Genomic DNA, 55991 nt, shown 5'->3' with positions numbered 1-55991 from the left:
GGCGGCGAGGCGCCGGCGGCGGGGATCATCACGGGTATCGGCCGCATCTCGGGCCGCGAGTGCGTCGTCGTCGCCAACGACGCCACCGTCAAGGGCGGCACCTACTACCCGATGACGGTGAAGAAGCACCTCCGCGCCCAGGAGGTGGCGCTGCACAACCGGCTGCCGTGCATCTACCTGGTCGACTCCGGCGGCGCCTTCCTCCCGATGCAGGACGAGGTCTTCCCCGACCGCGAGCACTTCGGCCGGATCTTCTACAACCAGGCGAACCTCTCCAGGGCCGGCATCGCCCAGATCGCGGCGGTGATGGGCTCCTGCACCGCCGGCGGCGCGTACGTGCCCGCGATGAGCGACGAGGCGGTGATCGTCCGCGAGCAGGGCACGATCTTCCTGGGCGGCCCGCCGCTGGTGAAGGCCGCGACCGGCGAGGTGGTCACCGCCGAGGAGCTCGGCGGGGGAGACCTGCACAGCCGGGTCAGCGGGGTCACCGACCACCTGGCCGACGACGACGCGCACGCCCTGCAGATCGTCCGGCAGATCGTGTCCACCCTCGGGCCGCGGGAGCCCCGGCCGTGGGACCTGGAGCCGGTCGAGGAGCCGCAGCACCCGCCGGAGTCGATCTACGAGGTGGTGCCGCCCGATCCGCGCACCCCCTACGACGTCCGCGAGGTCATCGCTCGGCTGGTCGACGGCAGCCGGTTCGCCGAGTTCAAGCCGCTCTACGGGCAGACGCTGGTCACCGGCTTCGCCCGGCTGCACGGGCACCCGGTCGGGATCGTCGCCAACAACGGCGTGCTCTTCGCCGAGTCGGCACTCAAGGGCGCGCACTTCATCGAGCTGTGCGACCGCCGGAAGATCCCGCTGCTGTTCCTGCAGAACATCACCGGCTTCATGGTCGGCCGCGACTACGAGGCCGGCGGCATCGCCAAGCACGGCGCCAAGATGGTCACCGCCGTCGCCTGCGCCCGGGTGCCGAAGCTGACCGTGGTCATCGGCGGCTCGTTCGGAGCCGGCAACTACTCGATGTGCGGCCGGGCGTACTCGCCTCGCTTCCTGTTCACCTGGCCCAACGCCCGCATCTCGGTGATGGGCGGGGAGCAGGCGGCGTCGGTGCTGGCGACGGTCCGCCGGGACGGCATCGAGGCCCGTGGGGAGGAGTGGTCGGCCGAGGAGGAGGAGGCGTTCAAGGCGCCGATCCGCGACCAGTACGAGTCCCAGGGGCACCCCTACTACGCCACGGCGCGGCTCTGGGACGACGGCGTCATCGACCCCGCCCAGACCCGCACCGTGCTCGGCCTCGCCCTGTCCGCCTGCGCCAACGCGCCGCTCGAGGACGTCGGCTACGGCGTCTTCCGGATGTGACCGGCGTGAACCCCGGCACCGAGTTCCCCTGGTTCGGCGGCGCTCGTCCGCTGAGTGCACACGCACTCACTGTCAGAGCGTCGGCGAGGGAGCAGTGAGGCGAGGCATGTTCGACACCGTCCTGGTCGCGAACCGCGGCGAGATCGCCGTCCGGGTCATCCGCACCCTGCGGGAGATGGGCATCCGGTCGGTCGCCGTCTACAGCGACGCCGATGCCGGGGCGCTGCACACCCGCGTGGCCGACGTCGCCGTGCACATCGGGCCGGCTCCTGCGGCGCAGAGCTACCTGTCGGTCGAGCGGGTGCTGCAGGCCGCGGCCGCCACCGGAGCCCAGGCGATCCACCCCGGTTACGGCTTCCTGTCGGAGAACGTGGAGTTCGCCCGCGCGTGCGAGAAGGCGGGGATCGTCTTCATCGGCCCGCCGGTCGCCGCGATCGAGGCCATGGGCGACAAGATCCGCGCCAAGCAGACGGTCATGGCCGCCGGGGTCCCGGTCGTGCCGGGCCGCACGGAGCCCGGGATGACCGACGCCGAGGTCGCCGACGCCGCCGTCGCCGTCGGCTTCCCGGTGCTGCTCAAGCCGAGCGCGGGCGGTGGCGGCAAGGGCATGCGGGTCGTCCGCTCCGCCGACGAGCTGCCCGACGCGATCGCCGGGGCGCGCCGCGAGGCGAGCAGCTCCTTCGGCGACGACACCCTGCTCGTGGAGCGCTACGTCGGCAACTCGCGGCACATCGAGGTGCAGGTGCTGGGGGACGCCCACGGGAACGTCATCCACCTCGGCGAGCGCGAGTGCTCGCTGCAGCGCCGGCACCAGAAGGTGATCGAGGAGGCGCCGTCGCCGCTGCTGGACACCGGCATGCGCGCCACCATGGGCCGGGCGGCGGTCGAGGCGGCGAAGGCCGTCGGCTACACCGGCGCCGGCACGGTCGAGTTCATCGTCGACGCCGAGCGGCCGCGCGATTTCTTCTTCCTCGAGATGAACACCCGGCTGCAGGTCGAGCACCCCGTCACCGAGTGCGTCACCGGCCTGGACCTCGTCGAGCTGCAGGTGCGGGTGGCGGCGGGCGAGCGATTGCCCGTGGACCAGGACGACGTCTCCCTCGACGGGCACGCGATCGAGGGGCGGCTCTACGCCGAGGACCCGGCGCGCGGCTTCCTCCCGCAGGCCGGCACGGTGCTGGGGCTCGTGGAGCCCGACGGCGCCGGCATCCGGGTGGACAGCTCGCTGGCCGTGGGCACGGTCGTCGGCACCGACTACGACCCGATGCTGGCCAAGGTCGTCGCCTGGGGCCCGGACCGGGAGACCGCCCGGGCCCGGCTCGTCGGCGCGCTCGGCCGCACCGCCGTCCTCGGGGTGACGACCAACGCCGCCTTCCTGCGGGCGCTGCTCACCGATGACGACGTCGTCGCCGGGACGCTCGACACCGGGCTGATCGAGCGGCGGGGTGACGCGCTGACCACCCCCGACCCGGTGCCGTTCATCGCCTACGCGGCGGCAGCCCTGGCGCTGCTCGTCGAGAGCGAGCCGACCGGCCCCGTCGTCGACCGGTGGGACGTGCCCGACGGCTGGCGGCTGGGCGAGCCCGCGTGGACCGTGCGCCGTCTGCAGGCCGCCGGCGGTGAGCCGGTCGAGGTGCGGCTGCGCGGCCGTTCGTCGGCCGCCGAGATCCAGGTGGCGGGGGGTGTGGTGCCGGCCCGGGCGATCCGGGACGGTGATCGGCTGACCGTGACCGTGGGCGACCAGACCGCCGGCTACGCCGTCGTGCACTCCGGCGGGACGGTGTGGCTGGCCGCCGACGGGCACGTGACGGCGCTGCGGGAGCACGAGCGGCTGTCGTCGTCGGCCAGTTCGGCCGCGGGCGACGGCGTCGTCACCTCGCCCATGCCGGGCACGGTGACGGTGGTGCGGGCCTCGGTCGGCGACGAGGTGGAGGCGGGCACCCCGCTGCTCGTCGTCGAGGCGATGAAGATGGAGCACGTGCTCACCGCCCCCATCGCGGGGACGGTGGCCGAGCTCGGAGTGACGGCGGGCCAGACGGTCGCGCTGGACGAGCGGCTGGCGCTGGTGACCCCGGCGGCCGGGCCCGAGCAGCAGGAGAACTGATGTTGGACTACCGGCTCAGCGACGAGACCGAGGCCCTGCGGACGACCGTGCGGGAGTTCGCCCGCGAGGTCATCGCCCCGCAGATCGGGGAGTTCTACGAGCGGGACGAGTTCCCGACCGACATCGTGCGGCAGATGGGGGAGCTCGGGCTGTTCGGCCTGCCGTTCCCCGAGGAGTACGGCGGCGCGGGCGGCACCTACTTCGACCTCTGCGTGGCGCTGGAGGAGCTGGCCCGGGTGGACAGCTCCATGGCGATCACCGTGGAGGCGGGCGTCTCGCTCGGCGCCATGCCGATCTACCGGTTCGGCACCGAGGAGCAGAAGCGCGAGTGGCTGCCCCGGCTCTGCACCGGGGAGGCGCTGGGTGCGTTCGGCCTCACCGAGCCCGGCGGCGGCTCGGACGCCGGGGCCACCCGCACGACGGCTCGGCTGGAGGACGGGCACTGGGTGATCAACGGCTCGAAGGCCTTCATCACCAACTCCGGCACCGACCTGACGTCGCTGGTGACGGTGACCGCGGTGACCGGCACGAAGCCCGACGGCAAGAAGGAGATCTCGGCGATCATCGTGCCCTCGGGCACGCCGGGGTTCACCGTCGGGCAGCGGTACTCGAAGGTCGGCTGGAACGCCTCCGACACCCGGGAGCTCTCGTTCGACGACTGCCGGGTGCCCGAGGAGAACCTCGTCGGGCAGCGCGGCCGCGGCTACGCCCAGTTCCTCTCCATCCTCGACGAGGGCCGGATCGCGATCTCCGCGCTCTCGGTCGGGCTGGCCCAGGGGTGCGTGGACGAGTCGGTGAAGTACGCGGGGGAGCGGGAGGCGTTCGGGCAGCCGATCGGCCGCAACCAGGCGGTCCAGTTCATGATCGCCGACATGGAGGTGCGGGCCTCCACCGCGCGGCTGGCCTACTACCGGGCGGCGGAGAAGATGCTGCGCGGCGAGCCGTTCAAGCGCGAGGCCTCGATCGCGAAGCTGTACAGCTCCGAGGTGGCGATGGACAACGCCCGCTACGCGACCCAGGTGCACGGCGGGTACGGGTTCATGAACGAGTTCCCGGTCGGCCGGTTCTACCGCGACGCGAAGATCCTGGAGATCGGCGAGGGCACCAGCGAGGTGCAGCGGATGCTGATCGCCCGAGACCTCGGCGTCGGCTGAGAAAGGGCCCGTCCTCCCCACGCCTCGCCAGCTCGGTGCGGGACCCGGAAGGGAGCCTCGGGCAAGTGGTACAGTTTCCCGTACCGCTTGTCGATGGAGGCTGCATGTCCATCACCGCCAGCGAGGCGCGCCAGCGGCTGTTCCCGTTGATCGAGGAGGTCAACGACGACCAGGTCGCGGTCGAGATCGTCTCCAAGAAGGGCACCGCGTTTCTCGTCTCCGCCGACGAGTACCGGTCGTTGAAGGAGACCGTCTACCTGCTGCAGTCACCGAAGAACGCCCAGCGGCTGCGCGAGAGCCTCGCCGAGGTGGCCGAGGGCCGGGCGGAGCAGCGCGAGCTCCTCGATTGAGGATCGCGTTCAGCTCGCACGGCTGGGCGGACTACACGAGCTGGTCCGGCGACCGGAAGATCCTGCAGCGCATCAACCGGCTGATCACGGAGGCGGCGCGCGACCCCGGGGCCGGCACCGGCAAGCCCGAGCGGCTCAGCGGGGACCTGTCGGGGTGCTGGTCCCGACGGATCGATCAGGAGCACCGCCTGGTGTACACCGTCGACGGCGATCTCCTCGTGGTCCTGCAGGCCAGGTACCACTACTGACTCCGAACCGGGCGCGCCCGCCCTCAGCGGCGGGCGAGCTCGGCGGCCAGCGGGTCGAGCCCGAGCTGGCCGAGCGCCAGCACGTCGCGGTGCCACTGCGCCAGGTCGAAGGCGTCCCCGGCTCGCCGTCGGGCCTCCTCCCGGCAGGTGAGGAACACCCGCTCGCCCACCTTGTAGACCGGCGCCTGCCCGGGCCACCCGAGGTAGCGGTGCAGCTCGTCGACCCGCATCGCGTCCTCCATGCTGACGTGCCGGCGGAGGAACGCCAGCGCGACGTCGTAGTCCCACCGCGAGCCGGCGGCCGCCCCGGCGGGGATCGGCAGGTCGAGGTGCACCCCGATGTCCAGCACGACCCGCGCCGCCCGCAGCTCCTGGGCGTCGAGCATCCCGAGCCGGTCGCCCGGGTCCTCGAGGAACCCGAGCTCGCCCATCAGCCGCTCGGCGTAGAGGGCCCACCCCTCGGCGTTCCCCGAGCAGGAGCAGAGCAGTCGCTGCCAGCGGTTGAGCCGCTGGGCGTCGTGGACCGTCTGCCCGATCTGCAGGTGGTGGCCGGGCACGCCCTCGTGGTAGACCGTCGTGGTCTCCCGCCAGGTCGTCATGTCCTCGACGCCCTCGGGCAGGGACCACCACATCCGGCCCGGCCGGCTGAAGTCCTCGCTGGGCGCGGTGTAGTACACGCCCTCGCCGGCGGTGGGGGTGAGCCGGCCCTCGATGCGGCGGACCGGCTCGGGGATGTCGAAGTGGACCCCGTCCAGCGCGGCCACCGCGCGGTCGGCGGTCTCCTGCAGCCAGGCCTGGAGCGCCTCCCGACCGCGGAGGATCCGCGCCGGGTCGGCGTCGAGCACCGCCATCGCGCCGGCCACCCCCTGCCCGGGGGCGATCTCCTCGGCGAGGCGCTCCTTCTCGGCGACGATCCGGGCCAGCTCCGCCCAGCCCCAGTCGTAGGTCTCGTCGAGGTCCAGCCGCGCGCCGGTGTGGTAGCGGGACTCGACCAGGTACCGGTCACGGCCCACGCCGTCGGCGTCCGGCGCCAGCGGCAGCAGCACCCGCTCGAGGTGCCCGGCGAACCCGAGCAGAGCGCCCGACGCCCGCTCGGCGCCGTCGGTCAGGTCGCGGCCCAGCGCGCTGCGGGGGTCGGCCGGGGCCTCGCGCGCCAGCCGGGTGAAGAAGCCGGGGCGCTCCGGCGTCCCGGCCCACTGCCGCGCCCGCTCCGCCGCCAGCCGGACCTGGCGAGCGGCCGAGACCCGGCCCCGGTCGGCGGCGTCGTCCAGCCCCCGCGCGTACCCCAGCAGGGCCTTGGGCATCGCGGCGAGCCGCACCGCGACCGCGGACCAGTCCTCGTCGGTCGCGGTGGGCATCAGGTCGAACACCTCGCGGAACCCCTGCAGCGGGCTGTCCACCGTGTTCAGGTCGGCCTGCGCGTAGCCGGCGTCGTAGCGGTCCAGTTCCGCGCCGAGCCGCTCCAGCATGGCGCTGCGGGCGATCTCGTCGCGCCGGTCGACCGGTTCCAGCGCGTCGGCCTGCGCGCGCGTGCGCCGCAGCAGCTCGGCGTGGGCGGCGTGCCCGTCGGTGCTCAGGTCCGGCCACCGGTCGTCGTGGCCGGGCACCCCGATGTAGGTGGCGACCACCGGCTGCGCCGCGGCGTAGCTCTCGACGAAGCCGTCGGCGAGCTGGTCCAGCGGGGACGGCGGGCGCGCGGGGGAGTCGGTCACCGGGGTCACGCTATCCGGGCGCCCGCCCGCCGCCCGCCACCCGCTCACGCCGTGACGTCGATCAGCACCTTGCCGACGGCGCCGTCCTGCACCGCCTGGTGGGCGCCTGCGGTCTCGGCCAGCGGGAAGAGGTGCAGCGGCAGCCCGGCGTCGTCCCCGACCCGGATGGCGCCGTCGGCGACGGCGGTGGAGACATCCTCGATGCCGAGCACCTTGGCCCGCTCGGGTTCGGTGTAGACGAGCACGAACTGCCAGCGGGCGTTCGGTCCCATCTGCGCGCGCACCGGCACGGTCACCTCCGCGCCTCCGTCGTCGGCGTACATGGCGACCGCGCCGTACATCCCGATCACCTGGGCGTCGACCGGCGCGTTCACCGCGGCCGACACCTCCACGATCGCGTCGACGCCCTTCGGCGCGATCTTCCGTACCTCGGCGACGACGTCCTGGTCCTTGTAGTTCACGACGTGGTCGGCGCCGGCGGCCGCGGCCAGCTGCGCCTTGCGGGGGCTGCTGACCGTGGCGATCACGGTGGCGTCGGACCAGCGGGCCAGCTGGATCGCCGCGTTGCCGACGGCGCCCGCGCCGCCCTGCACCAGCACGGTGTGCCCGGTGAGCGAGCCGGGGCCCAGCCGGTCGGGCAGCGACTCGGCGACGGTCAGGCAGCGGTGGGCGGTGAGGAAGGGGATGCCCAGGGCCGCCCCCAGCTCGAAGGACGGGTCCGCGCCGAGCAGGACGACGTGCCGGGCCGGGACGACGGTGAACTCGGCGGCGGTGCCCCACGGCCGCTGCCACGCCGCCTCCCAGATCCACACCCGCTGGCCGAGCATGGCCGGGTCCACGCCCTGGCCGACGGCGTCGACGGTGCCCGAGCCGTCCTGGTTCGGCACCTGGCCGTCCGGGCCGGGCTGCGCCGCGCTGCGGGACTTCCAGTCGGTGGGGTTGACGCCGGAGAACGCGACGCGGACGCGCACCTCGCCCGGGCCGGGGTCGGGCACCGGCCGGTCGATCAACTGGAGGACGTCGGGGCCACCGGGTTCGCTGTAGGAGATCGCTCGCACGCCGCGGCTCCTACCCGACGAGGGGCGGCTCACTCGGCACGGCGCCGGGAGGTGGTGCGCGGGCTCAGCCGGGCGGCGCGTCGTCGTCAGTGGGCCACTCGGGGATGGGCAGGCCCGAGACGGCCAGCAGCCGCTCGACGGTGTGCTCGACCACCTCGTCTGTCGGGGGCACGCCGCCGGGGGAGGCCATCAGCCGCCGCACCTCGGCCGGCTCGACCTCGGTGCCGACGGCGTCGCGCACCCACCGGGCGAAGCCCTCGGCCTCGGCGTCGACGTCCACGGGGGCGGAGGCATCCGGCTCGTCGAAGTACACGCGCGGCTCGTAGCCGAGGAAGAAGCGGCCACCGGTCGCGTCGGCCGCCCGGTAGTCGACGGTCGCGATGTCACTGTCGTGCACGTCGACCATCAGGAACGGCACCGCGGTCGGCCGTCCCGTGCGCCAGCGCCCCTCGCTGTACACCAGCGTGCCGAAGTAGCCCATGGCCCGAGGCTAGCCGTCGGCACCGGGTCCGCCGGGGGCGGCGACAGGTGCATCGACCACGTGACGGGGTAGGTGCTGGGCCGGAGCAGGTCCCACGACGGAGGAGCAACCGACGATGAGCACCAAGGTCGAGCAGTCGATCCAGGTCGACGTCCCGGTACGCACGGCGTACGACCAGTGGACGCAGTTCGAGGACTTCCCGCACTTCATGAGTGGCGTCAAGGAGGTCCAGCAGCGCGGTGACCGGCGGCTGCACTGGGTGGCCGAGATCGCCGGGGTGCGGCGGGAGTGGGATGCCGCCATCCTCGAGCAGGTCCCCGACCAGAAGATCGCCTGGGCGGCGACGGACGGTGCGACCAACGCCGGCGCCGTCCGGTTCGAACCCGCCGGTCCCGGCTCCACGATCGTCCACCTGAGCCTGGAGTACGAGCCGGAGGGCCTGGTGGAGCAGGCCGGCGACAAGCTCGGCATCGTCGGCCACCAGGTGAAGTCGGACCTGCAGCGGTTCAAGTCCCTCATCGAGGACGCGGGCTACGCCAGCGGCGAGTGGCGCGGGTCGATCGAGCACGGCGTCCACGCCGGCACGCCCGGCGTCGAGGACGCGGCTCTCTCGCGTGGCGACAGCGGCAAGGCCGGGCTCTCGGCGAAGGGCGTCGCCGCCGGCGCCGCCGCGGTGGCCGGGGTCGCCGCCGCCGGTGCGGCCGTGGCCGGTTCGAGGACCTCGACGAGCGATTCGGAGACCGAGCAGCCGCGCCAGGTGCCCGCCTCTCCGCCGGTGACCGTCGTCGAGGAGGTGCCGGCGCCCGACGCGCGGCTCGAGGGATCCGAGGTCGGGGACACCACCCAGGGCGCCACGGCCGCCGGACGCCGGGACGACGACCCGACCACCGGTGGTACCAGCCGCTGACCCCAGGCGGTGCGGGGAGGGGTGAGGCCACTGGCTACCGGCTGCCGGTGGCCCGCTCCTTCACCCGGTCGATCGCCGCGAGCAGCACGACGGTCAGCACCAGGACGGCGAGCGAGGCGATCCACCACCACGGCGCCGGCAGGCGGAGGGTGAAGGCGAGGAACAGCTCGCCGTCGAAGAGCAGGCGGCTGACGAACGGCGCGAGGCCGTTGTAGATGCCGGCGAGCAGCACCAGGGCGCTCAGGGCGTCGTAGCCCTCGGTGCCCGTCTCCTCCCGAGGCTCCTCCGGCTGCGCGGCCGCCGGCGGGGGCTCCTCGCCCCGGTGCAGCAGGAAAAGCAGCAGCGCGCCGACGGCGACGATGCCCAGGCACGCAAGCCACCACCACGGCGACGGCAGGGCGAGCGCGACGGCGAAGCGCTGGTCGGCCTCGGACAGCGGCCGCACGATCAGCGGCACCACGCCCTGGTAGAACGTCAGGAACCCGACGAGCCAGGACAGGACGGGGCGCCAGCGGGCGCGGGGGCGGTCGGTGCTGCTCACGCCGGACAGCCAACCGCCGCAGGGACCGCCGGCACATCGGCCATAGGCCGATCGGGCCACCGACCGAAGACCAGTCGAGGTGCTCGGTGCTGCGGGCGCCGGCGCCCCCGGGTCCGCCGGCCCTCAGCCGCGGCCGGTGCGCAGCTGCCTGGCGACGTCCGGTCGGCCGTTGGCCGCGGCGAGCGCCGCTGCCTGATCCCAGTCGTACTCGACGGCGTGGAACTCGGCCGACCACTGCCCGCCCGAGTCGTCGGCGATGGCGTACCGGGCGTGCGGGGTCCCGGACTCCATGACATGCGGGTAGGGGTGGTCGTCGGCGTAGGCGGGCCAGCCGACGCTGCCCGGGTTCACGACGAGGGCACCGGTCGGCAGCCGCACCACCCGCTGCAGGTGGGTGTGCCCGCACAGCAGCAGCGGGGTCGTGGCGGAGCCGCCGAGCCGGTCGAGGACCTCGGCCTCCGTGGCCTTCTTGCTCTTCGGCGCGCTCAACTACTTCACCCACATCGGGCTGATCATCAACACGATGTAGCCCGGAGCAAGCGGGTGGCGGGGAGCCCCGCCGCCCGCCGCTCAGCTCGGGCTGATCGACAGGGTGAGCCGGGCGCGGCCTTCCTCGGAGCGGGCGGTGGCGATCCGCTCGGTCGAGGGCGTGCCGTACTCGGTCGTGCGCTGGCGGGCGGGCCGGCCGATCGCGGCGGCCATCGCCTCCAGCTCGGCGATGGTCTTCAGCGAGCCGTTCTCGCTGCCGGCCATCCGGCTGATCGTCTCCTCCATCAGCGTGCCGCCCAGGTCGTTCGCCCCGCCCTGCAGCACCGCCTGCGTGCCGGTGTCGCCGAGCTTCACCCACGAGGTCTGGATGTTCGAGATGCGCCCGTGCAGCAGCAGCCGGGCGACGGCGTGCACCGCCCGGTTCTCCCGCACCGTCGGGCCGGGGCGGGCGACCCCGGCCAGGTAGATCGGCGAGTTGTGGTGGACGAACGGCAGCAGCACGAACTCGGTGAAGCCGCCGGTGCGGTCCTGCAACGCTGCGAGGGTGCGCAGGTGCCCGACCCAGTGGGCGGGGGTGTCGACGTGGCCGTACATCATCGTCGACGTCGTCGGGATCCCGACCTCGTGCGCGGTGCCGATGATCTCCAGCCAGGTCGCCGTCGGCAGCTTGCCCTTGGTCAGCACCCAGCGGACGTCGTCGTCCAGGATCTCCGCCGCCGTGCCGGGGATCGAGTCCAGCCCGGCCTCCTTCAGCCCGGTGAGGAACTCGCGGAACGACAGCCCGGTGCGCGCCGCCCCGTTGACGATCTCCATGGGTGAGAACGCGTGCAGGTGGATGCCCGGCTGCCGCCGCTTCACCTCGCGCGCCAAGTCGAAGTAGGCGGTGCCCGGCAGGTCGGGGTGGATGCCGCCCTGCATGCAGATCTCGGTCGCGCCGGCGGCCCACGCCTCGTCCACCCGGTCGCCGACCTGCTCCATCGACAGCGTGTAGGCGTCGGCGTCGGTGCGCCGCTGGGCGAAGGCGCAGAAGCGGCAGCCGGTGTAGCAGACGTTGGTGAAGTTGATGTTCCGGTTCACGACGTAGGTGACGTCGTCGCCGTTGACGTCGGTGCGGACGGCGTCGGCGAGCGCGCAGAGGTTCTCGAGGTCGGTGCCGTCGGCGCCCAGCAACGCCAGGTACTCGGCGTCGGTCAGGCCAGCCGGGTCCTGCTCGGCGTGCAGCAGCGCGGCGAGCACCTCCCGGTCGCCCGCGGCCAGCGCGGTGGAACGGCCGTCCCGGGCGGCCGTCGTGCGGTCGCGCAGCTCCGACCAGTCGCCGTAGACGGCGTCGAAGTCGCTGCGCCGGTCCGTCGTCCGCCCGACGGTGTCCACCTCGACGTGCAGGTCCACCCGGCCGGAGGAGGTCCACGACTCGTCGGGCTCCTGCCACGGCAGGCCCGCCGGCAGGCGCCCCTCGACGGCCAGCCCGTCCGGCCCGGCCAGCGCGGCGACGTGCGGGCGCACCCGCGGGTCCAGCCACGGCTCGGGCTGCAGCACGTAGCCCGGCTGGGCGGCCAGCCGCTCGCGCAGCTCGAACCCCGCCTCGGCCGTGAGCGCCGCCAGCTTGTCGATGTTCGGCCACGGCCGCTCCGGGTTCACGTGGTCCGGGGTCAGCGGGGAGACGCCGCCCCAGTCGTCGACGCCGGCGCGCAGCAGCAGCCCGAGCTCGGTTGAGTCGCTGAGGTTCGGCGGTGCCTGCACACGGGCCTTCGGGCCGAGCAGCAGCCGGGTGACGGCGACCGCGGCGACGTACTCCTGCAGCTCCAGGTCGTCGTGCGCGGCCATCGCGGTGCGCGGCTTGGCGCGGAAGTTCTGGACGATCACCTCCTGCACGTGCCCGTGCCGCGCCGCCGCGGCCCGGATCGCGCCGATGGCGTCGACCCGCTCGGTGTAGTCCTCGCCGATGCCTAGCAGCACGCCGGTGGTGAAGGGGACGGCGGAGCGCCCGGCGTCCTCCAGCACCCGCAGCCGGACGGCGGGCTCCTTGTCGGGGCTGCCGTAGTGCGGGCCGCCCTTCTCGGACCAGAGCCGGGTCGCCGTCGTCTCCAGCATCATGCCCATCGACGCCGACACGGGCTTGAGTCGCTGGATCTCCTCCCACGACAGCACGCCGGGGTTGAGGTGGGGGAGCAGCCCAGTCTCCTCGAGCACCCGGATCGCCATGGCGCGCAGGTAGCCCAGCGTCGAGTCGAAGCCGTGCGCCTCCAGCCACTCGCGCGCGACCGGCCAGCGGTCCTCCGGGCGGTCGCCGAGGGTGAATAGCGCCTCCTTGCAGCCCAGTGCCGCGCCGGCGCGGGCGATGTCGAGCACCTCGTCGGGGGAGAGGTAGGGGGCCTTGCCTTCGGCGCGCAGCTGCCCCGGCGTGGTGACGAACGTGCAGTAGTGGCAGCGGTCGCGGCACAGGTGGGTGAGCGGGATGAACACCTTGCGGCTGTACGTGACGACGCCGGGCCGCCCGGCGCTGGTCAGCCCCGCGTCGCGCACCCGGCCGGCAGCGGTGAGCAGCCGGTCCAGCGGCTCCCCGTCGCCCAGGCCGCGGGCGTGCAGGAGGATCTCCGCCTCGGTCGCGTCCAGGGTCACGCCCCGCTCGGCGCGAACCAGGGCGCGGCGGACGGCGGACTCGGTGGGTGCAGGCACAGCGCTCATAGCGCGTCCGACGCTAGCCCCGCCGGCCACGAGGTGTCGGGCCGCCCCGGCCGGGGGGCCTTCCGTGCGAGCTAGTGCCCTGCTCACAGGCGTGGGCAAGGCACTGGCTTGCGCGGGTGATCCGGTGGTCCCGTCGTGGGACTGCTCAGACGTCGCGGCGCTGGAAGGACATCGCGGTCAGCCCGAGGATCACCGCGGTCCACACCGCGGCCCACGCCAGGTAGACCGGCGTGAGGGGCGCATCGGCCAGGAACGGGAAACCGCCCTCGGGGCCCAGCTGGACGAGCGCCGACGGGTCCTGGAAGGCGTTCATGGCGCCGCGCCACAGGCCGTCGGTGGGCAGCAGCACCCGCGAGACGCTGCCGACCCGCTCGACGCCCTCGTTGCCCAGCGCCCCACCGATGCCGCCGACGACGCCCGCGACCCAGGTGGCGCCGAAGAGCCCGACGGCGATGATGCCCGAGGCCATCGGCGAGACGACGCTGGAGAGCAGCAGCGCCAGCGTCAGCAGCACGATCGTCTCGGCCGCCAGCAGCGCGAGCCCTGCCGCGGGTGACGGCGGCCAGTAGCCGACCACCCCGCGCACGATGAGCAGCTGCGCCAGGCCGGCCAGCACCACGTACCCGCAGCCGAAGGTGAGCAGGCCGAGCCACTTCCCGAGCAGGATCGACGAGCGGCGGACCGGCCGGGCGAGCATCGCCAGCGCCTGGCCCGACTCGACCTCGCCGGCGAGCGTGGGCCCGGCGAGGAACGCGGTGCCGATCGCCGCGATCAGGCTGAAGCCGAACATGATCAGGTTGATCAGCATGGAGGCGACCAGTCGGGCCTCGCCGCTGGTGAGCGTGCCGAGCTCGGTCTCCAGGCCGATGAGCCTGGAGAAGCCCCAGCCGCTGAGCGCGAGCAGCGCCACGGTCAGGATCAGCAGCGCCCAGACGACCTTGCGCCGGAACGCCTCGCGCAGGGTGAGGCCGGCGATCGTCAGCACGGTCACGGGGCCGGCTCCTGGTGCATGGGTTCGTCGTGCCGGAGGACGGCGAGCAGCCGCTCCTCGAGGCTGATCCGCACCGGTTCGACCGCGTGCACCCGGACCCCGAGCCCGACGAGGTCGCGCACCAGGTCGGGCACGGTGACGCCGTCGTCCTCGGACGCCAGGGCGACGGTGAACCAGTCACCGCTGCGGGTCAGCGAGCCGGCCGCCCGGAGCCGCTGCTCGACCCGCTCGTCGACGTCGGCCAGCCGCAGCCGGACCTCGCGCTGGCCGAGCAGCTCGGCGAGCGTGCCCGACGCCGCCACCTGGCCCTTGTCGAGGATCACCACCCGGTCGCACACCCGCTCCACCTCGCCGATCAGGTGCGAGTTGAGCAGGACCGCGACGCCGCGGGACTTCAGCGCCAGCACGAGGTCGCGGACGTCCACCCGGCCCAGCGGGTCCAGCGCGCTGGTCGGCTCGTCGAGGACGACCAGCTGCGGCCGGGCGACCAGGGCGACCGCCAGCCCCAGCCGCTGCTGCATGCCCTTGGAGAAGCTCCCCACGCGGTCGCCGCTCCGCTCGGCCAGCCCGACCGCCGCCAGGCACGCGCGGCGTTCCTCGGCGGGGACGTCGAGGCGGGCCAGCTTCACGTGCAGGTCGAGCACCTCCGCCGCGGTCAGCCACGGCTGGTAGCGGAACAGCTCGGGGAGGTACCCGACGGCGCTGCGGCTGCGCGGGTCCGACGCGGGCCGGCCGAGCAGCAGCACCTCACCGGCGTCCGGTCGCACGAGGCCGAGCAGCATCTTGATGACGCTGGTCTTCCCGGCGCCGTTGGGCCCGAGCAGGCCGACGACCTCGCCGCGGCCGACGGTGAAGGAGACGTCGTCGACGGCGGTCCGGCGTCCGTACCGCTTGCGCAGCCCGGAGCACCAGACCGCCGGCGACGGCGGCAGGTCGTCGAGCCCGCCCGCCGCGGGAGCGTTCGAGGTCACCCCGCGGACGGTAGCGGCGTCAGCGGAGGTCACGGGCGACGTCGAGGAGCTCGTCGGCGCTGAGCGTTCCGGCGACGCCGGTCATCACGCCGTCCTCCACCCAGACCACGCCGGCGAAGAGCCCGTTGCGGGAGGTGAGCACCGTCGCCTCCGCCCCATCGACGTCGGCCGTCGAGCTGGTCACCATCTCCGCGGGAACCGGCAGCGGCAGCGTCGCGGCGTCGGTGGAGAGGTCGCGCAGCTGGTCGGCGAGGCCCTCGGGGAGGCCGGGCAGCGACAGCAGGTAGTCGCGGACCGTCTCGAACGGCACCCCCGAGGAGAGCACCGTCGGCGCGTTCGCCCGGGCGACGACGAGGCTGGGCACGCCGGTCGGCTGCGACCACACCGCCGCGACCCCGGGGCCGGCCTCCAGCCGCAGCTGGGCGCCGTCGAGCCCGGGCGGCGGGGGAGGCAGGACCTCCCCCTCGGCGGCCGCGGCCTGCGCGGCCTTGGCGGCGGAGAAGGTGAACGTCGCGCGGGCCACGTCGGCCGCCAGGTAGACAGGTTCGCCGGTCACGCCCTCGGGCAGCTCGGCGACCTCCGGGACGGTGAGGCCGGTGCGCTCCCGCGCCGCCTCGGCATCGGTCACCGGCTCCGGCTCGGGCTCCTCGGCGAACTCGAGGTCGCCGTAGGCGGAGAGGTCCGGGATCTGCACCAGGTCGGTGGCGCTCACCTCGACCGGGTCGACGCGCTCGGTCTGGAAGATCGGCAGCCAGTCGTTCGCGGCCGCGACCCCGGCGCCGGTCAGCAGGACCACCGCGCCGAGCGCCGCCACGGCGGGACGGCGGACGGCCGTGCCCCAGCGGTTGCGGCCGGCGGTGCGCGCCGGGCGGAAGGCGGTCACGGTCGACGGGGCCGAGGCGGCCGAGAACCGGGCCCACGCGGCGTCGGTGTCGACGGCGCCGGAGGCGGGGTCGGACCCGCCGAGCGCCGCACCGACCAGCTGCGCGTCCGCGCGGGCGTCGTCGAGGGCGCGCAGGCAGACCGGGCAGCCGGCGACGTGCGCGCGGTCGGCGTCGGAGACCCCGGCCGGCTCGTCGATCAGCCCGCGGAGGACGCCCTCATTCGGATGACGCATGGCGGTTCAGCTCCTTGCGAAGTGCGGCTTCGGCGCGGCGGACGGTGGTGCCGACGCTGCGGGGGGACAGATCGAGTGCGGTGGCGACCTCGGCGTAGCTCAGGCCGCTGTGGCGCAGCACGAGCGCGGTCGCCTGCGTGCGGGGGAGCCGGGCCAGGGCCGCCCGGACGCGGCTGCGGTCCTCGCGGGTGAGGACCGCGTCGGCCACGTCGGGGGTGGTGGGGTCGGCGGCCGAGGCCACCGTCTCCTCCCGGGCGGCGCGGCGGCGACCCGAGCGGATCAGGTTCAGCGCGGTGTGCGCGGCGGCGACCGACAGCCAGCCGGCGGCCTCGGCCGCGGGTACGGATGAGCGGCCGAAGGACAGGAACACCTCCTGCGCCACGTCCTCCGCCTGGTCGCGGGAACCGAGCACCCTCGCGGCGACCCCGACGACCCGCTGGTAGTCGCGGCGGAAGACCTCCTCGAGGTCGGGCCGCACCGCACCGCGGGTCGCTGTTGCCGGCACGCTGCCCGCCCCTCCGACCCGGCCGAACGCGCCGGGAAAAGTCAGGACGGCCGCCGGTGCCGCTCGTCCGTGCCGTACGAGGTCCATGTACGGATAGCACCGCCGGGCCTTCGGATGTGACATCCGCGCCCGGAAGGGCTCAGCCGCGACCGGCCGGGGCCCCGGTCTCGTCGACGAACCGACCGCGCAGCCGCAGCAGCGGGCGGGCGTCAGGGTTGAGCACCGGCACGTCGTCCACGGTCAGCAGCGCCAGCACGTGGTCGCCGGCCTCGACCAGCCGTTCCAGGCGGCAGTCCAGGGCGGCCGGCGCCTCGCTCAGGACGATGGCGCCGCTGCCGGCGGCCCGGGTCCACGGCACGGTCTCCAGCAGGTGCCGCGCGCTGGGCCGCCCCGCCGAGGCGAACCGGGAGGCCACGATGGCGTGCGGCGCGGCCAGCACGGTCAGCGCGCAGCGGCCGACCGCCTCCAGCACCTCGGCGGGGTAGCCGCCTGCGGTCAGGCCGACGGCGACCAGCGGGGGTGCGGCCGAGACGCTCATGACCGAGCTGACCGTCGTCCCGACGTCGTCGATGTCGTCCTGCACGGTCAGCAGGCACACCCCGGCGGCGTACTGGGCCAGGGCGGCGGTGAACTCGCGGGCGTCGACCGGCATGGCGGCCAGTCGACCACATGACCAGGATGAGCCGGTGAGCGATGCAGCGGAGCGGACCTACGACGTCGTCGTCCTGGGGGCCGGGTCCACCGGGGAGAACGTCGCCGACATCGTCGTCCGGGGCGGCCTGTCGGCCGTCCTGGTGGAACCGGAGCTGGTGGGCGGCGAGTGCTCGTACTGGGCGTGCATGCCGAGCAAGGCGCTGCTGCGCGGCACCGAGGTGCTGGCCGAGGCGCGCGCCGTCGACGGCGCCCGGCAGGCGGTCACCGGTGACCAGGACGTGGCGGCCACCCTCGCCCGCCGCGACTCCTTCACCTCGCACTGGGACGACTCCGGCCAGGTCGAGTGGGTGCAGGGCGCCGGCATCGACCTGCTGCGGGGCGCCGGCCGGCTCGACGGCGAGCGAACTGTCGTCGTCACCGCCGAGGACGGGACCGCGACCCGGCTGACGGCCCGCCACGCGGTCGCCGTGTGCACCGGGTCGGCGGCGGCGACCCCGCCGATCGAGGGGCTGGCCGACGTCGACCCGTGGGGCCCGCGCGAGGCCACCAGCGCCAAGGAGGCGCCGGGCCGGCTGCTCGTGCTCGGTGGCGGCTACGTCGGCTGCGAGATGGCCACGGCCTGGCAGGCGTTGGGCTCACAGGTCACCGTCCTGCAGCGCGGCGACCGCCTGCTGCCGCGGCTGGAGCCGCAGGCCGGGGACGCCGTCGTCGGCGCCCTGCGGGAAGCAGGCGTGGACGTGCGGCTGGGCACGGAGGTCACCGCCGCCCGCCGCGACGGCACCGAGGTCGTGCTGACGACGGCGGACGGCGAGGTCCGCGGGGACGAGGTGCTGGTCGCGATCGGCCGGGCCGGGCGCACCACCGACCTCGGGGTGGAGACCGTCGGGCTGGAGCCGGGGGAGTACCTGCCCGTCGACGCCACGCTGCAGGTCGAGGGGGTGCCCTGGCTCTACGGCGTCGGCGACGTCAACGGCCGGCAGCTGCTCACCCACATGGGCAAGTACCAGGCCCGCCAGGCAGGGGCGGCGATCGTCGCACGGGCCCGCGGCGAGGAGGTGGACACCGCACCGTGGTCGCCGTTCGTGGCCACCGCAGACGACGTCGCGACGCCGTCGGTGGTGTTCACCGCGCCGCAGGTGGCCAGCGTCGGGCGCACCGCGGCCGAGGCGCGGGACGCCGGCCTGCCGCACCGCGTCGTCGAGTACCCGATCGGCAGCGTCGCGGGCGCCTCGGTGTTCGCCGACGGCTACACCGGGACGGCGATCGCGGTGGTCGACACCGAGCGCGAGGTGCTGCTGGGCGTGACCTTCGTCGGCCCGGCGGTTGCCGAGCTGCTGCACGCGGCGACGATCGCGGTCGTCGGCGAGGTGCCGATCGCCCGGCTCTGGCACGCCGTTCCGGCCTACCCGACGGTCAGCGAGATCTGGCTGCGGCTGCTGGAGACCTACCGCGGCTGAGCGGCCCGTCACCCCCGCCCCGTGGCCACCGCCCCGTGCGCGTACGGCTGGGCTCGCGGCCGCGGTGCAGGGGCGGGAGGTCGCGGCGGCCGCACCCCCGCGACGGCGGCGCCAGCGCCCGTGCTGGAGTTGCGTCGTGCAGTTCGACCGTTCGTCGCGTTCCCCTTGGCACCGCTACATCGCTCTCGGCGACTCGTTCACCGAGGGGTTGAGCGATCCCGACCCCGAGCGCCCGGGAGAGTTCCGCGGCTGGGCCGACCGGCTGGCCGAGCACCTCGTGGCCGCGGCGCCGCACGCCGACGTCGAGTACGCGAACCTGGCGATCCGGGGCCGGCTGCTGCACCAGGTCGTCGACGAACAGGTGCCGGTGGCGCTCGAGGCCGAGCCGGACCTGGTCAGCCTGGTCGCCGGCGGGAACGACCTGATGCGCCCCGGCGCCGACCCGGACCAGCTCGCCGCCACGCTGGAGGCGGCCGTCGTCCGCCTCCGCGCCGCGGGCGCCGACGTGCTGCTGGCCACCGCGGTCGACACCCGCAACACCCCGATCCTGCGGCGGGTCCGCGGCAAGATCGCCGTCTTCAACGCCAACATCTGGTCGATCGCCACCCGCCAGGGCGCCGTCGTCCTGGACCAGTGGGGGGCGCAGTGGCTCCAGGACTTCCGGCTCTGGGACACCGACCGCATCCACCTGACCGACGAGGGGCACCGCCGGATGGCGCTGGCCGCCGCTGCGGCGCTGGGCCTTCCCGGGGTCGACGGCGAGGACTGGCGCACCCCGCTCCCGCCGCAGCCGCCGCGCGAGCTGCGGGCGGCCCTGGCCGAGGAGGCGGCCTGGGTGCGCGGCTTCGTGGCCCCCTGGATCGGCCGGCGGCTGCGCGGCCGGTCCTCCGGTGACGGCCGGGCGCCCAAGCGTCCCGTGCCCCTGGCGCTCCCGCGTCCCTGACGCCCCGTACCGGCACGGACGACGAAAGACCTTGACAGGCAAGTGAGCACTTGCCTGATACTGAGCCGTGGACACGGACCCGGAGCTGTTCAAGGCGCTCGGTGACGCGACCCGACGCACGATCCTCGACGAGCTGCACGACCGGGACGGTCAGACGCTGTTCGAGATCTGCGGCCGGCTGGCCATGAAGCACGGGCTGGCCTCCTCGCGCCAGGCCATCTCCCAGCACCTCGCGGTGCTGGAGCAGGCCGGTCTGGTGCGCACCCGGCGGCAGGGCCGGTACAAGTTCCACCACCTCGACACGGGCCCGCTGCGCTCGATCGTCGAGCGGTGGCCGATCCAGCGAGAGGAACCGACACCGTGATGCGCATCCACCTCACCAGCGTGTGGGTCGACGACCAGGAGAAGGCGCTCGCCTTCTACACCGAGAAGCTGGGGTTCGTGAAGAAGACCGACGTGCCCACCGGCGAGGCGCGCTGGCTCACCGTGGTCTCGCCAGCCGACCCGGACGGCGTCGAGCTGCTGCTGGAGCCCGACGGCCACCCCGCGGCACGCCCGCTCAAGGAGGCGTTGGTCGCCGACGGCATCCCGTTCACCCAGTTCGCCGTCGACGACGTGCAGGCCGAGGTCGAGCGGCTGAAGGGCCTGGGTGTGGAGTTCACCCAGGACGCCACCGACCTCGGGCCGGTGGTCACCGCCGTCCTCGACGACACCTGCGGCAACCTGATCCAGCTCGCCGCCATGAAGCAGTGAGGACCTAGTCCTCGTCGGGGTCGGCGAGCTCGTCGAAGAGCGTGCGGGCCGACAATCGGCCGGTGTCGGTGACGTCGTGCCCCTGCGGGGTCGAGGGCGGCCGCTGCCGGGGGAGCGGGAGCGGCGCCGGCGGCTCGGGCAGCAGCTCCCCGGCGACGTCCTCGGCCGGGGTCTCGGTGACCTCGCCGATGAGCACCTCCGCCGGGTTGGGTAGCGGCGCCGGGCGGCCGAACGCGTAGCCCTGCGCCATGGCGCACCCGTGGTCGAGCAGCCAGGCGGCCTGGTCGAGGTCCTCGATGCCCTCGGCGATGACCTGCAGGCCCATGCCGCGGCCGAGCTGCAGCAGCCCGTGCACGAGCGCCGCCGTCGAGGGCTCGGTGACGACGTCGGCCACGAACGACCGGTCGATCTTCACCGTGTGGATGGGCAGCCGGTGCAGCGCGGTGATCGCCGAGTACCCGGTGCCGAAGTCGTCCAGCGCGAGCGTCACGCCCTGCTCGGTGACGACGGCGACCGAGTGCAGCGTCGCCTCGGCCGCGAACAGCGCGGTCGACTCGGTGATCTCCAGCTCGAGCCGGTGCGGCGGCAGGCCGGACTCCTCCAGCGCGGCGGCGACCAGCTCGCTGAAGCCGTCCTCGGCGAGGTGGCGGGCGGAGATGTTGACGTGCACCCGCAGGTCGTCGGTCCAGGTGGCGGCGTCCAGGCAGGCCCGCCGAAGCACCCACGCGCCGAGCTTGGAGGTGAGCCGGTTGTTCTCCGCGACGTCCAGGAAGACGCCGGGCGGCAGCAGGCCGCGGGTGGGGTGCTGCCAGCGGATCAGCGCCTCGTAGCCGAGCAGCGTCTCGTCGGCCAGGTGCACGATCGGCTGGTAGAACAGCCGCAGCTCGTCGTTGTCGAGGGCGTGCCGCAGCTCGGTCTCCAGCTGCAGCGCGTCGACGTCGCTGCGGCTGAGTGCCCCCTCGTGCACCTCGATGCGGGCACGCTGGCCGTCGGCCTTGGCCTTCGTCAGCGCGCTCTGCGCCTGACGGAGCAGGTCGTCGGGGGTCATGTCGGCGCCGAGCGTGAGGCCCACGCTGGCCGAGAGGGTGATCTCCCGGCCGTTCACCACGAAGGGCTCGTCGAGCACGCTCAGCAGGCGGTCGGCCAGGGCGCGCAGCCCGTCGAGGTCCTCGACGTCCTCGGCGACGACGAGGAACTCGTCGGCGCCCAGGCGCACGGCGGTGTCCTCGACGCGGGTGCTCCAGCGCAGCCGGTCGGCGAACTGGCTGAGCAGCAGGTCGCCGGCCTCGTGGCCGAGGGCGTCGTTGACCGCCTGGAACCGGTCGATGTTGAGGTGCACCAGGCCGACCTGCAGGCCCCGGCGCCGGGAGAGCGCCACGGCGTGCCGCAGCCGGTCGGTGAGGGCGCGGCGGTTGGGCAGGCCAGTGAGCGGGTCCATGAACGCGCGCCGGACGGCATCCTCCTCCGCGCGGCGGCGGTCGGTGACGTCGACCAGCGAGAGGACGACGAACTGCGCCGTGCCGTTGTTCTGCCGCACCACCTCGTGGGACTGGACCACCCACAGTTCCGTGCCGTCGGAGCGGCGCAGCCGGCGCTCGCCGTCGAGCAGCAGGTTCGGGTCGAGCGCGGGTTCACCCGGGCCGGGCTCCAGGCCGAGGTCGCCCACCGGGGGGTCGTCGGGGTGGGCCAGCAGGTCGATGTGCCGGCCGGCCAGGTTCTCGGCTGTGCGGCCGGTGAGGGCGCACATCCGCGGATTGGCGACCAGCACGTGCCCGTCGAGGTCGACGAGGGCCTTGGCGATCGGAGCGCCGAGGAACAAGGCCTGGAACAGCTGGCCCCGGTCGGCGAGCAGCGTGTCGATCGCCCGCAAGCGCTGCCCGGCGCCACCGCCGGGCGTGCCCGGGGACCGGGGCATCTCGGGTGCGGGGAGGCTCACCCGGACAGCGTCACGCATCGCAGGCGAGAAGTGACGGAACCGGTTCACGGAGAGTCGTGATCGTCCCGTCACACTCCGTCGCATGAGGGCTCACCCGTCCCACCCATCGCGCCCGCTGCGGTGATCTGCCACAGGGCACGGGAATCGGGACCGGTCTCCGAGCGCTGCTGGAGCAGACATCGACGAAAGGACCAGTCGTGGACAAGCGGATCGGCTTCCTGTCCTTCGGGCACTGGCAGCCCATCCCGGGCTCGCAGGTGCGCACCGGGCGGGACGCCCTCGTGCAGAGCGTGGAGCTCGCGGTGGCCGCCGAGGAGCTGGGGCTCGACGGCGCCTACGTGCGGGTGCACCACTTCGCCCGCCAGCTCGCCTCGCCCTTCCCGCTGCTGGCCGCGATGGCGGCCCGCACCAGCCGGATCGAGCTCGGTACCGGCGTCATCGACATGCGCTACGAGAACCCGCTCTACATGGCCGAGGAGGCGGCGGCGACTGACCTGCTCGCCGACGGCCGGCTGCAGCTGGGCGTCAGCCGGGGGTCGCCGGAGACGGCGCTGCGCGGGTCCGAGGCGTTCGGGTACGTGCCGGCCGAGGGCAGTACCGACGCCGAGCTGGCACGGCAGAAGACCGCGCTGTTCCTCGCGGCGATCAACGGGCAGCCGGTGGTGGACGCCGACCCGCGGATGACCGGTGGCGCGACGGGGAAGCTCGCGATCCAGCCGCCGTCGCCGGGGCTGGCCGACCGCATCTGGTGGGGTTCGGGCACCCGCGCGACGGCGGAGTGGACGGCGCGGCAGGGGCTGAACCTGATGAGCTCCACGCTGCTGGTCGAGGACACCGGCGTCCCCTTCGACGAGCTGCAGGCCGAGCAGATCGCCCGCTACCGCGCCGCCTGGGCCGCGGCTGGGTGGGAGCGCGAGCCGCGCGTCTCGGTGAGCCGCAGCGTGCTGCCGATCACCAGCGACCTGGACCGGCAGTACTTCGGCGGCGGCCGTGAGGGCGAGGACCAGGTCGGCATCCTCGAGGGCGTCCGCGCCCGCTTCGGCAAGAGCTACACCGGTGAGCCCGACGTGCTCGCCGAGGAGCTGGCCAAGGACGCCGCCGTCCGCGAGGCCGACAGCCTTCTGCTCACCGTGCCGAACATGCTGGGCGTCGAGTACAACGCCCACCTGCTGCGGACCATCGTCGAGCACGTCGCGCCCGCGATCGGCTGGGTGCACCCGGACTCGCGGTAGCGCCGCAGGCCCGCCCCGGCGGCGTCCGTGTCGACTCGTCGTCTTCCGGCCTGGCGACACCACCACGTGTCGACAACGGCTGACGTCGGGCGGCGTCACCCGCCCGGTGGAATCCGCTGGAGGCGGGCGCGTCGGTGCCGGTTCCACATCAGACTCTGCGGGTGCCCACCACCGATGCCGAGCGCTGGACTGAAGCCCGGCGGATTCTCGACGGGCTGCCGTCCGAGGCGCTCGAGGCGCGCGTCCGCCGGGGACGCCGGCTCGTCGTCCTGCTGGTGGCGGCCCTGCTCGTGCTGTGCGTGGCGCTCGCCTTCACGGTGGCTGTGTGGGCGGGCGACGAGCCGTCCGCGACGGAGGACGAACCGCTCTGGCAGGAGATCGCAGCGCTCGTCGCCGCCACGTCCGCGTGGGTGCTCGTGGCGGTCGGCGCGATCGGGCAGTGGCGTGCCACCCGTCGGCTCGGCGGCCTACGCAGCCCCCTGACGGTGCTGGACCGTCGACAGCAGAAGCTGCTCCTGCAGGAGTTGCGCGGCAGCGTGCCGGTCGATCCGACGCACGTGCCCCTGGTACGCCACCTGGCCGAGCGGCTGACCGCTCAGCGGTGGCTGCTGATCCTCCAGCTCGGCCTGCTGCTCATGTTCGTCGGGCAGTTCATCGGCTCGCCGTCGCCCTGGCGCCTGGGCCTGGTCGTGGTGATGGCCCTCGGCATGGCCGTGCTCCTCCCGCTGGTGCTCCGCAACGAGCGGCGGGCCCGCCGATTCCTCGTTGAGCACCCCGCCCGCGAGCCGCTCTAAGGGTGCTGCCCGCGCTCTGGGGGTGCTGCACGACTCCCGAGGCGCGAGGAACACCCCCGGAGCGGCGGCCGGGGCAGCGGGTCAGCGCAGGTCGAAGCCGAGGTCGAGTACCGGGGCGCTGTGCGTGAGTGCGCCGACGGCGAGGTAGTTGACGCAGGTCGCCGCGACCTCGGGAGCCCGCTCCAGCGACAGCCCGCCGCTGGCCTCCAGCCGGACACCCGTACCCCGCACCAGCTCGACCGCGGCGCGGGTGTCGGCGAGGGAGAAGTTGTCGAGCAGCACCAGCTGGACGCCGGCGTCGATCGCCTCGCGCACCTGGTCGAGGGTGTCGCACTCGACCTCCAGCGGGATCTCTGGGGAGTGCGCCCGGACCGCCTCCACCGCCGCTGCGATGCCGCCCGCCGCCGCCACGTGGTTGTCCTTGACCAGGGCGGCGTCGCCCAGGGCCATGCGGTGGTTGACCCCGCCGCCGCAGCGGACGGCGTACTTCTCGAGCACGCGCAGCCCGGGCAGCGTCTTGCGGGTGTCGCGGATGGTGGCGCCTGTGCCCTCGACGGCGTCGACCCAGCGCCGGGTCATCGTGGCGATGCCGGAGAGGTGGCCGACCAGGTTCAAGGCAGTGCGTTCCGCGGTCAGCAGCGCCCGGGTCGGCCCCGTCGCGGTGAGCACGGGGGCGTTCCTGCGGGCCGCCATCCCGTCGGCGGCCTGCACCGTCACGGCGAGGTCGTCCCCGCCGACGATCGCGAACACCGCTGCGGCGACCGGGACACCGGCCAGCACGCCGGGCGAACGCGGCACCACGTCACCGGAGGCGCGGGCGTCGGCCGGCACCGTGGCGGCCGTGGTGACGTCGGGGCCGAGCGCCAGGTCCTCGTCCAACGCCCGGCGGATCACCCGCTCCACGGCCGTCGGGTCCAGACCGCCGTCGCGGAGGAGATCGGCCAGCTCCGGTCGCAGCGGGTGCCACTCGGTGCCGGTCATGCCACTCCCTGGGTCTGATCGGCCGCGGTCAGCGGCACGGTGCGGGTGTGCAGGTGGCCGGAGGCGTCGACGCGGTGGGCCAGCCGCAGCTGCCACTCGGGCCGGGTGCCGGGGGCGTCGGCGCGCCGGTGGCAGCCGCGGCTCTCCGGGCGGGCGAGCGCCGCGGTGGCCAGCAGGGTGGCGACCGTGTGCACCGCGGTCGCCTCGACGGCGGCCAGGTCGAGCGGCCGGCCGGCGGGCAGGCGGGGCGCGGCGGCCAGCGTGCCGGTGAGCTCGGTCAGGCCGTCGGCGGTGCGGACCACCCCGGCGTGCCGGCTGGTGGCCGCACCGATGGCCGCACGCGACGCGGGGTCCACCGCACCGGTCGCCAGGGCGCGGGGGGAGGCGGGGGTGGCGGGGGTGCCCGCGGGGAGCGTGGTGTCGAGCAGCTCCGCGCAGCGGCGGGCGGCGACCAGCCCCTCGGTGATCGAGTTCGACGCCAGCCGGTTCGCACCGTGCACACCGGTGCAGGCGACCTCGCCCACGGCGAAGAGCCCCGGGACGCCGGTGCGGCCGTCGAGGTCGGCGAGCACGCCGCCGCAGGTGTAGTGGGCGCCCGGGGCCACCGGCACCGGCTCGGTGGCCGGGTCAACCCCGGCCTCCCGGCAGGCGCGGAGGATGCCGGGGAACCGGCGCTCCAGGAAGCCGGCCCCGAGGTCCGTCGCGTCGAGGAAGACGCAGTCCTCGCCAGTGGCGGCCAGGTGGGCGGCGATGGTGGCCGAGACGACGTCGCGGGGCGCGAGGTCGGCCAGCGGGTGGGCGCCGGTCATGATCGGGCGTCCCACGCCGTCGACGAGCACGGCGCCCTCGCCGCGCACCGCCTCGGAGATGAGCACCTGCTGGCCGTGGGCCTCGGGCCCCTGCCAGAGCACGGTGGGGTGGAACTGCACCATCTCGACGTCGGCGACCTCGGCGCCGGCGCGCAGCGCGAGCGCCAGCCCGTCGCCGGTCGTGCCCGCGGGGCTGGTGGCGGCGGCGTAGGCCTGCCCGTAGCCGCCGGTCGCGAGGACGACGGCGTGCGCGCGCAGGTCACCGGCGTCGACGAGGGCGCCGTCGTCCCCGACCCGGGCGACCCGCAGGCCGACGACCTCACCGCTCGCGGCCCGCAGCGCGTCGAGCGCGACCGTGTGCTCGAGCACCTCCACGCCCGCCGCGCCCAGCGCCTCGACCAGTGTGCGCGTCACCTCGGCGCCGCTGGCGTCACCACCGGCGTGCACGATCCGGTCACGGCTGTGCCCGCCCTCCCGGGTCAGCGCCGGGGCGCCGTGCGAATCCACGTCGAGCCGCGCCCCGAGGTGCTGCAGCAGGCGGACCGCGGCCGGGGCCTCGGCGACGAGCGCGGCCACCGCCGCCTCGTCGCACAGCCCCGCCCCGGCGGTGAGCGTGTCCCGCAGGTGCAGTGCGGCGTCGTCGTCGGTACCGAGCACCGCCGCCAGGCCGCCCTGCGCCCAGCGGGTGCTGCCGGCGCCGAGCGGGCCCTTGGTGACGACGGCGACCCGGCGTCCTGCCTCGGCCACGGCGAGCGCGGTCATCAGCCCGGCGGCGCCGCTGCCGACCACCGCGACCTCCGTGGTGCGGGACCAGCCCGGTTCCGGCAGGGGGAGGGCCGGGACGACGGCGGGGGCGACCGGCGCGGTGCGGCGGGGCCCCACCGTCACTCGCCGACCAGCGACGGGGTGCCGAGGCCGATCATCGCCTCGACGGCCGACCGCGCGCGAGCGGCGATCTCCGGGTCGACGGTGACCTCGTCGCGGCCCTCGCGCAGCGCGCGCAGCAGCTTCTCCGGCGTCGACATCTTCATGTAGGGGCACTCGGCGCGCGGGTTGACCGCCTCGAAGGCGGCGGCCGGGTTGGCCTGGCGCAGCTGGTGCAGCATGCCGATCTCGGTGGCGACCAGCACGCGCTTCGCCGTCGTCCGCTTCGCCTGGTCGAGCATCGCGCCGGTGGAGAGGACGTGCACCCGGTCCGACGGCAGGTCGCCCTGGCCGACCATCCAGAGCGCGCTCGTGGCGCAGCCGCACTCGGGGTGCACGAGCACCTCGGCGTCGGGCGCGTCCTCGATGCTCTGCCGCAGGTCGGTGGGGGAGATGCCGGCGTGCACGTGGCACTCGCCCATCCAGATGCGCATGTTCTGCCGGCCGGTGACCCGCTGGACGTGCGCGCCGAGGAACTGGTCGGGGAGGAAGAGCACCTCGCGGTCGGCGGGGATCGAGTCCACGACCTCGACGGCGTTGGAGGAGGTGCAGCAGATGTCGGTCTCCGCCTTCACCTCGGCGGTGGTGTTCACGTACGAGACGACGGCGGCGCCCGGGTGCTCGGCCTTCCATGCGCGGAGCTGGTCGGCGGTGATCGTGTCGGCCAGCGAGCAGCCGGCGGCGGCGTCGGGCACCAGCACGGTCTTCTCGGGGCTGAGGATCTTCGCCGTCTCGGCCATGAAGTGGACGCCGGCGAAGACGATCGTGCTCGCGGTGCTGGCCGCGGCGATGCGGGACAGGGCGAGGGAGTCGCCCACGTGGTCGGCGACGTCCTGGATCGGGGCGGCCTGGTAGTTGTGCGCGAGGACGACGGCGTCGCGCTCGGCGGCCAGCCGGCGGACCTCGTCGCGCCAGTCCTGCCACTGCTCCGGCGTCCACTGCGCGGTGGTGGGAGCGGGGAGCGTTGCGGTCACCGGGACCTCCGGAGGAGTGGGGGTTTCGGACTATCAGGCGAAAACCTCTGCCCAGAAACCTAGCATGGAATTCGTGACGTCCGTCTGGTCCTCGCCCGAGCGGCCGGCCTATCCGCACCAGGCGCTCGCGGTGGTGTTGCAGGTCCGGAGCGCGCGCCTGCACGTGATGCTCTGGCACCGGGCCAAGGAGCCGTTCGCCGGTTCCTGGGCGTTGCCAGGCGGGCCGCTGCTGCCGGAGGAGACGCTCGGCGCATCGGTCGGTCGGCAGCTCGCGTCGAAGGTGGAGGTCGCCCAGCTCGCGCACCTGGAACAGCTGGAGACCCGCAGCGACCCGCACCGCGACCCGCGCAGCCGCACCGTGGCGACCGCCTACCTCGGCCTGATCCCGGGCGACCTGGACCCGGTGCTGCCCGAGGACACCGCCTGGCACCCGGTCGACGCGCTGCCGGGGACGGCCTTCGACCACGGCTCGATCGTCGGATCGGCCCTGGAGCGGCTGCGGGCGAAGCTCTCGTACACCAACGTCGGTTTCGCGCTCGCCCCGCCGACGTTCACCGTCGCCGAGCTGCGCGAGATCTACGTCGCCGCGCTCGGCTACGAGGTGACCGCGACCAACCTGCAGCGGGTGCTGCTGCGCCGCGGCGTGCTGGAGCCGACCGGCGAGCTCGCGGCGCCCGGCCGGGCGGGGGGCCGCCCCGCGGCGCTCTACCGCTTCGTCACGTCGGGGCTGGAGGTCACCGATCCGTTCGCCGTCCTGAAGCCGCCCGCGCCCCGCTGACCGGCCGGCTCAGGCCGGGTCGGTCACGCCGACGTGGGCCAGCAGCTGTCCGGCCACCCCGGTGTCCCCGCCGATGGCGCGCTCGACCAGCCGGGTCAGCTCGGGGTCCCGGTCGGCGGGCACGTCCTTGACCACGGCGGCCCCGTCCTGCGGGCGGGTCCCGGTCACCCGGACGGTGCCGTGCTCGATGGTCACGGTCCCGTCGAACCCGGCCTCGTGGACCTCCAGCGTCGTCGTCCCGTTCGTCGCCATGCCCGCCCCCCTACCCGGCCGCCCGGCGCTCCAACAGCCCGCCGCACGGGGTGCCCGTTCCTCGGAGCCCCGCGGTCGGGTCACTCGCCGGTGGCGCCGTCCAGGGCCTCGCGGATCAGGTCGGCGTGGCCGTTGTGCCGGGCGTACTCCTCGATCAGGTGGAGGAGGATCCAGCGGAGCGAGAACGCGTCCTCGCGGCCCCACGGCCGGTCCTCGGTGTCCAGCGGCAGCCGGCGGGCCACCTCGCCGACCGCGTCGGCCGCCGCCCGCCAGGTCGTCCAGGCCGCGGTCACGTCGTCCGCAGTGACGGCCCCGGGGTCGACGCGCCACTGCTCGTGGCGGTCGCGGACGACGTCGGGCCACAGGTCGTGCGGCAGGCCGCCGAAGCCGACGAGCCAGCCGGTCTCCACCGCCGCGAGGTGGCGGACCATGCCCAGCAACGTGAGCTCGGAGCTGGGAAGCGCCCGCGTGGCCAGCTGCTCAGGGGTCAGGCCGGCGCACTTCCACTGCAGCGTCTGCCGGTGGAACTCCAGGAAACCGGTCAGCAGCGTGACCTCGTCGCCGGTCAGCGGCGGCTCGGTGCGGTGGTCGGGAGGCGCCATGGTCACCATCTCCTGCGGTCGGGCACCCGGTGGGGAGCCGGCAGCGCGCATCCTGCAGCAGGGGAGTGACGAGAAGGCCGACCGGCGGCGCGCCCGGCAGGGATCGAACCTGCGACCAAGTGCTTAGAAGGCACCTGCTCTATCCGCTGAGCTACGGGCGCTCGCGACCGATCATCGCACCGCCCCGCTCGCGGGGGACCGCGCCCGGGTGCGGGGTCGTCCACAAGGGGCAGGCGTGTCCACAGTTCCGGGAAAGGCCTGCTCCGGTCCCCGGCGGGCGGTGAGGGTCGACGGCACACCGGCACCGCGCCGGTCGCGCCACCCGGCGCAGCACCCTCCGAGGAGCACCGTGAACGACACCATCGTCACCGTCGTCGGCAACGTCGCCGACGACCCGCGCCGCAAGACCACGCAGAACGGCGCGGTGACCAACTTCCGCATGGCCTCCACCGCCCGCCGCTACGACTCCGGCAGCGGGCAGTACGTCGACTCCGGCACCTTCTGGATCGACGTGGAGTGCTGGAACACGCTGAGCGGCAACGTCTCGGCCTCGGTGAGCAAGGGCGACCCGGTCATCGTCCGGGGCGCGATCACCACGCACAGCTGGGACTCCGACACAGGTCGCCGGAGCAAGCCGCAGATCAAGGCCTTCGAGGTCGGCCACGACCTCACCCGGGGCAGGGCCGCGTTCCGGCGCGACCGGTCGGAGCGAGCCCTGGAGGGCAGGGATGGCGTCGACACCGCGACCGGTGAGCTGCACCCGGAGGCCGACGAACCGGCCGAGGCGTACCCGACGACCGAGGAGTTGCGGGCGGGACGGGACTACGTGGGGGACGACGAGACGTTGTCCTCGGTGGACGACCTCGATCCCTCGGAGGAGCCCGCGCACATCTAGTTGCCCGGGCTGGGAGGATCGGAGGCGAGAACGTACGGGGTGGGGTCGCGACCCGCGGCCCCGCCCCCGCTCGCGAGACGACGGAAGGCTCGGCAAGCCAGTGGCTCAGTACATCTACACGATGGTCCGCGCGCGCAAGGCGCACGGCGACAAGGTGATCCTCGACAACGTCACCCTGTCCTTCCTGCCCGGCGCGAAGATCGGCGTGGTCGGTCCCAACGGGGCCGGCAAGTCGACCGTGCTCCAGATCATGGCCGGCCTGCAGCAGCCCTCCAACGGTGACGCGACGCTCGCCCCCGACGCCACCGTCGGCATCCTGCTGCAGGAGCCGCCGCTGAACGAGGAGCTCGACGTCCGCGGCAACGTGGAGGAGGCGGTCAAGCCGCTCCGCGACGCCCTGCGCCGCTTCGAGGAGGTCAGCGCGGCGATGGGCGAGCCCGACGCCGACTTCGACGCGCTGATGGCCGAGCAGGGCGAGCTCATGGAGGTCATCGAGAACTCCGACGGCTGGGAGCTCGACGCCCGCATCGAGCAGGCGATGGACGCGCTGCGCTGCCCGCCGGGCGACGCCGACGTCACCGTGCTCTCCGGTGGTGAGCGCCGCCGCGTCGCGCTGTGCAAGCTGCTGCTCGAGGCGCCCGACCTGCTGCTGCTGGACGAGCCGACCAACCACCTCGACGCCGAGAGCGTGGCCTGGCTGGAGCAGCACCTGGAGAAGTACGCCGGCACCGTCGTCGCGGTCACCCACGACCGGTACTTCCTGGACAACGTGGCCCAGTGGATCCTCGAGCTCGACCGGGGCCGGGCGTACCCCTACGAGGGCAACTACTCCACCTATCTGGAGACCAAGGCCGCGCGCCTGCAGGTCGAAGGAGCAAAGGACGCCAAGCGGCAGAAGCGCCTCAAGGAGGAGCTGGAGTGGGTCCGCTCCGGCGCCAAGGCCCGCCAGGCCAAGAGCAAGGCCCGCCTGGCCCGCTACGAGGAGATGGCCGCCGAGGCCGAGAAGTTCCGCAAGCTGGACTTCGAGGAGATCCAGATCCCGCCGGGCCCGCGGCTGGGCAGCGTCGTGGTCGAGACGAAGAACCTCACCAAGGGCTTCGGCGACCGCGTCCTCATCGACGACCTGACCTTCACCCTCCCGCGCAACGGCATCGTCGGTGTCGTCGGCCCGAACGGCGTCGGCAAGACCACGCTGTTCAAGATGCTGGTCGGCGAGGAGAAGCCGGACGACGGCGAGATCAAGGTCGGCGAGACGGTGCAGCTCTCCTACGTGGAGCAGAACCGCAGCGGCATCGACCCGAAGAAGACCCTGTGGGAGGTTGTCTCCGACGGCCTCGACCACATCAAGGTCGGCAACGTCGAGATGCCCTCGCGCGCCTACGTCGCCGCGTTCGGGTTCAAGGGCCCGGACCAGCAGAAGCCGGCCGGGGTGCTCTCCGGCGGTGAGCGCAACCGGCTGAACCTGGCGCTGACCCTCAAGCAGGGCGGCAACCTGCTGCTGCTCGACGAGCCCACCAACGACCTCGACACCGAGACGCTGACCAGCCTCGAGGGCGCGCTGCTGGAGTTCCCCGGCTGCGCCGTCGTCGTCAGCCACGACCGGTGGTTCCTCGACCGCGTGGCGACGCACATCCTCGCCTACGAGGGCGACTCGAAGTGGTTCTGGTTCGAGGGCAACTTCGCCGACTACGAGAAGAACAAGGTCGAGCGGCTCGGCCCGGACGCGGCCCGCCCGCACCGCGCCACCTACCGCAAGCTCACCCGCGACTAAGGCCCTCTTCGGAGGCTCGGCCCGAGCTTGCGAGGGCCGAGGGGAAGAGGGTCCTTCCGCCCGCTGCCCCCACGCCTCGCACGTTCGGCGCGGGTCCCCGCAGCGGGGCCGTTCCATCGCCGCACCCTCGGCCGGTCCGGAGCATCTGCTCCGGACCGGCCGTCGGCGTTCCGGGGCGGGGCCGGGGACGTCCCGCTCCGTGCCCCCTGGTCCACCGCGCTCCGGCCTCCTAGCCTCGCGTCGTCCTCGTCGTGCACCGGCACGACCGCGATCCGCGGGGTGCGCATGGACCTGTTGGACCTGGCCCGGGCCGAACGAGAGGACCTCCGCGCGCTCCTGGTGGGTCTCGCCCCCGAGCAGTGGGCTGCCCCGTCGTTGTGCGAGGGCTGGTCGGTCCGCGACGTGGTGGCGCACGTGCTGAGCTACGAGGAGCTCGGCACACGGCAGCTGGCCGAGCGGTTCCTCCGCGGCCGCTTCACGGTGGACCGCACGAACGCCGTGGGGCTGCGCGAGTACGGCACCCGGACACCTGCTGAGCTGGTCCGGCTCCTGGACGACCACCTCACGCCCTCCGGGCTGACCGCCGGGATGGGCGGAGCCATCGCGCTGACCGACGGGATGATCCACCAGCAGGACATCCGGCGTCCCCTCGGTGTGCCCCGGTCCATCCCGGCCGAGCGGGTGGTGCCGGCGCTGCGGACCGCGCTGTTCGCCCCGACGCTGCTGGGGGTGCTCCGCGTGCGCGGCGTGCGGCTGGTGGCCACGGACGTCGACTGGACGTTCGGGCGCGGCCCCGAGGTCACGGGCACGGCTGAGGCGCTCCTCATGACCGTGGCCGGGCGCCGCGGTGTGGTCGGGGAACTGTCCGGACCCGGCCAGGAGCGGCTGGCCCGGCGCCTCCGCGGATGACCCCCGGCATCGGTTGCCGGCCACCGGCGTGTCAGCCGAACCGCTCGACGAAGCGGCGCTGCCACGGCGTCTCCACCGCGCGACGCCGGTAGCCGCGACGGACGAACGCCACGGCCCGGTCGGACGGGACGCCGTCCAGCACCGCGAGACAGGCCAGCGCCGTACCGGTGCGCCCGGTCCCGCCCCGGCAGGCGACCTCGACCCGACCATCGACGGTGCGTTCCAGCGCGGCCCGCAGTGCATCCCGCAGCGCCGCCGGGTCGGCCGGCAGCGAGAAGTCGCGCCAGCGCACCCAGCGGCTCTCCCACGGGACGCGGGGCCGGCGACCGCCCAGGTAGACCCCGAACGTCGGTTGCGGCCCCGGTGCCACCTGCCGCAGCGACCTCCCGCGGACGCGCCGCCCCGAGGGGAGCGTCAGCACGCCCGGCGCATCCGCCGCCCACGGCTCCACATCGACGACGCTAGATCCCCGGTGCCCCCGATGCAGCCGCCCCGGCACGGCTCGCCCGTCGGCGTAGGGCAGGGTGGCGGCGTGAGGCACACGGTGCACGTCCCCATGCGCTGGTCGGACATGGACGCCTACCAGCACATCAACAACGTCGCCTTCCTCGGCTACTTCGAGATGGCGCGGGTCAACCTCTTCTTCGAGCAGCCGACGCACGACGAGAGCACCGGCATGCGCCGCGGGCTCGTCGTCGCATCGCACGAGATCGCCTACAAGCGGTCGGTCGTCTACGACGCCGAGCCCCTCGAGGTGCAGGTCTGGGTGTCCGGCATCCGCGCCGCAGCGTTCACCTGCCACTACGAGCTCTTCGACCACGGGGCGCTCGCCGTCACGGGCAGCACGCTGCTCGTGCCGTTCGACTTCGCCCTGAACCGGCCCCGCCGGATCACCGCGGAGGAGAAGGAGTTCCTCGCCCGCTGGACCGACGAGCCCGCCGGCACCTGAGCTCCCACGCACCCGGGAGCTCGGCGAGGAGCACGTCGACGGACGCTCTGCCTCTGCTCCCCGTGGCACTCAGAGGCAGAGCGCACGCGAAGACCCGTGGCGGTCGGCGGGTCAGCCGTTGACGACCCGCGGCACGGGGCGGTCGGCACCTGTCGGCGCACCGCGGCGGGCGGCCTCCTCCTCCGGGATCGGCCGCACGACGGCGCCCTCGGCGATCACCGCGCCCCCGAACACGGCCGCGTTGATGCCGCCGCGGTGCACCATCGCCTTCACCAGCTTGAGCCCGGTCAGCCGCTCCAGGTGCGTGCACGGCGGGCAGCGCTTCATCCCGAACAGCAGTGCGTCGCCCACCGCGAACCACCGGCCCACCAGCGAGGACAGGTCCACGCCGGTGGTCACCAGGTTCCGCCGGGTGTCCGCGGTCGAGAACGCGCCGCCCACCTCGGCGGCCACGGCGGCGACGTCGTCCCGGTCGATCAGCGTCAGCTGCTTCTCCAGGTCGGGGTACTGCGCCCACGTGCCGCCGCCCAGGGCGTAGCGGTCGCCGTCCAGCCCCATCCCCGGCACCAGCCGTGCCGACGGCCTCCGGCTCATGGGTCCCGCGGCCGCGGACGTCGTCCAGATCTCCAGCAGCGAACCGGTGTGCACGGGGGCCTCCACGGGGTCAGGCGGCGGCAGCGGGGGAGCGGCGTCCCCGGGCCGGGGGGACGTCGTCGGCGCCGCGGGCGTCCAGCGCCTCGCTCACGGTGTGCGCCATCTGCAGCAGCTGCACCAGCAGCGGGGCCACCGTCGTCCGCACGCCCCGGATCCCGCGCGCCGACCCGCCGCGTGCGGCCTGCGCCTCCCGGATGCGCGCGGCGCGCTCGGCCAGCACCGGGATGAACCGCAGCGCCATCGACACGACCAGCCCGATCCGCGCGGGACGCACGCCGACCACCCGCAGCGGGGCGCACAGCCGCTCGATCACGGCCACCATCTCGGTCACCCGCGTCGTCGCCGTCACCACGCCGGCGGCCAGCACCAGGGTCAGCAACCGCAGGACGGTGACTGCAGCGGTGGTCGGGTCGCTGAACGCGGTGTGGAAGACCAGCAGGCCGACCAGCCACCACAGCACCGTGCGCGCCTGCCGGGCCAGCCCCGCCGCCGGCACGCGCGCGAGTCCGATGCCGATGGCGAGGACGCCCAGCAGGGCGCCGGCGACCACGGGCACCGTCGGCACGACGAACAGGGCGACCGCGAGGGCCGCCAGCGTCAGCAGCTTCGCGCCCGCGGGCAGCCGGTGCACGGGGCTGCGGCGGGGCACGTACAGGGCGAGGGTCATCGGTGCTCCATCAGCGCCCGGTAGGCCGCGATCGCCACCCGCGGGGCCGCGTCCTCCACGATCCGGCCGCCGTCGACGACGAGCACCCGGTCGAAGCCGTCGAGCAGGTCCAGCTGGTGGGTGACCACGACCACCTGCTGCTCCAGCTCGTCGATCACGCGGGCGACGCGCCGGGCGTTGACCAGGTCCAGCAGCGTCGTCGGCTCGTCGAACACCACGCGGGCGGGCCGCATGACCAGCACTCCGGCGATCGCCAGCAGCTGCTTCTGCCCGCCGGAGAGCAGGTGCGCGGGGTGGTCGGCGTGCCCGGCCAGCCCGTACCGCGCCAGCACCTCGGCGACCCGCGCCGCCCGCTCGGCGGCCGGCACGCCCTGGTTCTCCAGCCCGTAGGCGGCGTCCTCGGCGACGGTGGGATGGACGATCTGCGCGTCGGGGTCCTGGAAGACGAAGCCCACGCGGCGGCGGACCTCGCGCACGGAGCTGCGGGTGTCCAGGCCGTCGACCAGCACCAGCCCGGACGTCGGCACGACCAGCCCGTTGAGCAACCGGGCGAAGGTGCTCTTGCCCGAGCCGTTGGCGCCGACGACGCCGATGCGCGCCTCGGTCAGGTGCAGGTCGACGTCGCTCAGCACGGCGCGGTCGCCGTAGCGGTGCGAGACGCCCCGCAGCTCGATCCCGCGGGCCGGGTCGGCGACGGCGTCGGCCCGCGGCTCCGACCTGCGGAACCTCACCGGTCGGCGAGCGCCCGCTGCGGTCGGTCGATCACCGGGTAGCTGCGGCGCACCTGGACGGCGATCGCCGCGGCGATGAACGCCTTGGCCGCATCGCCGGGCAGGAACGGCAGGGCGCCGGAGACGATCGCCGCGCCCAGCGACAGGTTGCCGACGGCGGCGAGCACCGGCACGCCGATCAGGTAGATGACGACCATGCCGCCGACGATGTTGGACAGCACGCCCCAGGCGACGTTGTAGCGGGCCCAGAACCGCTCGGTCAGCCAGCCGGTGACGAACGCGGCGAACGGCCAGCTGATCAGGTAGCCGGCGGTCGGGCCGGCGAAGACGCCGAGGCCGCCGCTGCCGCTGGCCAGCAGCGGCAGGCCGATCGCGACCAGGACCAGGAACAGCAGCACGGCCAGGAAGCCGCGGCGGGCACCCAGCACGCTGCCGGCGAGCATCACGCCGAGCGTCTGCGCGGTGATCGGGACCGGGCCGATGTTCACGGCGGGCAGGGTGCCCAGCACGGCGATGATCGCCGCGAAGAGAGCGATGTAGGCCAGGTCCCGGGTCTTCATGTCAGCTCCTGCATCGGACCGGTAGGTGCGCCGCCGGTCCGGCGTCGCCTGCGGCAAGGTACCCGAGCGCCGCGGGGCGCCCGGGCACCGGCCGGTCGGCTCAGGGCTGCAGCCACACCGCGGCGTCGTCGGGCAGCTTGCCGTCGTCGACCGGCGCGCTGCTCAGCAGCACCCGGCCCTCGGGCAGCGGCACGGGGGCGCCGGACAGGTTGACCAGGCAGACCAGCCCGCCGGGACGCCGGAAGGCGACACAACGGTCGGGTGACTGCAACCACTGCAGATCCTCGCCGTGGAACAGCGGGGACGAGGCGCGCAGGGCGAGCGCGCTCCGGTACAGCGACAGCATCGAACCGTCGTCCGTGCACTGGGCCTCGGCCGTCAGGGACGCCCAGCCGTCGGGCATGGGCAGCCAGGTGTCGGCCGTGGACGAGAAGCCGTAGGGCGGCTCGGTACCCGACCACGGCACCGGGATGCGGCAGGCGTCGCGCCCGCGCTCGGTGCCGCCCGAGCGGAACCACATGGGGTCCTGCAGCACCTCATCGGGCAGGTCGACGTCGGGCATGCCGAGCTCGTCGCCGTTGTACAGGTAGGCCGCTCCGGGCAGGGCCAGCTGCAGCAGCGCGGCCGCGCGGGCCCGCCGGGTGCCGAGCTCCCCGCCGCCGTACCGGGTCACGTGACGCGGGCGGTCGTGGTTGGACAGCACCCAGCACGCGGGCGCCGGTGTGCCCTCGACCGCGGCGAGGGAGTGGGTGATCGCGTCGCGCAGCCCGTCCGGCGTCCACTCGGCGGTGAGCAGCTTGAAGTTGAACGCCAGCTGCAGCTCGTCCTCGCGCAGGTACTGGGCGAGCCGGTCGTCGTCGGAGACCCACACCTCACCGACGGCCATGGTGCCCGGGTACTGGTCGAGCACCGCCCGGATGCGGCGGTGCACCACGTGCACGCCGTCCTGGTCGAACCGGTGGTCGCCGGGGCCGTGGTCGTCGAGCAGCCCGGTGTCGTCCATCGGGACCATGTCGGGCAGCCCGTCCGGCTTGGCCATGCCGTGGGCGACGTCGATCCGGAAGCCGTCCACCCCGCGGTCGAGCCAGAAGCGCATCGTCTCCTCGAGGTCGGCCACGACCTCGGGGTTCGCGAAGTTCAGGTCCGGCTGCTCGGGGGCGAAGATGTGCAGGTACCACTGTCCGTCGGGCACCCGGGTCCACGCCGGGCCACCGAACACCGACGGCCAGTTGTTCGGCGGCTCGCTGCCGTCGGGCCCGCGCCCGTCGCGGAACAGGTAGCGTGCCCGCTCCGGGGACCCGGGGCCGGCGGCCAGCGCCGCCTGGAACCACTCGCGCTCGTGGGAGCTGTGGTTGGGCACCAGGTCGATGGTGACCCGCAGGCCGAGGGCGTGGGCCTCGCCGAGCATCGCGTCGAACTCCGGCAGGTCCCCGAAGACCGGCTCGACGTCCCGGGGGTGGGCGACGTCGTAGCCGTGGTCGGCCATCGGCGAGGGGAAGAAGGGCGTGATCCACAGGGCGTCGACGCCCAGGTCGCGCAGGTACGGCAGGCGCGATCGCAGGCCGGCCAGGTCGCCGACGCCGTCGCCGTTCCCGTCGGCGAAGCTGCGGATGTAGACCTGGTAGAAGACCGCGTCGCGCCACCAGTCGGCGCCGGGGCGCAGGGTGCGTGCGGCCCCCTGCAGGGGCCCGCCGCGAGCGGGCGAGTGGTGGGGGGCAGGGGGTCCTTCAGCCGGGCTCACCGGGCTCCTCGATGTCGGTACGTGCAGTGTCGGTGCGCGCTCGCGTCCCCGGACGGGGACCGGCGGGAGCCGGGGCTCAGCCCTCGGCGTCGGCGGGGAAGCGGTTCTGCATGCTGCGGGCGGCCATCTCCAGGTAACCCCACAGCGTCGCTTCCTGCTCGGGCGGTAGCCCGAGGGAGTCGACGGCGTCGCGCATGTGGGTGAGCCAGGCGTCCCGCTCCACCGGGCCGATGGCGAAGGGCGCGTGCCGCATCCGCAGCCGCGGGTGCCCGCGCTGCTCGGAGTACGTCGTCGGCCCGCCCCAGTACTGCTCGAGGAAGCCACGCAGCCGCGTCTCGGCGCCCTCCCAGTCGTCCTGGGGGTACAGCGGCTGCAGCACGGGGTCGGTGCGGACGGCTGCGTAGAAGCGCTGCACCAGCCGGCGGAAGGTCTCCTCGCCCCCGACCTCGTCGTAGAAGGTCCGCGCCGACGGCAGGGACCGCCTCGACTCGCTCATGCTCCGGTAGCCCCCTCGGCCTCGACCACGACGTCCGCCCGGTTCCGCGTCCGCCGATAGGCCCTCAGCGCCGGGGCGACCGCGATCATTCCGAGGGCGCCCGAGAGGGCCACGACGACAGCCGGGCTGAGCCCCTCGGCGGCCAGGCCGGCGGCGAGCGCGCCGATGCCCTGCACCCCGGCCAGCCCGCTGGCCGCGACCCCGAACGCCCGCCCGCGGTAGGCGCTGGGCACCGCCTGCACGAAGGCGACGTTGAGCGGGATCGACCAGGCGGCGCCGAGCCCCGAGAGGAAGAGCATCCCGACCAGGATCCAGAACGGCACCGCCCCCGGGCCGGCCACCGCCGCGACCACGCCGCCGACCAGCACCGGGGCGAGGGAGACCAGCACCAGCGGGGCGACGAGCCGCTCCCGTCGCGTCGGCGGGACCAGGCGCGCGATGACCAGCCCGCCGATGGTGACCCCCAGCGGGTTGGCCGCGAGCAGGATGCCGACCGCCGTCGCGCCCTGGCCGAGCGAGTCCACCAGCGGCGCGGCGATCCCCTCGGAGGCGTAGACGAAGCCCGTGGTGACCCAGAGGACGGCGACGATCGCCAGCAGGCGGGGGCTGCGCCGGATGAACCGCAGGCCGTCCGAGGCGTCGCGCCACAGCGATCCGGGCGCGCCGGCGCCGTCGGTCGCCGGCGCCGGCCGGGGCTTCAGCCGGGCCCACAACCAGACGGCGGAGACGACGAACGTGGCCGCGTCGATCAGCAGCGCGGCGGAGGGGTTGAGCACCGCCACGAGCGCGCCGCCGGCGAGGAAGCCGGCCACCTGGGCCAGCTGCAGCGTGATCCCGGTGAGCGAGGTGGCGACGGCGTACCGGTCGCCGTCGAGCACGTCGGCCATGAGCGCCGACCGCGCCGACTCGAACGGGGGCGCGCACAGGCCGACCACGAACAGGAGGCCGAGCAGGAGCGGCAGCGGCATGCCCGGGATCGCCATCAGGGCCACCAGCCCGGCTCGGGCGAGGTCCGTGGCGATGAGCACCCGGTGGCGGGGCAGCCGGTCGGCGAACGCCGACAGCAGCGGCCCGCCGAGCAGCCAGGGCAGGTGGCTGATGGCGAAGGTGAGGGCGGCCAGCAGCGGGGAGTCGGTGCGCGCGTAGACCAGCACGGTCAGCGCCACCCGGGCCAGCTCGTCGCCGGCCGCGGACAGCAGGTAGGTGCCGAACAACGGCCGGAACTCGCGGACGGCGAAGACCTCGCGGAACGTGGCCTGCCGGACGGTGGCGTCGTCGCCGGGGTCGTCCGGTGCCTCGGCGCTCAGCGGAGCCCCGTTCCCGCAGACCACGAGCCGCCGCGGTCGGCGGCGGCCGGTCCGGCGTCAGCGCCGAGCACGGTCGGTGATCCGGTCATTACCGGAATCATTTCAGGCGCAACGCGTGCCGTCAGCATCGTCGAATGGGCGTGTCCATCCCGTTACCGATCGCCTGGTGATCCGGGAAGTCCCGTGTGCGCCGCCAGGAACGCCAGCTGGTCGGCCGCGAGCCCCACGGTCCGGCTGACCGCACGCGCGCCGTGGCCGACGGAGGTCTCCCGCCGCAGCACGATCGGGGCGTCCGCCGAGGTGGCGTGCTGCAGCGCGGCGGCCAGCTTCCGGCCGTGCAGCGGGTCGACGCGGGTGTCGGACTCGAACGTCGTCACGAGCACCGCCGGGTACGCCGTGCCCGGGCGCACCGCGTGGTACGGGGAGTAGCCCAGCAGCCACCCCAGCTGCACCGGGTCGTCGGCGGTGCCGTACTCGTCGTTCCAGGTGCGGCCGAGGCCGAAGCGCTCGTACCGCACCATGTCCAGCAGGGGGGCGCTGCAGACGACGGCGGCGGCGAGCTCGGGCCGCTGGGTCAGCGTGGCGCCCACGAGCAGGCCGCCGTTCGACCCGCCCATGACCGCCAGCTGCGGGTGCGTCGTCCACCCCTCGGCCACCAGGTGCTCCGCGGCGGCGGCGAAGTCGTCGAACACGTTCTGCTTGCGCTCCCGCATCCCGGCGCGGTGCCACTCCTCGCCGTGCTCCGACCCGCCGCGCAGGTTGGCCACCACCCAGACGCCGCCCGCGGCGACCCAGGCGAGGGCCTGTGCCGTGTAGGCCGGGGTGAGCGAGACGTTGAACCCGCCGTAGCCGTAGAGGACCGTGGGGCGGGGGCGGTCGGATGCACCGGTGCCCGAGAGCACGAACAGGTGCACGGGCGTGCCGTCCTTCGACCGCGCGTGCGTCTCGACGACGGTCAGCGGTGGCACGTCGCCGGCGACATCCGCCTGCTCCCAGGCCTCGAGCCCACCGGGGGCGGTGGCGTCCCAACGCAGCACCGACGGCGGCGTCGCGTAGTCGGTGTAGCCGACCCACGCGGTGGTGCCGCCCTCGGGCGGTGCACTCAGCCCCGAGATGCTGCCGGGGCCCGGCGGCGCCACCTCGGTGATCCGGCCGCCGCCGTCCCCCGCCCAGAGCGAGAGCCGGTCGGTGGCGTCCACGGCGTGCACCGCCAGCACCTGCAGGTCGCCGTCGGGCGCATCGACGAGCGCGACGTCGGAGAGCACCGCGCCCTCCTGCTGCGGGACGACGTCGGTCCACGCCGCCGGCGCCCAGGTGGCGGGGTCGGCGGGATCGGCGACCGCGAGCCGCCAGCGCGGGGCGTCGCGGTCGGAGAGCAGGTACAGCCGGCCGTCGCGCGCGACCCACGCGGCGGTCTGGGCGTCGACGCCGCGCTGCAGCTCGCGCAGGTCGCCGGACCCGCGCAGGTCGGCCAGCCAGACGTCGTCGCGCGGGGCGGTGCCCGCCGACGCCGAGACGACCAGCCAGCGCCCGTCCGCGCTGGTGCGGACCCCGTAGTAGTTGGTGGGGTCCAGGGTGGGTGGGTCGAAGGTGTCGCCGTGCACGAGCAGGTCGCCGGACGGGTCGGCGCCGACGCGGTGGCGCCACACCCGGCGGTGGTACTGCTCCTCGCCCGCCGGCACCTGGTCCGGCGGGAGCCGGCGGACGTAGAACAGCTCCTCGCCACCGGGCAGCCAGCCGACGGGGGAGTAGCGGCACCGGTCGATCGGGCCGTCCAACAGCTCACCGGTGTTCACGTCGAGCACGTACAGCCGCGACTCCTCGTCGCCACCGGTGGAGAGCTGGTAGGCCAGCCGGTCGCCCTCCCACGAGGGCGACCACGCGTCGAGCGTCGTCGTCCCCTCCGGGTCGAGCTCCATCGGGTCGACGAGCACGCGCACGGTGCCGTCGGCCTCCCGCACCCGGAGCACGGCGTGCTCCTGGCCCGGGTCGCGGCGGGTCGAGAAGGCCCGCCCGCCGCGCCACACCGGCACGCCGACGGCGCCCGCCCGCACCAGCTCCCCGAGCCGCGCGGCGAACCGATCACGGGCCGGGAGCGCACCGAGCACCTCGGCGGCCAGCCCGTCCTGCGCCGCCGACCACTCCTGCGTGCGCGGGTCGGCGGGGTCCTCGAGCCAGCGGTAGGGGTCGGCGATGCGGTGGCCGTGCAGCTCCTCGACCAGGTCCAGGCGCGGGGCCTCCGGGTAACGCATGGCCGGAACGCTAGTGGCGGGCACCGACATCCGCCGGGGCCGCGGGGATTTCCAGTGCGCCGAGCGGCGGTCCTCGGGTCAGAATGGGGCTGCCCGCGGGTCGCGCAGCACCCGACGGTCCGGGGCGTCCGGAGGTGATCCGTGCCGCGTTCCGCGCCCGGGTCGACGTCGGCGGGTCACCCGGGCCCGCGTCGCGACCCCGTCCCGCCGCTCGTCCCCCTGCCCGCGCCCGCCACGACGGGGGCCACCCTGCTGCTGAACGCGACCTACGAGCCGTTGTGCGTCGTCTCCAGCCGGCGGGCGATCGTGCTGGTGCTCACCGGGAAGGCCGAGCCGGTCGACGTCACCGCCGACGTCGTCCGCGCCGAGCGCCTGAGCCTGCCCGTGCCCGTGGTCGTGCGGCTCACCCGCTACGTCCGGGTGCCCTATCCCGCGTCGGTCCCGCTGTCGCGCCGGGCCGTGTTCACCCGCGACGGGCAGACCTGCGTGTACTGCGGCGGCTCGGCCACCAGCATCGACCACGTGGTGCCGCGCAGCCGCGGCGGCACTCACACGTGGGACAACGTGGTGGCCGCCTGCCGCCGGTGCAACCACACCAAGGCCGACCGCTCGCTGGCCGAGCTCGGCTGGAAGCTGCCGCGCCCGCCCAGCACGCCGAGCGGCGCGGCCTGGCGGCTGCTCGGGCACCGGACCGTCGACCCCCGGTGGCGGGAGTGGCTCGGCGTCCCGGAGAGCGTCAGCGCGTGAACGACGCTCGCCGGCTGTGGGCGCTCGCCGAGCCGCTGCACGCGCTCACGTACTTCGCCCCGGAGTCGCAGGCCGCGGCGGCCGAGGTCGGCCTGCGCGGGTTCTGGAACGGCTACTTCGCCTTCCGCGCGGCGCCCCTGGGCCCGGTCGGCGCCGAGGTGGTGACGGCGACGTTCGTCAACTTCGAGCCGTCCTTCGTCGCCCGCCGGGTCCCCGGCGTGTGGACGACGGTCACCCCGGCCGCCGCGCTGGCGGCGCGGCTGAGCGGGGTCGACGCCGCCGTCCGCCGCGTGCTGGGGCAGGAGTGGGTCGGTTCGTCCGCGGCGATCGAGGCGATGGAGCTGGCCGCCACCGCGGCCGCCGCCGTCGACCCGCCCGGGCGTCCGCTCGCCGCGGCGAACGCCGGGCTGACCGTGCCCCCGGAGCCGCACCTGGTGCTCTGGCAGGCGCTCACCACGCTGCGGGAGCACCGCGGGGACGGCCACACCGCCGTCCTGCTGGCCCACGAGGTCGACGGCCTGGGCAGCCACGTGCTGGCCGCCGCGGCCGGTCGCGCCGACCGGGCGTGGCTGCAGAAGGCGCGCGGCTGGGACGACCCGGCGTGGGAGGGAGCGGCGGCAGCGCTGGCCGACCGCGGGTGGCTGGCCGGCGACCGGCTCACCGCTGCCGGGCAGGACGCGGTCGCCGGGATCGAGGCCGACACCGACCGCCTGGCCGCCGGTCCCTGGCGGGCGCTCGGGGAGTCCGGGTGCCGGCGACTGGCCGAGCTGCTCGACCCGCTGCGCCGTGCCGTCGTGGACGCCGGGGACTGGCCGGCGGGCAACCCGATCGGCGTCCCCGAACCGGGGGACTAGCGTCCGGGAGCGTGACCCAGCTGCACGACCTCACCGCACTGGAGCAGGCCGCCGCCGTCCGCGCGAAGGAGGTCAGCCCGACCGAGCTCGTGCAGCACGCGCTCGCCCGCATCGACGCGCACGACAGCGGGCTCGGCGCGTTCATCACCGTGACCCCCGAGCGGGCGCTGGCCGGTGCGGCGGCCGCCGAGGCCCGGCTGCGCGAGGGTGGGGAGCTGCCGCCCCTGCTCGGCGTGCCCACCGCGATCAAGGACCTGAACAACACCGCGGGTGTCCGGACGACGTTCGGCTCCGCGGCGCTGGCCGACTTCGTGCCCGCCGTCGACGACGCGGTGGTCACCCGGCTGGCCGCCGCGGGCGCCATCAGCGTGGGCAAGACGAACACGCCCGAGTTCGGCTTCCCCTGCTACACCGACAACGACCTGGTCGGGCCGGCCCGGTGCCCCTGGGACACCTCCCGGCTCGCCGGCGGCTCCAGCGGGGGAGCGGCCGTCGCCGTCGCCGCCGGCTTCCTGCCCTTCGCGCAGGGCAGCGACGGCGGTGGTTCCATCCGCATCCCCGCCAGCATCAACGGCCTGGTCGGCATCAAGCCGACCCGCGGCCGGATCAGCAACGCCCCCTACGGCAGCGAGGTGACCGGGCTGGGCACCAGCGGTCCGCTGGCCCGCACCGTGCGCGATGCGGCCGCGATGCTCGACGCGATGGCCGGGCCCGAGATCGGTGATCCGTTCTGGGCCCCGCCGCTGCCGGCCGGTGAGACCTTCCTCGGCTGGGCCGACCGGGAGCCGGGCCGGCTGCGCATCGGGCGATACACCGAGTCGGCCATGCCCGGGGCAGAGCTGGAACCGGAGGTGGCCGGGGCCTTCGACGACGCCGCGCGGCTGCTGGCGGACCTGGGCCACGACGTCGAGGACGTGCCCAAAGGCCTGCTCGACGCCGCGGTGCTGCCGTCCTTCGAGCGGGTCTGGGCGCTGAGCGCGACCACCCTGCCGGTCCCACCCGGGCGCGAGGAGCTGCTGAAGCCGCTGACCCGCTGGATGCAGGACCGGGGCCTCGCGCTGTCGGCTCGGGACGCGATGGAGGCGATGTTCGCCCTCCGCGCCTTCTCCCGGCAGTTCCTGCGCGCGACCGCCGGCTACGACGTGCTGCTCGCCCCGGTGCTCACGATGACCCCCCGACCGATCGGCTGGTTCGGCGAGGACGGCGAGGGCGGGCCGGACTTCGAGCGGCAGAAGCGCTACGCCGCGTTCACCGCGCTGTTCAACGTCACCGGGCAGCCCGCGGTCAGCGTCCCGCTGCACTGGACGGCCGACGACCTGCCGATCGGCACCATGCTCGTCGGCCGCCCCGCTGACGAGGCCACCCTCGTCGCGCTCTCCGCCCAGCTGGAGGCAGCCCGCCCGTGGCACCACCGGCGCCCCGCCGTCTGGGCCGACAGCCGATGAGGGCGACCGCCTCCCGGTAAGTTGTCGGGTGTGACCGTCGCCGAGACCCTCCTCGTCTACGCCGCCATCCCGCTCGCCGTCGTGCTGGTGCTGGCGTTGCTGACCCTGAAGCCCGGCAGCGGCCGGCGTACCCGGTACAAGCCGGGCCAGCCCTGGAACCACGCGCCCGTCTGGTACGAGCCGCACCCCGCGCACGTCGGTGGCCACGGCCCCGCGCCGGCGCACGGCCCGGCCGCCGTCCCGGGCGGCGGCACCGCCGCCCTGGGCTCGTCGATGTACCCGGAGCAGCCGGGCGAGCGCGCCCTCGACGCGAAGGCCGGGGCGGGCCCCGAGGTGGGCGTCGGCACCGGTGGCGCGCACGCCGCCGGCACGAACCCCGCCCACAGTCCGAAGCCGGCCGGCCCGCTGGGCGGCGCCCGCGGGACCTGGTGACGGGCCCCCGGTGACTGTTCCCGACGTTCCGACGACCTGCCCCGGAGGCCGGCCATGACCAGCGTGTTCGAAGTCGATTCCCACGACACCGCCACCGAGGCGACCCTCCCGGCGCGCACCGACGAAGGCCGGCTCGACGAGGTGTTCAGCTTCCGGGAGCTGGCCCGCCTCGACGAGGCGCTCACCATGTCCTCCCGCGAGACCGGGCTGCGCTTCACCCTCTACGTGGGTGAGCTGCGCACGCCGACCCGCGCGCACGCCGAGGAGCTGCACGCCCGGTCGGGCGAGAACCCTTCCGACGCGGTGCTGATCGCCGTCTCGCCGGGGCAGCGCGTGGTGGAGGTGGTCACCGGTGCCGGGGCCGCGCGCCGGCTGCCCGACCGCGCCTGCGCCCTGGCGGTGCTCTCCATGACCAGCGCCTTCGCCAACGGCGACCTGGTCGGCGGCATCGTCAACGGGCTGCGCCAGCTCTCCGACCAGGCCGGGCACCCCTCGGGGCTCCGCCCCCGCTGAACGACGACGAAGGCGCCGCACCCCCTCGGGAGTGCGGCGCCTTCGTCATGTCCACGGCTCCCTGTTGATCAGGTGAGCTGATCATCAGGGGTCCTGGCTCACGACCGATGCTGAGCCAGGACCCCTAACGATCAGGTGACCTGATCATCAAGCGGCGGCGGGGGAGCGACGACGAGGCCGGCGGCCACCACTGGTGACCGCCGGCCTCGTCGTCCGCGGGTCAGTGCCCGGCGTCGGCGTCCCGCTCGCGGGCCCGCAGCGCGCGGGCGATGCCGTCGCGGCCCTCGAACACCAGCCGGCGCAGCGCCGGCGGCTGCTCGGTGTCGGACAGCCAGGCGTCGGCGGCCGCGATGGTGCGGGGCTCGACGACCGGCGGGAACAGGTACTGCACGGCGTTCTTGGCGATCTCACCCGGGCGGCGGTCCCACAGCGGCCGGATGTCGGCGAAGTAGCGGTCGACGTAGCCGGCGGTCAGCTCCCGCTGCGCCGGGTGCCAGAAGCCCTGCAGCATCGCCTCGTGGACGGCGTTGGGCACCGACTCGTCGGTGAACGCCTGCTGCCAGGTCTGCTCCTTCGACACCGCCGTCGGGCGCAGCGCCCGCGCCGTCGCCGTGCGCCGGATGCCGGTCGCGGTGGCGTCCCGCTCGGCCTCTGCGTCGATCTCCGTGTCACCGGCCGCGCCGATGGCGACCAGCCCGTGCAGGAACGCCCAGCGTGCGTCGGCGTCGACGACCAGCCCCTCGTAGCTGCGCGAGCCGTCGAGCAGGCCGCGCAGCGCCGCCGCGTGCTCCTCGGTGCGCGCGGCGCTGGCCAGCGTGCGCGACCACAGCAGCTGCTGGTCGCTCCCGGCCGGCGCGGCCTCCAGCGCGGCGAGCGCGTGGTCGGCCAGCTGGGCCCAGCCGGTCGGCGCCCACGCCGGGTCGGCGTAGGAGGACAGAGCGCTCTGCACCCGGGCCAGCAGCGACTGGATGACGCTGCTCTCGGTCTCGGCTCCGATGCCGGCCAGCACCAGCTGCACCCACTCGCGGGCCGGCAGCTCGGCGTCGCGGGTCATGTCCCAGGCCGCCGACCAGCACAGTGCGCGCGGCAGCGGGTCGGGGATCGCGCCGATCCGCGTGCGCAGGGTGGCCAGCGAGCGCTCGTCGAGCCGCAGCTTGGCGTAGGTGAGGTCGTCGTCGTTGACCAGCACCAGGTCCGCGGCCGGGTGGCCGACGAGCTCGGGCACCTCGGTGTGGGCGCCGGCGACGTCCAGCTCCACCCGGTGGGTGCGGGTGAGCCCCTCGGGGCCCTCGCTGTAGAGGCCCACGGCCAGCCGGTGGTTGCGCAGCACCGGGTGCTCGGTCACCGCCGTCTGCTCGATGGCGAAGCTGGTGTACCGGCCGTCGTCGCTGAGCTCGAGCACCGGCCGCAGCGTGTTGACCTGGCTGGTGCGCAGCCACTGGTCGGCCCACTCCGACAGGTCGCGGCCGGAGCTCTCCGACAGCGGCCCCAGCAGGTCGGCCAGCGTGGTGTTGCCGAATTCGTGCCGGCGGAAGTAGCGCTGCACGCCGGCGAGGAACTCGTCGCGGCCCACGTAGGCGACCAGCTGCTTGAGCACCGAGGCGCCCTTGGCGTAGGTGATGCCGTCGAAGTTGACCTCGACCGCTGCGACGTCGGGGATGTCGGCGGCGATCGGGTGGGTCGAGGGCAGCTGGTCCTGTGCGTAGGCCCACGCCTTCTCGGTGTTGGCGAACGTCGTCCACGCCGTCCGGTATTCGGTGGCCTCGGCCTGGCACAGGGTGCTGATGTAGGTGGCGAAGGACTCGTTGAGCCACAGGTCGTCCCACCAGCGCATGGTCACGAGGTCGCCGAACCACATGTGCCCGAGCTCGTGCAGGATCGTCTCCGCGCGCCGCTCGTAGCGGGCCCGGCTGACCTTCGACCGGAAGACGTAGTCCTCCAGGAACGTGACCGCCCCGGCGTTCTCCATCGCGCCGGCGTTGAACTCCGGCACGAACAGCTGGTCGTACTTGTCGAACGGGTACGGGTAGTCGAACACCCGGTGGTAGAAGTCGAAGCCCTGCTTGGTCACCCGGAAGATCTCCTCCGGGTCGAGGTACTGGGCCAGCGACGCCCGGCAGTACAGCCCCAGCGGGATGCCCTCGTGCAGGTCGGTGACCTTGGCGTAGGGGCCGGCGATGAGCGCCACCAGATAGGTGGAGATGCGCTTGGTGGGCGCGAAGTGGGCCAGCTGCGAGCCGCCCTCGCCCGCCTCGATCGTGCGGTCGCCGGTGTTGGAGACGACCTGCCAGTCGAAGGGCGCGGTCACGTGCATCGTGAACGTGGCCTTGAGGTCGGGCTGGTCGAAGCAGGTGAACATCCGCTTCGCGTCGGCCGGCTCGAACTGGGTGTAGAGGTAGACCTGCCCGTCCTCGGGGTCGAGGAAGCGGTGCAGGCCCTCGCCGGTGTTGGAGTACCGGCAGTCCGCCGTCACCACCAGCGTGTTCGACTCGGCGAGGCCGGGCAGCGGCAGCCCGCCCTCCTCGGTGTAGGAGCTCAGGTCGAGCTCGGTGCCGTTCAGCGTCGCGGAGTGCACCGTCTCCGCGACCAGGTCGATGAAGGTGTCCGCGCCCGGCCGGTGGCAGGCGAACTCGACGGTCGTCGTCGAGCGGAACGTGCGCTCGCCGGGGTGCCCGGCGCCGTCGGTGACGTCGAGGGCGATGTCGTAGCTCTGGACGGCGAGAAGCTCCGCGCGGGCGGCGGCATCAGTGCGGGTCAGGTTGGGTACGGCCACGCCGGAGAGCTTGTCATGCGGGGACGACGGTGCGCCCGCCGTCTGCCGGTCGGCGGCCCGCGGCAGGGAACAACCACCCCTCGGCGGGGCTTGCCTGCCGGGAGACGGCCCGGGCGCTCGGCGACCCGGGCACCCGAGCGAGGAGCAAGGAGCAAGGATGACCGAGGCAGTGCAGAGCGCCCCCACGAAGGCCCGCGTCGACTTCTGGTTCGACCCGCTGTGCCCGTGGGCCTGGCTGACCAGCCGCTGGGTGCTGGAGGCGGCCAAGGTGCGCGACATCGACCTGCACTGGCACGTCATGTCGCTGGCGGTGCTCAACCGCGGGCGCGACCTGCCGGAGGAGTACCAGGAGATGATGGCCAAGGCCTGGGGTCCGGTGCGGGTGGCGATGGCCGCGGCGCAGCAGCACGGCGACGAGGTGCTCGGCGACCTCTACACCGCGATGGGGACCCTGCGGCACCATGAGGAGCTCGAGCTCGACGAGCTCATCGCGCCGGCCCTGGAGCGGGTCGGGCTGCCGGCGTCGCTGGCCGAAGCCGCCGACTCCACCGAGTACGACGAGGCCCTGGAGAAGAGCCACCACGCGGGCATGGACCCGGTCGGCGACGACGTCGGCACGCCGGTCATGCACATCGACGGCGTGGCGTTCTTCGGCCCGGTGATCAGCAAGGTGCCGACCGGTGAGGACGCCGGCAAGGCATTCGACGGGGCCGTCCTGCTGGCGAACCTGCCCGACTTCTGGGAGCTCAAGCGCACCCGCACCTCGGGCCCGGACATGGACTCCGTGCCGGCCGACGCCCTGAAGCTCACCCGGTAAGGACCCCCGTCCCCCTCGTCCTTGCACGCTCGGGTCGAGCCTCTGGACGGGGGCCGTTCCGATGAGCTCCGGGCGGGGGTGCGGCATGCTGTCGGGATGCCGCACCCCACCCGCCAGCGCATCTTCATCTCCGGCGCCAGCTCCGGCCTCGGCGAGGGCATGGCCCGCCGGTTCGCCGCCATGGGGCGCGACCTCGCCCTGTGCGCCCGCCGCGTCGAGCGGCTGGAGGCGCTGCAGGCCGAGCTGCGGGCGGCGCACCCGGGCATCCGGGTCGAGGTCGCCGCGATGGACGTCGACGACGCCGCCTCGGTGCCCACCGTCTTCGCGGAGCTGGCCGAGCGGCTGGGCGGCTTCGACCGCGTGATCGTCAACGCCGGCATCGGCAAGGGCGTCTCCGTGGGCGCCGGCGGGGCGGCGCAGAACCGCGCCGTCCTGCACACCAACGTGCTCGGCTCGCATGCCCAGTGCGAGGCGGCGATGGAGCTGTTCCGCCGCCAGGGCATGGGCCACCTGGTGCTCATCTCCTCGGTCGCCTCCGTGCGCGGCATGCCGGGCAGCCGCACCGCCTACGGGGCGAGCAAGGCGGCGCTCAACTCGCTCGCCGAGGGCATCCGCTCGGACGTGTACGGCTCGCGGATCGTCGTCTCCACGATCCTGCCCGGCTACATCGCCACCGACATCAACGTCGGCCGCCGCGGCCCGCTCACCGTCGGCCTGGACAAGGGCGTCGACGCGCTGACCGCAGCGGTGGAACGGGAGCCGGTCACGGCCTACGTGCCGGGCTGGCCCTGGACGGCGGTCGCACGGCTGCTGCGGGTGCTGCCGCTGTCGGTGGTCCGCCGCGTCACCGGCTCGTGAGCCTCACCAGCTGATCTCCATCGGCCGGCCCCGGCCGTCGCGCTCGTCACCGCCGACGGTTTTCGCACTCCCCGCCGCGATCCGCCGGGCCGACCAGGCCGCGGCGCAGGCGTCCAGGGCGTCGACGGCGGGCAGCCGCGGCGGCGCCTCGGCCAGCGCGCGGTCGACGTCCATCACCGGGCGCAGGGCGGCCAGCCGCTGCGCCAGCCCCCGGGCGGTGGCCTTCGGGTCGCGCACCCGGTCGTCGAGCGCCCGGAACGCCAGCTCGGGGTGGACCTCGTGCACCCGCGGGTCGGGCGGGTCGCCGAGGGCCTCGTCCAGCGAGCGAATCGACGGCACGAGGAACCAGGCCTGCTTCGACAGCGCCTTCCCGCACACCGCCACCGAGGTCCGGCAGGCGTCGGCGTAGTCGGCGGCGCCCAGCACCGGCCGCAGCGGTGCGGGGAAGACGGAGCTGCCGGCCCGGCCGAGCAACCGCCGGGCGGCGACGTCGCACACGCGTGGCCGGTTCTCCGCCAGCCCGATCGGCATGTCGACGGCGACGACGTCCACCCCGGGCAGGGCGAGGGCGGCCGGGGCGTCGGGGAGGGCCAGCAGTGTCACCACGCCGTCGTCCAGCAGCGCCCCGGCCCAGGCGCCGCGCCAGCCGTCCAGCCCGAGCACAGCCACGCCGGCGAGCCTGTCAGACTCCCCGGCATGCGCGTCTTCATCGGCACCGACCACGCGGGCCTGGAGTTCAAGGAGCACCTCAAGCGGGCGCTGGCCGAGGCCGGCCACGAGCCGGTCGACTGCGGCGCGTTCGAGTACGACGCGCAGGACGACTACCCGCCGTTCTGCTTCGAGGTGGGGGAGCGGACGGTGGCCGAGCCGGGGTCGCTCGGCGTGGTCATCGGCGGCTCCGGCAACGGCGAGCAGATCGCGGCGAACAAGGTTCCCGGCGTCCGGGCCGCGCTGGTGTGGAACACCGCGACCGCCCAGCTGGCCCGCCAGCACAACAACGCCAACGTCGTCTCCATCGGCGCCCGCCAGCACAGCGACGAGGAGGCCACGGCGCTGGTGCTGGAGTTCCTCGGGACGGAGTTCAGCGGCGACGAGCGGCACGTGCGCCGGATCGGGCTGATCAGCGACTACGAGCGGGACCGGCACCGTCCGGCGGGCGGGCTGCCCACGCGCACCCAGCACCCGTGACGCGGCCGGCCGGAACGGCGACGCCGCCCGGCTGATCCCGTCTCGCGAGGGCGGCTCTGCATGACTATGCAGCATCGTGCATACTTGCCCTCGTGTCCAAGGTGCTCACCTCCCTGCCCGTCGGCGAACGCGTCGGCATCGCCTTCTCCGGTGGTCTCGACACCTCCGTAGCGGTCGCGTGGATGCGCGACAAGGGCGCCGTCCCCTGCACCTACACGGCGGACATCGGGCAGTACGACGAGCCGGACATCGCCTCGGTCCCCGGCCGCGCGACGGCCTACGGCGCCGAGCTCGCCCGGCTGGTCGACTGCCGCGCCGCGCTGGTCGAGGAGGGCCTCGCCGCGCTCACCTGCGGTGCCTTCCACATCCGCTCCGGTGGGCGCAGCTACTACAACACCACCCCGCTGGGCCGCGCGGTCACCGGCACCCTGCTCGTGCGGGCGATGCTCGAGGACGACGTCCAGATCTGGGGCGACGGCTCGACCTACAAGGGCAACGACATCGAGCGGTTCTACCGCTACGGCCTGCTGGCCAACCCCGCGCTGCGGATCTACAAGCCGTGGCTGGACGCCGACTTCGTCGCCGAGCTCGGTGGCCGCAAGGAGATGTCGGAGTGGCTGGTCGCCCACGGCCTGCCCTACCGCGACAGCGCAGAAAAGGCCTACTCCACCGACGCCAACATCTGGGGCGCCACCCACGAGGCCAAGACGCTGGAGCACCTGGACACCGGCATCGAGACCGTCGAGCCGATCATGGGCGTGCGGTTCTGGGATCCGGCCGTCGAGATCGCGCCGGAGACGGTCACGGTCGGCTTCGAGCAGGGCCGGCCGGTCACGATCAACGGGCGGGAGTTCGACTCCGCCGTCGACCTGGTGAAGGAGGCCAACGCGATCGGCGGCCGGCACGGCCTCGGCATGAGCGACCAGATCGAGAACCGGATCATCGAGGCGAAGAGCCGCGGCATCTACGAGGCCCCGGGCATGGCGCTGCTGCACATCGCCTACGAGCGGCTGGTCAACGCCATCCACAACGAGGACACCCTCGCCACCTACCACTCCGAGGGCCGCCGCCTGGGGCGGCTGATGTACGAGGGCCGCTGGCTGGACCCGCAGGCGCTCATGCTCAGGGAGTCGCTGCAGCGCTGGGTCGGCATGGCGGTCACCGGCGAGGTCACGCTGCGGCTGCGGCGCGGGGAGGACTACTCGATCCTCGACACCGCCGGCCCGTCCTTCAGCTACCACCCGGACAAGCTGTCGATGGAGCGCACGTCGGACTCCGCGTTCGGCCCGGTGGACCGGATCGGCCAGCTCACCATGCGGAACCTGGACATCGCCGACTCGCGCGCCCGGCTGGAGCAGTACGCGCGGATCGGCATGGTCGGGGGCGGGCCGACCCCGGTGGCCGTCGGTGCGGCGCAGGCCGCGGCGACCGGGCTGATCGACGCCTCCCAGGAGGGCGGCGCCGAGGCGATCGCCTCCCGCGGCAAGGTGTCGGCGCACGACGAGCTGCTGGACCGGGCCGCGATGGAGTCCGGCACCGACTGAAGAAGGACCTCGTCCTCCCCACCGCTCGCACGCTCGCGGCGGGTCCCGGGACGAGGCCTGACCGTCCTCCCCACCGCTCGCACGCTCGCGGCGGGTCCCGGGACGAGGCCCGACCGTCCTCCCCGCCCGCGCGGGGAGGACGGTCAGCTCAGAAGCCGTCGGGGCACCACGGCGTGACCGGCCAGCCGAACGCCGTGGACGCGAGCGTGACGGCGCCCGGGCTGATCTCGGTCACCCGGCCGGCGCCCTGCAGGGACGCGAGCGAGACGCCGCCCAGGTAGGCGGCCGAGAGGTCCTCGATGCCCAGCACGATGTCGGGGTCGCGATCGGTACGGCCGCAGTAGCCACCGGCCGGGTGCCCGGAGAGCCGCCAGCGCCCCTCGTTCCACGGGCAGAACGCGTCCCGCACCTCCAGCACGAGGTCGATGGGGGCGGGGTAGCGGCGGGCCGCCAGCGCCCGGTCGACGTCGACCAGCCGCACCCACAGGCCGTCGACCGGCGTGCTGTGCAGCGCCCGGGCATCGGTGACCAGCCAGCGCAGCGGGTCGTCGGGCGAGGCCGCCGGGTACTTCACCGTGCGGACCAGGTCGACCGACAGCAGCACCTGCCACAGCGCGGCGTAGGCCGGGGTGCCGGTCGCCCGCACCTCCTCGACGGTCAGGGTGCCGTCGGGCTCGCCGGTGTCGCTCCAGGCGCCCTTCACCCGGTAGGCGGCGTACCCCGTGACCGTGCCGTCGGCCTCTCGGTGCAGCAGGTAGCGGCGCTCGGTGGCCCCGTGCCGCCGGGACGGGTCGTCGCGCAGCTGCCGGTCCCACCAGCGGTCGTCGCGCACCATGTTCCCGGGCACCCAGCGGTGCACCGCCCGGTGGACGTCCACGGCGGCGGGGCGGTACTGCTCGACCGGCACCTGCTCCACCCGGCCGGTGCCGAGGTCGACGTCCGAGCGCAGCCGCAGGCGCTCGGTGCGACCGGAGAACCGCGCCTCCACCGTCGCCGGCGCGTAGCCGAACCGGCCGTAGATCGGGTACTCGGCCGCCCAGAGCGCGGCCACTGGCTCGCGCTGCTGCTCGTGCAGCTCGGTGAGCTGGCGGCGGATGATCGCCGTGAGCAGGCCGCGCCGGCGGTGGGTCGGGGCGACGGTCACCCAGGTGACGCCGGCGCAGGGCACCAGCGCGCCGGGGACGGCGAGGGTCCGGCTGTAGATGCCGGCGGTGGCGACGACGCGGTCGCCCTCCCACAGGGCCAGCGACCGGTCCAGCTCCGCCACCGACGACGGCCGCTCGACTAAGTCGGCCGGCGCCTCGTCGGCGAAGACGTCGTGCATGGCCCGGCTGAAGACCGGCCACTCGTCGGGGGTCACCGGACGGAACCGGGCGTCGAGGTCGCTCACAGCGCTGTGTCTACCGGGCGGCTCCGACAGGCCGCCAGCGAGTTCGGCTCAGGCGCGCAGGTAGGCCAGGGCGGCGAGCACACGTCGGTGCTGGTCCTCGTCCTGGGTGAGCCCGAGCTTGGCGAAGATGTGCTGGGTGTGCTTCTCCACCGCCCCCGGGGTGACCACGAGCGCCCGGGCGATCGCGGTGTTCGAGTGCCCCTCGGCGATCAGCCCGAGCACCTCCCGCTCCCGCGGGGTGAGCCGGCGGACCGGGTCGTCGGCCCGGCGGCGGGCGAACAGCTGGGCGACCACCTGCGGGTCGAGCACCGTGCCCCTGCCCCGCACGTCCTCCAGCGCGGTCAGGAACGTGTCGATGTCGGCCACCCGGTCCTTGAGCAGGTAGCCCACGCCGCCGGCGCCGTCGGCGCGTCACCGGGAGCCGGTCGCTCGCGGGCGGGAGCACGAGGGTGTCTGCGGTCATGCCGTCGAGCCTGCTTCGACGGGGTGCCCGGCCCCATCCCGCTGGCTGGCCGGTTCGTGGTCGGGCCGTCCCGACTGCGGTGCTGCGGTCATCCCGGCGCGAGATGCTCCTCCGCCCGCCGCCGCGGTGTCCAGCGCCGCGGCCGAGGTGGGTCCCCCGCTAGGGTCGGTGGCGTCACGCCGGCGTCGACGTGCGCCCCGGTCGCCGGCGCCCCGACCGACGGAGGCTCCTCGTGCGCTCTCGCGCCGTTCCGCTGGCACTCAGCGCGGTC

General features: G+C 74.3%; 57 protein-coding genes and 1 tRNA gene (2 of these 58 only partly in view). 27 read left to right on the top strand and 31 right to left on the bottom strand.

Annotated elements, in window-relative coordinates:
• From ACI8AG_RS05000 to ACI8AG_RS04980, 5 genes are all read left to right on the top strand, one after another.
• Positions 1-1362: the 3' portion of a carboxyl transferase domain-containing protein gene (locus ACI8AG_RS05000; protein WP_456596159.1), read on the top strand. It extends 252 nt beyond the left edge of the window; 1362 of the gene's 1614 nt are visible here — the last part of the coding sequence; its start codon lies off the left edge, out of view; it ends in the stop codon at positions 1360-1362.
• Positions 1363-1468: 106 nt separating this feature from the next.
• Positions 1469-3466: an acetyl/propionyl/methylcrotonyl-CoA carboxylase subunit alpha gene (locus ACI8AG_RS04995; RefSeq protein ID WP_456596158.1), complete on the top strand. Its 1998-nt coding sequence runs from the start codon at positions 1469-1471 to the stop codon at positions 3464-3466.
• A complete protein-coding gene (locus ACI8AG_RS04990) occupies positions 3466-4620 on the top strand; it encodes an acyl-CoA dehydrogenase family protein (RefSeq protein ID WP_456587726.1) in 1155 nt (384 codons plus the stop codon). Before ACI8AG_RS04995 ends, ACI8AG_RS04990 begins: the two co-directional genes overlap by 1 nt.
• 104 nt (positions 4621-4724) lie before the next feature.
• Positions 4725-4970 (top strand): type II toxin-antitoxin system Phd/YefM family antitoxin, encoded by a 246-nt coding sequence (locus tag ACI8AG_RS04985; RefSeq protein WP_456596157.1) that lies wholly within the window; start codon positions 4725-4727, stop codon positions 4968-4970.
• Entirely contained in the window at positions 4967-5218 is a 252-nt protein-coding gene (locus ACI8AG_RS04980; protein WP_456596156.1) for a Txe/YoeB family addiction module toxin, read from the top strand. Before ACI8AG_RS04985 ends, ACI8AG_RS04980 begins: the two co-directional genes overlap by 4 nt.
• A gap of 23 nt (positions 5219-5241) precedes the next feature.
• On the opposite strand, the gene ACI8AG_RS04975 is transcribed toward ACI8AG_RS04980, so the two are convergent.
• The 3 genes from ACI8AG_RS04975 to ACI8AG_RS04965 form a co-directional block, all read right to left on the bottom strand.
• Positions 5242-6930 carry a DUF885 domain-containing protein gene (locus ACI8AG_RS04975; RefSeq protein WP_456596155.1) on the bottom strand — a complete coding sequence of 563 codons (1689 nt, stop codon included), beginning with the start codon at positions 6928-6930 and terminating at the stop codon, positions 5242-5244.
• Positions 6931-6974: 44 nt separating this feature from the next.
• The gene (locus ACI8AG_RS04970) at positions 6975-7988 is read right to left on the bottom strand and encodes an NADPH:quinone reductase (RefSeq protein ID WP_456596154.1); all 1014 of its coding nucleotides are present in this window, start codon (positions 7986-7988) and stop codon (positions 6975-6977) included.
• A 64-nt stretch (positions 7989-8052) separates the two neighbouring features.
• Complete coding sequence (locus ACI8AG_RS04965) at positions 8053-8469, bottom strand: hypothetical protein (RefSeq protein ID WP_456596153.1); 417 nt, start codon at positions 8467-8469, stop codon at positions 8053-8055.
• A gap of 115 nt (positions 8470-8584) precedes the next feature.
• Between ACI8AG_RS04965 and ACI8AG_RS04960 the strand changes: the two genes are divergently transcribed.
• Positions 8585-9376, top strand: a complete 792-nt coding sequence (locus ACI8AG_RS04960; RefSeq protein WP_456596152.1) for an SRPBCC family protein — start codon at positions 8585-8587, stop codon at positions 9374-9376.
• A gap of 34 nt (positions 9377-9410) precedes the next feature.
• Here ACI8AG_RS04960 and ACI8AG_RS04955 read toward each other — a convergent pair whose 3' ends face one another.
• The 8 genes from ACI8AG_RS04955 to ACI8AG_RS04920 form a co-directional block, all read right to left on the bottom strand.
• Positions 9411-9917, bottom strand: coding sequence for a hypothetical protein (locus ACI8AG_RS04955; RefSeq protein ID WP_456596151.1), 507 nt, complete (start codon positions 9915-9917; stop codon positions 9411-9413).
• 123 nt (positions 9918-10040) lie between these two features.
• On the bottom strand, positions 10041-10406 hold the full coding sequence (locus tag ACI8AG_RS04950; protein WP_456596150.1) for a metallophosphoesterase family protein: 366 nt from the start codon (positions 10404-10406) through the stop codon (positions 10041-10043).
• A gap of 81 nt (positions 10407-10487) precedes the next feature.
• Entirely contained in the window at positions 10488-13091 is a 2604-nt protein-coding gene (locus ACI8AG_RS04945) for a bifunctional FO biosynthesis protein CofGH (RefSeq protein ID WP_456596149.1), read from the bottom strand.
• 145 nt (positions 13092-13236) lie between these two features.
• Positions 13237-14082, bottom strand: a complete 846-nt coding sequence (locus ACI8AG_RS04940) for an ABC transporter permease (protein ID WP_456596148.1) — start codon at positions 14080-14082, stop codon at positions 13237-13239.
• A complete protein-coding gene (locus ACI8AG_RS04935; RefSeq protein WP_456596147.1) occupies positions 14079-15053 on the bottom strand; it encodes an ABC transporter ATP-binding protein in 975 nt (324 codons plus the stop codon). The genes ACI8AG_RS04940 and ACI8AG_RS04935 overlap by 4 nt, the downstream gene beginning before the upstream one ends.
• Positions 15054-15072: 19 nt before the next feature.
• Positions 15073-16170 (bottom strand): hypothetical protein, encoded by a 1098-nt coding sequence (locus tag ACI8AG_RS04930; RefSeq protein WP_456596146.1) that lies wholly within the window; start codon positions 16168-16170, stop codon positions 15073-15075.
• Positions 16154-16675, bottom strand: a complete 522-nt coding sequence (locus ACI8AG_RS04925) for a sigma-70 family RNA polymerase sigma factor (protein ID WP_456596145.1) — start codon at positions 16673-16675, stop codon at positions 16154-16156. Before ACI8AG_RS04925 ends, ACI8AG_RS04930 begins: the two co-directional genes overlap by 17 nt.
• 139 nt (positions 16676-16814) lie before the next feature.
• Positions 16815-17327, bottom strand: coding sequence for a flavin reductase family protein (locus tag ACI8AG_RS04920; RefSeq protein ID WP_456596144.1), 513 nt, complete (start codon positions 17325-17327; stop codon positions 16815-16817).
• A 34-nt stretch (positions 17328-17361) separates the two neighbouring features.
• Between ACI8AG_RS04920 and ACI8AG_RS04915 the strand changes: the two genes are divergently transcribed.
• The 4 genes from ACI8AG_RS04915 (at position 17362) to ACI8AG_RS04900 (ending at position 20482) form a co-directional block, all read left to right on the top strand.
• Positions 17362-18786 carry a dihydrolipoyl dehydrogenase family protein gene (locus ACI8AG_RS04915; protein ID WP_456596143.1) on the top strand — a complete coding sequence of 475 codons (1425 nt, stop codon included), beginning with the start codon at positions 17362-17364 and terminating at the stop codon, positions 18784-18786.
• 136 nt (positions 18787-18922) lie between these two features.
• Complete coding sequence (locus ACI8AG_RS04910; RefSeq protein ID WP_456596142.1) at positions 18923-19729, top strand: SGNH/GDSL hydrolase family protein; 807 nt, start codon at positions 18923-18925, stop codon at positions 19727-19729.
• A 67-nt stretch (positions 19730-19796) separates the two neighbouring features.
• Positions 19797-20093, top strand: coding sequence for an ArsR/SmtB family transcription factor (locus ACI8AG_RS04905; RefSeq protein WP_456587710.1), 297 nt, complete (start codon positions 19797-19799; stop codon positions 20091-20093).
• Entirely contained in the window at positions 20093-20482 is a 390-nt protein-coding gene (locus ACI8AG_RS04900; RefSeq protein WP_456596165.1) for a VOC family protein, read from the top strand. The genes ACI8AG_RS04905 and ACI8AG_RS04900 overlap by 1 nt, the downstream gene beginning before the upstream one ends.
• A 4-nt stretch (positions 20483-20486) precedes the next feature.
• Here ACI8AG_RS04900 and ACI8AG_RS04895 read toward each other — a convergent pair whose 3' ends face one another.
• Positions 20487-22418, bottom strand: a complete 1932-nt coding sequence (locus tag ACI8AG_RS04895) for a putative bifunctional diguanylate cyclase/phosphodiesterase (protein WP_456596141.1) — start codon at positions 22416-22418, stop codon at positions 20487-20489.
• Between the two features lie 197 nt (positions 22419-22615).
• On the opposite strand from ACI8AG_RS04895, the gene ACI8AG_RS04890 reads away from it, so the two are divergent.
• Together ACI8AG_RS04890 and ACI8AG_RS04885 are read left to right on the top strand one after the other, a co-directional pair.
• Entirely contained in the window at positions 22616-23650 is a 1035-nt protein-coding gene (locus tag ACI8AG_RS04890) for an LLM class flavin-dependent oxidoreductase (protein ID WP_456596140.1), read from the top strand.
• A gap of 161 nt (positions 23651-23811) precedes the next feature.
• A complete protein-coding gene (locus ACI8AG_RS04885) occupies positions 23812-24444 on the top strand; it encodes a hypothetical protein (RefSeq protein WP_456596139.1) in 633 nt (210 codons plus the stop codon).
• 81 nt (positions 24445-24525) lie between these two features.
• On the opposite strand, the gene nadC is transcribed toward ACI8AG_RS04885, so the two are convergent.
• Genes nadC through nadA form a run of 3 tightly spaced genes read right to left on the bottom strand, consistent with a single transcriptional unit; the run spans position 24526 to position 28132 of the window.
• Positions 24526-25425 (bottom strand): carboxylating nicotinate-nucleotide diphosphorylase, encoded by a 900-nt coding sequence (gene nadC / locus ACI8AG_RS04880; RefSeq protein ID WP_456596138.1) that lies wholly within the window; start codon positions 25423-25425, stop codon positions 24526-24528.
• Positions 25422-27122, bottom strand: a complete 1701-nt coding sequence (locus tag ACI8AG_RS04875) for an L-aspartate oxidase (protein ID WP_456596137.1) — start codon at positions 27120-27122, stop codon at positions 25422-25424. The genes nadC and ACI8AG_RS04875 overlap by 4 nt, the downstream gene beginning before the upstream one ends.
• On the bottom strand, positions 27119-28132 hold the full coding sequence (gene nadA / locus ACI8AG_RS04870) for a quinolinate synthase NadA (protein WP_456596136.1): 1014 nt from the start codon (positions 28130-28132) through the stop codon (positions 27119-27121). The genes ACI8AG_RS04875 and nadA overlap by 4 nt, the downstream gene beginning before the upstream one ends.
• Positions 28133-28196: 64 nt before the next feature.
• Between nadA and ACI8AG_RS04865 the strand changes: the two genes are divergently transcribed.
• Positions 28197-28910 (top strand): NUDIX hydrolase, encoded by a 714-nt coding sequence (locus ACI8AG_RS04865; protein WP_456596135.1) that lies wholly within the window; start codon positions 28197-28199, stop codon positions 28908-28910.
• Between the two features lie 9 nt (positions 28911-28919).
• Here ACI8AG_RS04865 and ACI8AG_RS04860 read toward each other — a convergent pair whose 3' ends face one another.
• From ACI8AG_RS04860 to ACI8AG_RS04850, 3 genes are all read right to left on the bottom strand, one after another.
• Complete coding sequence (locus ACI8AG_RS04860; protein ID WP_456596134.1) at positions 28920-29162, bottom strand: hypothetical protein; 243 nt, start codon at positions 29160-29162, stop codon at positions 28920-28922.
• A gap of 80 nt (positions 29163-29242) precedes the next feature.
• Positions 29243-29764 carry a DinB family protein gene (locus tag ACI8AG_RS04855; protein ID WP_456596133.1) on the bottom strand — a complete coding sequence of 174 codons (522 nt, stop codon included), beginning with the start codon at positions 29762-29764 and terminating at the stop codon, positions 29243-29245.
• An 88-nt stretch (positions 29765-29852) separates the two neighbouring features.
• Positions 29853-29925 (bottom strand) — tRNA-Arg (locus ACI8AG_RS04850).
• Between the two features lie 188 nt (positions 29926-30113).
• Here ACI8AG_RS04850 and ACI8AG_RS04845 point away from each other — a divergent pair.
• From ACI8AG_RS04845 to ACI8AG_RS04835, 3 genes are all read left to right on the top strand, one after another.
• A complete protein-coding gene (locus ACI8AG_RS04845; RefSeq protein ID WP_456596132.1) occupies positions 30114-30659 on the top strand; it encodes a single-stranded DNA-binding protein in 546 nt (181 codons plus the stop codon).
• A 100-nt stretch (positions 30660-30759) separates the two neighbouring features.
• A complete protein-coding gene (ettA, locus tag ACI8AG_RS04840; RefSeq protein WP_456587693.1) occupies positions 30760-32430 on the top strand; it encodes an energy-dependent translational throttle protein EttA in 1671 nt (556 codons plus the stop codon).
• 285 nt (positions 32431-32715) lie between these two features.
• Complete coding sequence (locus ACI8AG_RS04835) at positions 32716-33339, top strand: maleylpyruvate isomerase family mycothiol-dependent enzyme (protein ID WP_456587692.1); 624 nt, start codon at positions 32716-32718, stop codon at positions 33337-33339.
• A gap of 31 nt (positions 33340-33370) precedes the next feature.
• Here ACI8AG_RS04835 and ACI8AG_RS04830 read toward each other — a convergent pair whose 3' ends face one another.
• On the bottom strand, positions 33371-33790 hold the full coding sequence (locus tag ACI8AG_RS04830; protein ID WP_456596131.1) for a protein-tyrosine phosphatase family protein: 420 nt from the start codon (positions 33788-33790) through the stop codon (positions 33371-33373).
• 81 nt (positions 33791-33871) lie between these two features.
• On the opposite strand from ACI8AG_RS04830, the gene ACI8AG_RS04825 reads away from it, so the two are divergent.
• Positions 33872-34288, top strand: coding sequence for an acyl-CoA thioesterase (locus ACI8AG_RS04825; RefSeq protein ID WP_456587690.1), 417 nt, complete (start codon positions 33872-33874; stop codon positions 34286-34288).
• Between the two features lie 111 nt (positions 34289-34399).
• Here the strand turns inward: ACI8AG_RS04825 and ACI8AG_RS04820 are convergent, their stop codons facing one another.
• From ACI8AG_RS04820 to ACI8AG_RS04785, 8 genes are all read right to left on the bottom strand, one after another.
• Complete coding sequence (locus ACI8AG_RS04820) at positions 34400-34936, bottom strand: MOSC domain-containing protein (RefSeq protein ID WP_456596130.1); 537 nt, start codon at positions 34934-34936, stop codon at positions 34400-34402.
• 16 nt (positions 34937-34952) lie between these two features.
• Positions 34953-35609, bottom strand: a complete 657-nt coding sequence (locus tag ACI8AG_RS04815; RefSeq protein ID WP_456596129.1) for an energy-coupling factor transporter transmembrane component T family protein — start codon at positions 35607-35609, stop codon at positions 34953-34955.
• Positions 35606-36340 (bottom strand): energy-coupling factor ABC transporter ATP-binding protein, encoded by a 735-nt coding sequence (locus ACI8AG_RS04810; RefSeq protein WP_456596128.1) that lies wholly within the window; start codon positions 36338-36340, stop codon positions 35606-35608. Before ACI8AG_RS04810 ends, ACI8AG_RS04815 begins: the two co-directional genes overlap by 4 nt.
• A complete protein-coding gene (locus tag ACI8AG_RS04805; protein WP_456596127.1) occupies positions 36337-36900 on the bottom strand; it encodes a biotin transporter BioY in 564 nt (187 codons plus the stop codon). Before ACI8AG_RS04805 ends, ACI8AG_RS04810 begins: the two co-directional genes overlap by 4 nt.
• 100 nt (positions 36901-37000) lie before the next feature.
• Positions 37001-38641, bottom strand: coding sequence for a glycoside hydrolase family 13 protein (locus ACI8AG_RS04800; protein ID WP_456596126.1), 1641 nt, complete (start codon positions 38639-38641; stop codon positions 37001-37003).
• A 76-nt stretch (positions 38642-38717) separates the two neighbouring features.
• A complete protein-coding gene (locus ACI8AG_RS04795) occupies positions 38718-39137 on the bottom strand; it encodes a globin (RefSeq protein WP_456596125.1) in 420 nt (139 codons plus the stop codon).
• Complete coding sequence (locus tag ACI8AG_RS04790; protein WP_456596124.1) at positions 39134-40468, bottom strand: MFS transporter; 1335 nt, start codon at positions 40466-40468, stop codon at positions 39134-39136. Before ACI8AG_RS04790 ends, ACI8AG_RS04795 begins: the two co-directional genes overlap by 4 nt.
• 128 nt (positions 40469-40596) lie before the next feature.
• Positions 40597-42696 (bottom strand): prolyl oligopeptidase family serine peptidase, encoded by a 2100-nt coding sequence (locus ACI8AG_RS04785; protein ID WP_456596123.1) that lies wholly within the window; start codon positions 42694-42696, stop codon positions 40597-40599.
• A 141-nt stretch (positions 42697-42837) separates the two neighbouring features.
• Between ACI8AG_RS04785 and ACI8AG_RS04780 the strand changes: the two genes are divergently transcribed.
• From ACI8AG_RS04780 to ACI8AG_RS04760, 5 genes are read left to right on the top strand one after another with little or no spacing between them, the layout of a single operon-like run.
• The gene (locus tag ACI8AG_RS04780) at positions 42838-43443 is read left to right on the top strand and encodes an HNH endonuclease (protein ID WP_456596122.1); all 606 of its coding nucleotides are present in this window, start codon (positions 42838-42840) and stop codon (positions 43441-43443) included.
• Positions 43440-44297 carry an SCO6745 family protein gene (locus tag ACI8AG_RS04775; RefSeq protein ID WP_456587680.1) on the top strand — a complete coding sequence of 286 codons (858 nt, stop codon included), beginning with the start codon at positions 43440-43442 and terminating at the stop codon, positions 44295-44297. Before ACI8AG_RS04780 ends, ACI8AG_RS04775 begins: the two co-directional genes overlap by 4 nt.
• A gap of 11 nt (positions 44298-44308) precedes the next feature.
• On the top strand, positions 44309-45742 hold the full coding sequence (locus tag ACI8AG_RS04770; RefSeq protein WP_456596121.1) for an amidase: 1434 nt from the start codon (positions 44309-44311) through the stop codon (positions 45740-45742).
• A 30-nt stretch (positions 45743-45772) separates the two neighbouring features.
• The gene (ctaJ, locus tag ACI8AG_RS04765) at positions 45773-46174 is read left to right on the top strand and encodes an aa3-type cytochrome oxidase subunit CtaJ (RefSeq protein ID WP_456587678.1); all 402 of its coding nucleotides are present in this window, start codon (positions 45773-45775) and stop codon (positions 46172-46174) included.
• Between the two features lie 54 nt (positions 46175-46228).
• A complete protein-coding gene (locus tag ACI8AG_RS04760; RefSeq protein WP_456587677.1) occupies positions 46229-46687 on the top strand; it encodes a DUF5130 family protein in 459 nt (152 codons plus the stop codon).
• Positions 46688-46907: 220 nt separating this feature from the next.
• Here ACI8AG_RS04760 and pepN read toward each other — a convergent pair whose 3' ends face one another.
• Positions 46908-49460, bottom strand: coding sequence for an aminopeptidase N (pepN, locus tag ACI8AG_RS04755; protein ID WP_456596120.1), 2553 nt, complete (start codon positions 49458-49460; stop codon positions 46908-46910).
• 157 nt (positions 49461-49617) lie between these two features.
• Between pepN and ACI8AG_RS04750 the strand changes: the two genes are divergently transcribed.
• Complete coding sequence (locus ACI8AG_RS04750) at positions 49618-50277, top strand: mycothiol-dependent nitroreductase Rv2466c family protein (RefSeq protein ID WP_456596119.1); 660 nt, start codon at positions 49618-49620, stop codon at positions 50275-50277.
• Positions 50278-50373: 96 nt separating this feature from the next.
• Positions 50374-51135: an SDR family oxidoreductase gene (locus tag ACI8AG_RS04745; protein ID WP_456596118.1), complete on the top strand. Its 762-nt coding sequence runs from the start codon at positions 50374-50376 to the stop codon at positions 51133-51135.
• A gap of 3 nt (positions 51136-51138) precedes the next feature.
• Here the strand turns inward: ACI8AG_RS04745 and ACI8AG_RS04740 are convergent, their stop codons facing one another.
• A complete protein-coding gene (locus ACI8AG_RS04740) occupies positions 51139-51804 on the bottom strand; it encodes a DUF429 domain-containing protein (RefSeq protein ID WP_456596117.1) in 666 nt (221 codons plus the stop codon).
• Positions 51805-51831: 27 nt separating this feature from the next.
• On the opposite strand from ACI8AG_RS04740, the gene ACI8AG_RS04735 reads away from it, so the two are divergent.
• Positions 51832-52323, top strand: coding sequence for a ribose-5-phosphate isomerase (locus tag ACI8AG_RS04735; protein ID WP_456596116.1), 492 nt, complete (start codon positions 51832-51834; stop codon positions 52321-52323).
• A gap of 92 nt (positions 52324-52415) precedes the next feature.
• Positions 52416-53867, top strand: a complete 1452-nt coding sequence (gene argG, locus ACI8AG_RS04730; RefSeq protein ID WP_456596115.1) for an argininosuccinate synthase — start codon at positions 52416-52418, stop codon at positions 53865-53867.
• 148 nt (positions 53868-54015) lie between these two features.
• On the opposite strand, the gene ACI8AG_RS04725 is transcribed toward argG, so the two are convergent.
• Together ACI8AG_RS04725 and ACI8AG_RS04720 are read right to left on the bottom strand one after the other, a co-directional pair.
• Complete coding sequence (locus ACI8AG_RS04725) at positions 54016-55257, bottom strand: GNAT family N-acetyltransferase (RefSeq protein WP_456596114.1); 1242 nt, start codon at positions 55255-55257, stop codon at positions 54016-54018.
• A gap of 48 nt (positions 55258-55305) precedes the next feature.
• Positions 55306-55647, bottom strand: coding sequence for a response regulator transcription factor (locus tag ACI8AG_RS04720; RefSeq protein WP_456596113.1), 342 nt, complete (start codon positions 55645-55647; stop codon positions 55306-55308).
• A gap of 305 nt (positions 55648-55952) precedes the next feature.
• Here ACI8AG_RS04720 and ACI8AG_RS04715 point away from each other — a divergent pair, with 305 nt between their 5' ends.
• On the top strand, positions 55953-55991 hold the beginning of the coding sequence (locus tag ACI8AG_RS04715; protein WP_456596112.1) for a hypothetical protein. It continues 1629 nt past the right edge of the window; only the first 39 of its 1668 coding nucleotides appear in the window; the start codon lies at positions 55953-55955; the stop codon falls past the right edge of the window.

The sequence above is a fragment of the Blastococcus sp. SYSU DS0552 genome (assembly GCF_054050815.1).
Note: the sequence above shows the minus strand (reverse complement) of the source record. Positions and strands in the feature narration are given on the sequence as shown.

Bases quoted from the DNA above. Each gene is read 5' to 3' on its own strand.
- ACI8AG_RS04760 (WP_456587677.1), top strand. From the start codon at position 46,229: ATGACCAGCGTGTTCGAAGTCGATTCCCACGACACCGCCACCGAGGCG.
- ACI8AG_RS04960 (WP_456596152.1), top strand. From the start codon at position 8,585: ATGAGCACCAAGGTCGAGCAGTCGATCCAGGTCGACGTCCCGGTACGC.
- ACI8AG_RS04855 (WP_456596133.1), bottom strand. From the start codon at position 29,764: ATGGCGCCTCCCGACCACCGCACCGAGCCGCCGCTGACCGGCGACGAG.
- ACI8AG_RS04750 (WP_456596119.1), top strand. From the start codon at position 49,618: ATGACCGAGGCAGTGCAGAGCGCCCCCACGAAGGCCCGCGTCGACTTC.
- ACI8AG_RS04835 (WP_456587692.1), top strand. From the start codon at position 32,716: ATGGACCTGTTGGACCTGGCCCGGGCCGAACGAGAGGACCTCCGCGCG.
- ACI8AG_RS04805 (WP_456596127.1), bottom strand. From the start codon at position 36,900: ATGAAGACCCGGGACCTGGCCTACATCGCTCTCTTCGCGGCGATCATC.
- ACI8AG_RS04860 (WP_456596134.1), bottom strand. From the start codon at position 29,162: ATGGCGACGAACGGGACGACGACGCTGGAGGTCCACGAGGCCGGGTTC.
- ACI8AG_RS04745 (WP_456596118.1), top strand. From the start codon at position 50,374: ATGCCGCACCCCACCCGCCAGCGCATCTTCATCTCCGGCGCCAGCTCC.
- ACI8AG_RS04920 (WP_456596144.1), bottom strand. From the start codon at position 17,327: ATGCCGGTCGACGCCCGCGAGTTCACCGCCGCCCTGGCCCAGTACGCC.
- ACI8AG_RS04985 (WP_456596157.1), top strand. From the start codon at position 4,725: ATGTCCATCACCGCCAGCGAGGCGCGCCAGCGGCTGTTCCCGTTGATC.
- ACI8AG_RS04735 (WP_456596116.1), top strand. From the start codon at position 51,832: ATGCGCGTCTTCATCGGCACCGACCACGCGGGCCTGGAGTTCAAGGAG.
- ACI8AG_RS04785 (WP_456596123.1), bottom strand. From the start codon at position 42,696: ATGCGTTACCCGGAGGCCCCGCGCCTGGACCTGGTCGAGGAGCTGCAC.
- ACI8AG_RS04900 (WP_456596165.1), top strand. From the start codon at position 20,093: ATGCGCATCCACCTCACCAGCGTGTGGGTCGACGACCAGGAGAAGGCG.
- ACI8AG_RS04815 (WP_456596129.1), bottom strand. From the start codon at position 35,609: ATGACCCTCGCCCTGTACGTGCCCCGCCGCAGCCCCGTGCACCGGCTG.
- ACI8AG_RS04945 (WP_456596149.1), bottom strand. From the start codon at position 13,091: ATGAGCGCTGTGCCTGCACCCACCGAGTCCGCCGTCCGCCGCGCCCTG.
- ACI8AG_RS04965 (WP_456596153.1), bottom strand. From the start codon at position 8,469: ATGGGCTACTTCGGCACGCTGGTGTACAGCGAGGGGCGCTGGCGCACG.
- ACI8AG_RS04795 (WP_456596125.1), bottom strand. From the start codon at position 39,137: ATGAGCGAGTCGAGGCGGTCCCTGCCGTCGGCGCGGACCTTCTACGAC.
- nadC (WP_456596138.1), bottom strand. From the start codon at position 25,425: ATGACCGGCACCGAGTGGCACCCGCTGCGACCGGAGCTGGCCGATCTC.
- ACI8AG_RS04995 (WP_456596158.1), top strand. From the start codon at position 1,469: ATGTTCGACACCGTCCTGGTCGCGAACCGCGGCGAGATCGCCGTCCGG.
- ACI8AG_RS04930 (WP_456596146.1), bottom strand. From the start codon at position 16,170: ATGCGTCATCCGAATGAGGGCGTCCTCCGCGGGCTGATCGACGAGCCG.
- ACI8AG_RS04865 (WP_456596135.1), top strand. From the start codon at position 28,197: ATGGAATTCGTGACGTCCGTCTGGTCCTCGCCCGAGCGGCCGGCCTAT.
- ACI8AG_RS04990 (WP_456587726.1), top strand. From the start codon at position 3,466: ATGTTGGACTACCGGCTCAGCGACGAGACCGAGGCCCTGCGGACGACC.